53 protein-coding genes (2 of these 53 only partly in view) are annotated in these 57,671 nt (G+C 67.5%); 23 read left to right on the top strand and 30 right to left on the bottom strand.

Translation table 11 applies throughout. The features are described 5' to 3' along the window. The 7 genes from H1R19_RS22820 to H1R19_RS22790 all read right to left on the bottom strand — a co-directional run. Positions 1 to 358, bottom strand: the beginning of a protein-coding gene (locus H1R19_RS22820) for a ferritin-like domain-containing protein (RefSeq protein ID WP_219850244.1). Its footprint begins 563 nt before the window's first position; only the first 358 of its 921 coding nucleotides appear in the window; the start codon lies at positions 356 to 358; its stop codon lies beyond the left edge, outside the window. A 2-nt stretch (positions 359 to 360) separates the two neighbouring features. Further along, a complete protein-coding gene (locus H1R19_RS22815; protein WP_219850243.1) occupies positions 361 to 1,230 on the bottom strand; it encodes an SDR family NAD(P)-dependent oxidoreductase in 870 nt (289 codons plus the stop codon). Between the two features lie 21 nt (positions 1,231 to 1,251). Further along, positions 1,252 to 2,196: an alpha/beta hydrolase gene (locus tag H1R19_RS22810; RefSeq protein WP_219850242.1), complete on the bottom strand. Its 945-nt coding sequence runs from the start codon at positions 2,194 to 2,196 to the stop codon at positions 1,252 to 1,254. Between the two features lie 103 nt (positions 2,197 to 2,299). Continuing rightward, the gene (locus H1R19_RS22805; protein ID WP_188330561.1) at positions 2,300 to 3,592 is read right to left on the bottom strand and encodes a DUF58 domain-containing protein; all 1,293 of its coding nucleotides are present in this window, start codon (positions 3,590 to 3,592) and stop codon (positions 2,300 to 2,302) included. Further along, positions 3,592 to 4,650: an AAA family ATPase gene (locus H1R19_RS22800; RefSeq protein WP_188330560.1), complete on the bottom strand. Its 1,059-nt coding sequence runs from the start codon at positions 4,648 to 4,650 to the stop codon at positions 3,592 to 3,594. The genes H1R19_RS22805 and H1R19_RS22800 overlap by 1 nt, the downstream gene beginning before the upstream one ends. Further along, on the bottom strand, positions 4,647 to 5,954 hold the full coding sequence (locus H1R19_RS22795) for a DUF4350 domain-containing protein (protein WP_219850241.1): 1,308 nt from the start codon (positions 5,952 to 5,954) through the stop codon (positions 4,647 to 4,649). Before H1R19_RS22795 ends, H1R19_RS22800 begins: the two co-directional genes overlap by 4 nt. Next, positions 5,951 to 6,655, bottom strand: coding sequence for a DUF4129 domain-containing protein (locus tag H1R19_RS22790; protein ID WP_244970807.1), 705 nt, complete (start codon positions 6,653 to 6,655; stop codon positions 5,951 to 5,953). Before H1R19_RS22790 ends, H1R19_RS22795 begins: the two co-directional genes overlap by 4 nt. A 145-nt stretch (positions 6,656 to 6,800) precedes the next feature. On the opposite strand from H1R19_RS22790, the gene H1R19_RS22785 reads away from it, so the two are divergent. Then, positions 6,801 to 7,190: a nuclear transport factor 2 family protein gene (locus H1R19_RS22785; RefSeq protein ID WP_219850240.1), complete on the top strand. Its 390-nt coding sequence runs from the start codon at positions 6,801 to 6,803 to the stop codon at positions 7,188 to 7,190. Here the strand turns inward: H1R19_RS22785 and H1R19_RS22780 are convergent. Next, positions 7,187 to 7,582, bottom strand: a complete 396-nt coding sequence (locus tag H1R19_RS22780; protein ID WP_219850239.1) for a hypothetical protein — start codon at positions 7,580 to 7,582, stop codon at positions 7,187 to 7,189. The two genes, H1R19_RS22785 and H1R19_RS22780, sit on opposite strands and share 4 nt — an antisense overlap. Before the next feature lie 143 nt (positions 7,583 to 7,725). Then, complete coding sequence (locus H1R19_RS22775; protein WP_188330557.1) at positions 7,726 to 8,406, bottom strand: SDR family oxidoreductase; 681 nt, start codon at positions 8,404 to 8,406, stop codon at positions 7,726 to 7,728. Between the two features lie 86 nt (positions 8,407 to 8,492). Between H1R19_RS22775 and ggh the strand changes: the two genes are divergently transcribed. Further along, complete coding sequence (gene ggh, locus H1R19_RS22770) at positions 8,493 to 9,833, top strand: glucosylglycerate hydrolase (RefSeq protein WP_188330556.1); 1,341 nt, start codon at positions 8,493 to 8,495, stop codon at positions 9,831 to 9,833. Positions 9,834 to 9,891: 58 nt separating this feature from the next. Here the strand turns inward: ggh and H1R19_RS22765 are convergent, their stop codons facing one another. Beyond that, the gene (locus H1R19_RS22765; RefSeq protein WP_219850238.1) at positions 9,892 to 10,515 is read right to left on the bottom strand and encodes a TetR family transcriptional regulator; all 624 of its coding nucleotides are present in this window, start codon (positions 10,513 to 10,515) and stop codon (positions 9,892 to 9,894) included. Between the two features lie 125 nt (positions 10,516 to 10,640). Here H1R19_RS22765 and H1R19_RS22760 point away from each other — a divergent pair, with 125 nt between their 5' ends. Next, positions 10,641 to 12,116, top strand: coding sequence for an MDR family MFS transporter (locus tag H1R19_RS22760; RefSeq protein WP_188330554.1), 1,476 nt, complete (start codon positions 10,641 to 10,643; stop codon positions 12,114 to 12,116). Positions 12,117 to 12,145: 29 nt separating this feature from the next. Here the strand turns inward: H1R19_RS22760 and H1R19_RS22755 are convergent, their stop codons facing one another. After that, entirely contained in the window at positions 12,146 to 12,484 is a 339-nt protein-coding gene (locus H1R19_RS22755) for a hypothetical protein (RefSeq protein ID WP_219850237.1), read from the bottom strand. A gap of 261 nt (positions 12,485 to 12,745) precedes the next feature. On the opposite strand from H1R19_RS22755, the gene H1R19_RS22750 reads away from it, so the two are divergent. From H1R19_RS22750 to H1R19_RS22690, 13 genes are all read left to right on the top strand, one after another. Beyond that, a complete protein-coding gene (locus H1R19_RS22750; protein WP_188330552.1) occupies positions 12,746 to 13,129 on the top strand; it encodes a cupin domain-containing protein in 384 nt (127 codons plus the stop codon). 5 nt (positions 13,130 to 13,134) lie between these two features. Then, the gene (locus H1R19_RS22745; protein ID WP_219850236.1) at positions 13,135 to 13,701 is read left to right on the top strand and encodes a dimethylamine monooxygenase subunit DmmA family protein; all 567 of its coding nucleotides are present in this window, start codon (positions 13,135 to 13,137) and stop codon (positions 13,699 to 13,701) included. Next, positions 13,698 to 14,702: a PDR/VanB family oxidoreductase gene (locus tag H1R19_RS22740; RefSeq protein WP_219850235.1), complete on the top strand. Its 1,005-nt coding sequence runs from the start codon at positions 13,698 to 13,700 to the stop codon at positions 14,700 to 14,702. Before H1R19_RS22745 ends, H1R19_RS22740 begins: the two co-directional genes overlap by 4 nt. Next, entirely contained in the window at positions 14,699 to 16,231 is a 1,533-nt protein-coding gene (locus tag H1R19_RS22735) for a heme-dependent oxidative N-demethylase family protein (protein ID WP_219850234.1), read from the top strand. Before H1R19_RS22740 ends, H1R19_RS22735 begins: the two co-directional genes overlap by 4 nt. Then, positions 16,228 to 17,229, top strand: coding sequence for a PDR/VanB family oxidoreductase (locus tag H1R19_RS22730; protein ID WP_188330548.1), 1,002 nt, complete (start codon positions 16,228 to 16,230; stop codon positions 17,227 to 17,229). Before H1R19_RS22735 ends, H1R19_RS22730 begins: the two co-directional genes overlap by 4 nt. Further along, the gene (locus tag H1R19_RS22725; RefSeq protein ID WP_188330547.1) at positions 17,226 to 18,227 is read left to right on the top strand and encodes a heme-dependent oxidative N-demethylase family protein; all 1,002 of its coding nucleotides are present in this window, start codon (positions 17,226 to 17,228) and stop codon (positions 18,225 to 18,227) included. Before H1R19_RS22730 ends, H1R19_RS22725 begins: the two co-directional genes overlap by 4 nt. A gap of 61 nt (positions 18,228 to 18,288) precedes the next feature. Then, positions 18,289 to 19,656 (top strand): ammonium transporter, encoded by a 1,368-nt coding sequence (locus H1R19_RS22720; RefSeq protein ID WP_188330546.1) that lies wholly within the window; start codon positions 18,289 to 18,291, stop codon positions 19,654 to 19,656. A gap of 243 nt (positions 19,657 to 19,899) precedes the next feature. Further along, on the top strand, positions 19,900 to 21,261 hold the full coding sequence (glnT, locus tag H1R19_RS22715) for a type III glutamate--ammonia ligase (protein WP_188330545.1): 1,362 nt from the start codon (positions 19,900 to 19,902) through the stop codon (positions 21,259 to 21,261). A 57-nt stretch (positions 21,262 to 21,318) separates the two neighbouring features. After that, positions 21,319 to 22,215, top strand: a complete 897-nt coding sequence (locus H1R19_RS22710; protein ID WP_188330544.1) for a class II glutamine amidotransferase domain-containing protein — start codon at positions 21,319 to 21,321, stop codon at positions 22,213 to 22,215. Continuing rightward, the gene (locus tag H1R19_RS22705; RefSeq protein WP_188330543.1) at positions 22,203 to 22,958 is read left to right on the top strand and encodes a GltB/FmdC/FwdC-like GXGXG domain-containing protein; all 756 of its coding nucleotides are present in this window, start codon (positions 22,203 to 22,205) and stop codon (positions 22,956 to 22,958) included. The genes H1R19_RS22710 and H1R19_RS22705 overlap by 13 nt, the downstream gene beginning before the upstream one ends. A gap of 105 nt (positions 22,959 to 23,063) precedes the next feature. After that, positions 23,064 to 24,395 (top strand): FMN-binding glutamate synthase family protein, encoded by a 1,332-nt coding sequence (locus H1R19_RS22700; RefSeq protein ID WP_188330542.1) that lies wholly within the window; start codon positions 23,064 to 23,066, stop codon positions 24,393 to 24,395. Further along, positions 24,392 to 25,582: an NAD(P)/FAD-dependent oxidoreductase gene (locus H1R19_RS22695; protein WP_219850233.1), complete on the top strand. Its 1,191-nt coding sequence runs from the start codon at positions 24,392 to 24,394 to the stop codon at positions 25,580 to 25,582. Before H1R19_RS22700 ends, H1R19_RS22695 begins: the two co-directional genes overlap by 4 nt. A gap of 57 nt (positions 25,583 to 25,639) precedes the next feature. Further along, complete coding sequence (locus H1R19_RS22690) at positions 25,640 to 26,332, top strand: helix-turn-helix domain-containing protein (protein ID WP_188330540.1); 693 nt, start codon at positions 25,640 to 25,642, stop codon at positions 26,330 to 26,332. A gap of 111 nt (positions 26,333 to 26,443) precedes the next feature. Here the strand turns inward: H1R19_RS22690 and H1R19_RS22685 are convergent, their stop codons facing one another. The 7 genes from H1R19_RS22685 to H1R19_RS22655 form a co-directional block, all read right to left on the bottom strand. Beyond that, positions 26,444 to 27,103, bottom strand: a complete 660-nt coding sequence (locus H1R19_RS22685; protein WP_244971022.1) for an EthD domain-containing protein — start codon at positions 27,101 to 27,103, stop codon at positions 26,444 to 26,446. Positions 27,104 to 27,210: 107 nt separating this feature from the next. Beyond that, positions 27,211 to 27,732, bottom strand: coding sequence for a hypothetical protein (locus H1R19_RS22680; protein WP_219850232.1), 522 nt, complete (start codon positions 27,730 to 27,732; stop codon positions 27,211 to 27,213). A gap of 341 nt (positions 27,733 to 28,073) precedes the next feature. Beyond that, on the bottom strand, positions 28,074 to 29,342 hold the full coding sequence (locus H1R19_RS22675; protein ID WP_188330538.1) for an MFS transporter: 1,269 nt from the start codon (positions 29,340 to 29,342) through the stop codon (positions 28,074 to 28,076). Positions 29,343 to 29,388: 46 nt separating this feature from the next. Continuing rightward, entirely contained in the window at positions 29,389 to 29,853 is a 465-nt protein-coding gene (locus H1R19_RS22670) for a MarR family winged helix-turn-helix transcriptional regulator (protein ID WP_188330537.1), read from the bottom strand. Between the two features lie 142 nt (positions 29,854 to 29,995). Further along, positions 29,996 to 32,125: a PhoX family protein gene (locus H1R19_RS22665; protein ID WP_219850231.1), complete on the bottom strand. Its 2,130-nt coding sequence runs from the start codon at positions 32,123 to 32,125 to the stop codon at positions 29,996 to 29,998. A 167-nt stretch (positions 32,126 to 32,292) separates the two neighbouring features. Then, on the bottom strand, positions 32,293 to 34,383 hold the full coding sequence (locus H1R19_RS22660; RefSeq protein ID WP_219850230.1) for a TPM domain-containing protein: 2,091 nt from the start codon (positions 34,381 to 34,383) through the stop codon (positions 32,293 to 32,295). Positions 34,384 to 34,453: 70 nt separating this feature from the next. After that, positions 34,454 to 35,245: an LLM class F420-dependent oxidoreductase gene (locus H1R19_RS22655; RefSeq protein WP_188330534.1), complete on the bottom strand. Its 792-nt coding sequence runs from the start codon at positions 35,243 to 35,245 to the stop codon at positions 34,454 to 34,456. A gap of 111 nt (positions 35,246 to 35,356) precedes the next feature. On the opposite strand from H1R19_RS22655, the gene H1R19_RS22650 reads away from it, so the two are divergent. Both H1R19_RS22650 and H1R19_RS22645 read left to right on the top strand, forming a co-directional pair. Beyond that, positions 35,357 to 36,520, top strand: a complete 1,164-nt coding sequence (locus H1R19_RS22650) for a MalY/PatB family protein (RefSeq protein WP_188330533.1) — start codon at positions 35,357 to 35,359, stop codon at positions 36,518 to 36,520. Positions 36,521 to 36,620: 100 nt separating this feature from the next. Continuing rightward, positions 36,621 to 37,265: a class I SAM-dependent methyltransferase gene (locus H1R19_RS22645; protein WP_219850229.1), complete on the top strand. Its 645-nt coding sequence runs from the start codon at positions 36,621 to 36,623 to the stop codon at positions 37,263 to 37,265. A 66-nt stretch (positions 37,266 to 37,331) separates the two neighbouring features. Here H1R19_RS22645 and H1R19_RS22640 read toward each other — a convergent pair whose 3' ends face one another. The 6 genes from H1R19_RS22640 to H1R19_RS22615 all read right to left on the bottom strand — a co-directional run bounded on the left by H1R19_RS22640 (position 37,332) and on the right by H1R19_RS22615 (position 45,934). After that, positions 37,332 to 38,681, bottom strand: coding sequence for a hypothetical protein (locus H1R19_RS22640; RefSeq protein WP_219850228.1), 1,350 nt, complete (start codon positions 38,679 to 38,681; stop codon positions 37,332 to 37,334). Then, positions 38,656 to 38,964, bottom strand: coding sequence for a hypothetical protein (locus H1R19_RS22635; protein WP_219850227.1), 309 nt, complete (start codon positions 38,962 to 38,964; stop codon positions 38,656 to 38,658). The genes H1R19_RS22640 and H1R19_RS22635 overlap by 26 nt, the downstream gene beginning before the upstream one ends. Continuing rightward, on the bottom strand, positions 38,961 to 40,796 hold the full coding sequence (locus H1R19_RS22630) for a hypothetical protein (protein WP_219850226.1): 1,836 nt from the start codon (positions 40,794 to 40,796) through the stop codon (positions 38,961 to 38,963). Before H1R19_RS22630 ends, H1R19_RS22635 begins: the two co-directional genes overlap by 4 nt. 190 nt (positions 40,797 to 40,986) lie before the next feature. Continuing rightward, positions 40,987 to 42,702: a dihydroxy-acid dehydratase gene (ilvD, locus tag H1R19_RS22625; RefSeq protein ID WP_219850225.1), complete on the bottom strand. Its 1,716-nt coding sequence runs from the start codon at positions 42,700 to 42,702 to the stop codon at positions 40,987 to 40,989. Positions 42,703 to 42,809: 107 nt separating this feature from the next. After that, complete coding sequence (locus tag H1R19_RS22620; RefSeq protein ID WP_219850224.1) at positions 42,810 to 44,333, bottom strand: acyl-CoA synthetase; 1,524 nt, start codon at positions 44,331 to 44,333, stop codon at positions 42,810 to 42,812. 104 nt (positions 44,334 to 44,437) lie between these two features. Then, complete coding sequence (locus H1R19_RS22615) at positions 44,438 to 45,934, bottom strand: DHA2 family efflux MFS transporter permease subunit (protein WP_219850223.1); 1,497 nt, start codon at positions 45,932 to 45,934, stop codon at positions 44,438 to 44,440. A 109-nt stretch (positions 45,935 to 46,043) separates the two neighbouring features. Here H1R19_RS22615 and dinB point away from each other — a divergent pair, with 109 nt between their 5' ends. Continuing rightward, on the top strand, positions 46,044 to 47,252 hold the full coding sequence (gene dinB, locus H1R19_RS22610) for a DNA polymerase IV (protein WP_219850222.1): 1,209 nt from the start codon (positions 46,044 to 46,046) through the stop codon (positions 47,250 to 47,252). A gap of 85 nt (positions 47,253 to 47,337) precedes the next feature. Here the strand turns inward: dinB and H1R19_RS22605 are convergent, their stop codons facing one another. Then, the gene (locus tag H1R19_RS22605) at positions 47,338 to 48,513 is read right to left on the bottom strand and encodes an IS481 family transposase (protein WP_308258843.1); all 1,176 of its coding nucleotides are present in this window, start codon (positions 48,511 to 48,513) and stop codon (positions 47,338 to 47,340) included. A gap of 207 nt (positions 48,514 to 48,720) precedes the next feature. Here H1R19_RS22605 and H1R19_RS22600 point away from each other — a divergent pair, with 207 nt between their 5' ends. Beyond that, complete coding sequence (locus H1R19_RS22600; protein WP_188328505.1) at positions 48,721 to 50,022, top strand: TrpB-like pyridoxal phosphate-dependent enzyme; 1,302 nt, start codon at positions 48,721 to 48,723, stop codon at positions 50,020 to 50,022. 16 nt (positions 50,023 to 50,038) lie between these two features. Continuing rightward, positions 50,039 to 50,779, top strand: a complete 741-nt coding sequence (locus H1R19_RS22595) for a DUF429 domain-containing protein (RefSeq protein WP_219850221.1) — start codon at positions 50,039 to 50,041, stop codon at positions 50,777 to 50,779. Between the two features lie 137 nt (positions 50,780 to 50,916). Here the strand turns inward: H1R19_RS22595 and H1R19_RS22590 are convergent, their stop codons facing one another. The 3 genes from H1R19_RS22590 to H1R19_RS22580 all read right to left on the bottom strand — a co-directional run bounded on the left by H1R19_RS22590 (position 50,917) and on the right by H1R19_RS22580 (position 53,312). Further along, positions 50,917 to 51,861, bottom strand: a complete 945-nt coding sequence (locus H1R19_RS22590; protein WP_219850220.1) for a manganese catalase family protein — start codon at positions 51,859 to 51,861, stop codon at positions 50,917 to 50,919. Positions 51,862 to 52,067: 206 nt separating this feature from the next. Continuing rightward, on the bottom strand, positions 52,068 to 52,640 hold the full coding sequence (locus H1R19_RS22585) for a GNAT family N-acetyltransferase (protein WP_188328502.1): 573 nt from the start codon (positions 52,638 to 52,640) through the stop codon (positions 52,068 to 52,070). Positions 52,641 to 52,697: 57 nt separating this feature from the next. Then, positions 52,698 to 53,312, bottom strand: coding sequence for a TetR/AcrR family transcriptional regulator (locus H1R19_RS22580; RefSeq protein ID WP_188328501.1), 615 nt, complete (start codon positions 53,310 to 53,312; stop codon positions 52,698 to 52,700). 346 nt (positions 53,313 to 53,658) lie between these two features. Between H1R19_RS22580 and H1R19_RS22575 the strand changes: the two genes are divergently transcribed. Beyond that, positions 53,659 to 54,768, top strand: a complete 1,110-nt coding sequence (locus tag H1R19_RS22575) for a homogentisate 1,2-dioxygenase (RefSeq protein WP_188328500.1) — start codon at positions 53,659 to 53,661, stop codon at positions 54,766 to 54,768. Then, a complete protein-coding gene (locus H1R19_RS22570; protein ID WP_219850219.1) occupies positions 54,765 to 55,952 on the top strand; it encodes an alpha/beta fold hydrolase in 1,188 nt (395 codons plus the stop codon). Before H1R19_RS22575 ends, H1R19_RS22570 begins: the two co-directional genes overlap by 4 nt. Positions 55,953 to 55,992: 40 nt before the next feature. Here H1R19_RS22570 and H1R19_RS22565 read toward each other — a convergent pair whose 3' ends face one another. Continuing rightward, positions 55,993 to 56,874, bottom strand: coding sequence for a type IV toxin-antitoxin system AbiEi family antitoxin domain-containing protein (locus H1R19_RS22565; protein WP_219850218.1), 882 nt, complete (start codon positions 56,872 to 56,874; stop codon positions 55,993 to 55,995). Positions 56,875 to 57,069: 195 nt separating this feature from the next. After that, positions 57,070 to 57,671: the 3' portion of an acyl-CoA synthetase gene (locus H1R19_RS22560; protein ID WP_219850217.1), read on the bottom strand. Its footprint extends 790 nt past the window's final position; 602 of the gene's 1,392 nt are visible here — the last part of the coding sequence; its start codon lies beyond the right edge, outside the window; its stop codon occupies positions 57,070 to 57,072.

Here is a 57,671-nt window from a genome sequence, read left to right as displayed (position 1 = left end):
ACTTGTCCAGCCAATCGATGACGAGTTTGACGTTGACGTTCGGTTGCGGGATCTCATCGTTCTCGAGCATGCCCCACCGGCGCATCAGTGCCAGCTCGGCGTTGGCGTGCTTCTGCTCTTCGGCGTGGAAGTGCCGATAGATGTCTCGCAGTGTCTCCGTGGGTGCTTTGCGTGCCATGGCGGCGAACCCGCGCGCGCCGACGTTCTCGATCCACATGAGGTCGGCCATGAAGGGCTTCAGTTTCGCGTGGAGTTCAGGACTGAGCGTTTCTGCACCTGGCGCATCCCAGTCGATGTCGGCCAGGGACCATTGGCGGTCCTTGATCTTGGTCAGCATGGCATCGAAGTCGAAGGCCATAGTCATGCTCCTGTCGTGGTGGATAAATCGGAAATCGCCTGAGGCGCAGGCGCATTGGGCAGGATCCTGTCCAGCAGGCCCGCGCCGCGGGTGTAGAGGGTCGGGGTCAGGCGTTTGAGCAACCAGATCGCTTTGGCGTCGGGCTGCGGTACGACGTAGAGGCGTCCCTTGTCGTGCGCGTCGAGCGTGGTGATCGCCACCCGCTCGGCAGACAGTCCCGTCCACCGCATGAGGGTCTGGGCCAGGTGCATCGAGCCGTCGGTGATCCGGCCGTCGACAGCCACGTTGGTCTTGACGAATGTCGGGCAGAGCACGCTCACCTTCACGCCCGACCCGGACAGCTCGGCGGCGAGCGTCTCCGACAGCGACATCACTGCTGCTTTGCCCACGTTGTAGGCCCCCATGGTGGGGGCGGCGGCGAAGCCGGCTGCGGAGGCGACGTTGATGATGCCGCCACGGCGGGCCGCCCGCATCTGTGGGACGAAGATCTCGCACCCGTGGATCGCGCCCCAGAGGTTGATGCCCAGCGCCCAGTTCCAGTCGTCGAAACCGATGCGACCGATGGGTTGTCCGCCGATCCCCACACCGGCGTTGTTGATCACCAGCGTGGGGGCATGCCCGAACTCGAGCTCGGCGAACAGGGCGAGATCCTCTACCTGGGACCGCACCGCGACGTCGCATGTGACGGCGAAGCCGGGACCTTCCAAGAGTGCAACCGTCTCCTCGGCACGCTCACCGGAGATGTCGGCGCACACGACGCGACCGCCCCGTCGAGAGAGTTCGATGGCGAATGCGCGCCCGATTCCGCTGCCGGCACCGGTGACCACGGCGTCCGCGCCGCGAGAGGGAAGTGACCTGTGGTGAGTTAACATGGTTCTCTTTTCGGTTCGTGGTCAGCGCGTGGGAACGCGATCGAGCAGTTCGGCTGCGCGGCGCAGCGCGCGATCCGCCTCGGGCGCGATCCGAGGAAGAGCCTGGAAGACGTGCATCTGGTCGGGCCAGACCTCCAGGGTGCAGTCCCCACCCGCGTCGACGACGAGGTCGCGGAGATGCTCGGCGTCGGCAACCAGCATCTCTGCGCCACCCGCCTGGATGATGAAGCGAGGCAACACTGTTCCCGCCTCGACTGCCAGTCGCAGCCGGGGGATGTCTGGTGACTGGGCGCGGGTGTACAACCGGGTCAATGCTCGCGCCGCGGTGGCGGAGATCATCGGGTCGGGCCGAAGCTGTTCCCGCGTGCTCGCGAGGGTGTATGTCAGATCGATCAGCGGCGAGAAGAGCACCACGGCACCGGGCTGAGGTATTGCTCGACGTGCGTTGTCGAGCACCAGATCCAGTGCCAGGTGACCGCCGGCGGAGTCACCCGCGACAGTGATGTCGTCGGGGCGGAAACCCTGCGACAGCAACCACCGGTAGGCGCGTTCGACGTCGTCGGCGGCGGTCGGGAACGGGAACTCCGGCGCCAGGCTGTAGTCGACGACGAACGCCGGTAGGCCGGTCTCACGCGACAACCGGGAGGCGAGTCCGCGGTGGCTCCGCGCCGAGCAGATCGCATAGGCGCTGCCATGCAGGTACAGCACCACGCGGTTCGACGCCGTCACACCGGCGCTGACCCATTCGCCGACCACGCCGTCCTCGTCGACAGCACACACCCGGGTCCCGCGAGCCACGGGCCCGCAGGCGCGCATCGCGACCCCGACGAGTACGCGCGCGATTGCCTCGCCCCCGCTGCCATAAGGCAACCGTGAGGCGACCGGTTTCAGCGTGAGCGCGGTCGCCGTGGCGGCAAGTCGCGATCTCACCGAACCTCGAGTCGGCAACGGCAACGTGGACGTCATGGTGACGATAGTCACCGCATACTGTGCCAGTTGTCAATGGCAAGGAGCTCGATGGCGCAATGTTCATTGTCAGATCGCGACGGCGGCGAACGTGGCGACCTAGCTACAGCAACCCCCGCGACTTCAACTGCAGGTAGTGATCGGCGAGCTTGGCGGGCAGTTTGTCAGGTGGCGCGTCCACCACGTCGACACCGAGGCGGCTCACCGCGGTTGCCGTCCGGTTGCGCAGCGTGATGGTGCGTGCCGCCGCGGCGGCGTCGTAGACCTGCCCGGCGTTCCCGCGTTCGGTGAGCATGGTCTCCAGGGAGGGGTCGGCGACGGAACCGATGACCACCTTGTAGCGCTGTGCCAGCACCGACAGGGGCGGCAGCAGCGATTCCTCGACGGCGGCGGGTTCGAGCGGGGTGAGCAGCACCAGCAGCGCGCGCTGACGGCTGATCTTGGCGACCTCGGCTCCGAGCATCGGCCAATCTGCTTCCAGCAGCGCGGGTTCCAGGTCGGCCATCGCCGTGACCAGGTTGTTCAGCAACATGGTTCGGCCCACTCCGGCGACCCGCCGGTGGACGCGTCGGTCCCCGGCGATGAGGTCGACACGGTCGCCGGCGTGCGAGGCGAGGGCGGCGAGCAACAGTGCGGCGTCCATCGCGGCGTCGAGGCGCGGGATGTCGCCGACACGACCCGCAGAGGTGCGCGAGGTGTCCAGCACGATGACGATGTGCCGGTCCTTCTCCGGTTGCCACGTGCGGACGACGGTGGAACGTCGACGTGCGGTGGCCCGCCAGTCGATGCTGCGGACGTCGTCGCCCTCCACATAGTCGCGGAGAGAATCGAATTCGGTGCCCTGCCCTCGGACCCGAACGGCCGACCGGCCATCGAGCTGGCGCAGATGTGCCAGGCGTGAGGGCAACAGTCGCCGCGAACCGAACGGGGGGAGTGCTCGCACCCGTCCCGGCAGCGGGACACCGCGTTGCCGCCCGGCGAGCCCGAGTGGGCCGAGGCGTCGGACCGTCACCCGCACGGCGAGCCGGTCACCGCGTCGTTCAGGGGTGAGTGTGGTTGTGACCGTGCGGGTCTCGCTCGCCGGCACCGAAACGCGGTGGATGGTGCCGACGGCGCCGGCCGACGGTTGCCAGCTGTCGCGCAGGACACCCCGGAAGGTGCCCGTCCCGTGGTTGGTGATCGCGATCGGACATGTGGTGCTCTCACCGAGGCGTACGGGTCCTGGCACCGAACGGGCCAGGCCGATGGTCTTGGTCGATCCCGCGAGCGCCAGATCCAGACACATGAGCAGTACGCAGAACAGCACCCAGAGCAGCGGGACCGCGTAGTTCGGCCACACCAGGATCGGTATCGCGCCGAACAGCACCAGGAGCAGGAACCGGCCGGTGAGGAACATCAGCGGGGGACGGGCACCGAGTTGATGGCGGCGTCGAGGACCGAGCCGACCGAGACGCCTTCGAGTTCGGCCTCCGGACGCAGCGACAACCGGTGGGCCAGAGTCGATTGTGCGAGCGCCTGCACATCGTCGGGGGTCACGAAGTCGCGTCCGTTGAGCCACGCCCACGCCCGGCTGGTGGCCAGCAGTGCGGTGGCGCCGCGCGGGCTCACCCCGAGTGCGAGCGAGGGGGAGAACCGGGTGGCGCGCGCGATGTCGACGATGTATGCGGTGACCTGCGGGGCCACACCGACGCGGCGTACCTGTTCGGCACCCGCCTCGATGTCGGCGGCCGAGGCGACCGGGCGTAGTCCGGCGGCGGCCAGGTCGCGGGGGTCGAAACCGGTTGCGTGCCTGGTGAGTACGGTGATCTCGTCATCGCGTGGAGGAAGCGGCAGCGTGACTTTCAACAAGAAGCGGTCGAGTTGGGCCTCGGGCAGCGGGTAGGTGCCCTCGTACTCGACGGGGTTCTGCGTCGCGGCAACCAGGAACGGCCGCGGCAACTGACGGGGCTCCCCGTCGACGGTGACCTGGCGTTCCTCCATCGCCTCGAGCAGCGAGGCCTGCGTCTTGGGCGGGGTGCGGTTGATCTCGTCGGCCAGCAGCAGGTTGGTGAAGACCGGGCCCTCCCGGAACGTGAACTCCGAACTGGCGGCGTCGAAGACGAGCGATCCGGTCACGTCGCCGGGCATGAGGTCCGGGGTGAACTGCACCCGTTTGGTCTCCACGGCGAGTGCGGCCGCCACCGACCGGACCAGCAGGGTCTTGGCGACGCCGGGAACACCTTCGAGCAGGATGTGGCCGCGGCACAGCAGGGCGATGAGAATGCCGGCGACCGCCGGTTCCTGTCCGACCACGGCTTTCGCGACTTCGGCGCGGACGGCGCCGAGCGCGTCACGGGACCGGTCCGACGACGCGCCGGGCCTGCGATACGGATCGTCAGGAGGCGGTCCGGCCTGACCGCCGGGGGATTTGTCGAACGGACCGGAGGCAGAGATGCGGGACGGGTCGACGGTCATGGTGTGTGTCGGACTTCCTTCTCGAGGGCGGTCAACTCGGTGGTGAAGTGCACCAGTTGTTCATCGGTCGTGGGCAACGGCCCGGCGAGGAGCGCCCGCACGACGTCGGGGTCACGACCGGTCACGCTGACCACGGTCGTGATGATGGCGGCGACCGACGGATCGGCCTGGTCGGGTGCGAGTGTCGATTCCCGATCCGGGCGGGACAGGGCATCGGTCGCGCGTGCGGCGTCGTAGGGCAGCCCGAGGACCGAGGCCAACGACGACAGCGTGTGGATGCGCAGCGCCGCGGCGGCACGCGCGGCGGCCCCCGCCTTGTGGTACATCCGGCCACGTGCCCGCGTGGTCTCGATCGCTCTGACGACCGCGGGTAGTGGCTCGGTGACCAGCGCCCCGAATCGCCTGCCACGCCACAACATCAGCGCCAGCACCGCGAACACCGTCAACACGATCAGCGGCCCGAGAGCCTCGGGGACCTCGGATGGTTCCTTCTCGGCGGTCACCTGATCGGTGAACAACGGGATGTACCAGAGGATCTCGTCGGAGTCGGCGAAGATCCGGACCGCGGCGCCGGCGTTGTCCTCGGCGGCGAGTGCGGCGTTGGTCAGCATGTCACCGGTCACGATCACGTACTCGGACCGGTCGGCGGTCTCCGGCACGACCACCACATTCGACGACCCGTCCGAGGTGAAACAGGGCACGGCGTCGGGCGAGGTCGGGGTGTAACCGAGCGGGCCGGGAGTGACGACGTCGTCCGCGGAGATGTCAGGGGCCCGGCAGCCGGCAGGCACTCCGGAGACACCCGCCGCACCGCCGAAACTCGTGGTGACGGGTAGGCCGAGCGCGGTCAGCACGCCGTCCTCCGGGGCGATCAGGATCACTCGGTGGGCCCGCCCCACTCGCTCCCGGAACTGGTCGGTGGTACCGGGATTCAACGACGACGTCGATGACACGACCACGGTGGTGTCGCGATCCGGGCGCGGCGCATCGGTGAACTCGTCCAAGCCCCGCGTCTGACGGACGTCGACGCCGTGGTCGGCGATGATCTGGGCCAGTGCCCGCGAGCCGTTGGGCTGCGCGTTGTCGGGATCGTTGTCGACGCCGGGACCACGCGGACCGCCGGCACCGGACAGTGCCGTGAGGCCGAGAAGGCCGACGAGCACTACCACCACCACGACGATCACCCCGATGAGCCACCACACCCACCGCGGTGTCCTGGCCTTCGCGGTCGGCCTGCCCGTCGTGGCTGGCCTCCCCGTTGTGGTCGGCCCTGAGGGTGCAGGAGCCTGCGCACGGGTGGTCATCTCGGAACCGCCAGGCGACGATGCGAGGAACCGACCTCGGCCGGACGCGCGGAGGCCACCGCTCGTTCGAGGTCGAGGACTGCGCGCGCCGACCCGGCCGAGGCGTACCGGTCGCCGTAGGCGATCGCGTCGAACAGGTCGGTGGCTTCGCGTAAGGCGGTGCTGGAACTGGGAAAGCGTGGACTCAGGTTGACGGCGACCTCATGCGCGGTGAGTGACGGTACGTCGGCGAGGAGCTCGCGTTCGATCGAGCGGCGTGCCAGGGCGCGGACGGCGGCGATGACGCTTGCGTTGTAATCACCGGCGGCATAGTCGTTCTCGGCCTCGGAACGCAGTTCGTCGGCAGTCCTGGGTGTCCCTTGCAGTACCTTCTCGGATCGCGTGCCGCCGGGAGTCCCGGGCGCACGCGGGTTGCGGCGAACATGCCGGACCACCACCACGATCAGCGACAGCACGAGTGCGATCGCGAGCACGAGGACGATCGCCCGGACGGTGTCGGACCCACCGAACCAGTCGAAGATGTTCTCACCGACCCAATTCCAGAACCGTTCGACGAGACGGTCCAGCCACGACGGTTCCGGCGGCTGATACTCGGGCTCCGACAATTCGCGTTCGGCCCACTGCCGTGCCTCGTCGTTGCCGGGGTCCAGCGGTGCGGCGAGAACCGGGGTCACTGCGCGGTCGTGCGGGGACTCGGACATCAACAGGACACCGGCCTTTCCCCGCGGAAGATCTGTGCGGCGAACGTATCAAAGAACCAGCCCCGGGAACCCAAACCATCCACCGGTCGGCGGACAGCGTGCTAGCGTGCCGAACTAGAACACGTTCTAATTCTGGAGGACATTCATGACCGTGGAACAAGCCGGACTTGCCGACAAGATCGACGCAGCGGTGACCGCCTACATCGACCTGCTCAACTCGGGTACTGCCGAACAGATCGCCGACCTGTATGCCGCCGACGCGACGGTCGAGGACCCGATCGGCGCCGACATCCGCAACACCCGCGAACAGCTCGTCGAGTTCTACTCGGTCATCACCGGCATGGACGAGCGCACCGCGACCCTGAAGTGGAAGAAAATCGCGGGCGACACCGCCGTCTTCGAGTTCACCCTGGTGACCAAGACCTCGGGACTCGCCTTCGAGATCACCCCCGTCGACATCATGGTCTTCGACGACGAGGGCAAGGTCTCCTCGATGCGCGCGGTGTGGAAGCCGGAAGACCTCACGCAGCTCTAGCCCGCGGTCCTGGGGCGGTCCGACGGTTGGGCAACCGCGTTGCAGTGCTTCACGCGGAGATGAAACGCCGAGATCCCGATCGCCGCGGCGGTCATCGGAACACCACCGAACATCAGCAGGCCCCAGAAGCCGGTCCAGTTACTCAACCCGAGCACAGTCAGACCGGCAAGCACTGCGGTCGCCAGACAGGACGCCCACCAGCGCATGATGAGTGCGGCCAGAGCGGGTGCGGCGCACAACAGCGTGCCGAGCATGACCAGCGGCCAGATCCCGACGGCAGACCACATCGGGTCGTCGCAGGTCGTCCCCGCGCGCATGCCGGGGTCGTCGAGCTCGCCCGTCTTGGAGCACGACAACGAAACCGTGCCCGCGGGTCCGAACGCCTGCCACACAGCGAACGATACGGCGAGTGCTGCTAGGACCAACCAACCCGCACGTACCCAGGTGATGCCTCGGCGAGTTGCAGGCGCGGGAGTTCCGCCAGACCCGAGATCGGGACGAAAGGTGTTCGACGACGGGTGGTTCGCTGGAGTTCTCATCCCCGCCCCGTCGGCCGCAACACGATGTCCTGGGGGTGGGCGTCGCCCGGCGTCTGGATGGCGTGGACGACCGCGGCCGCCACCGACTCCGGCCGCAGGAACTGTGAGGCGTCGTAGTCGCGTCCCTCGATCGCGACGAGTTCGCGTTGCATGTCGGTGTCGATCCGTCCCGGGTAGACCGAGGTGACCCGCAGCGTCGGCTCCTCGCCGCGCAGCGAGTCGGCGAGCGCCCTCAACCCGAACTTGCTGGCCGCGTAGGGCGCCCACCGCGGTTTGGCGTTGCGGCCGGCGCCGGAGTTGACGAACACGACGTGCCCCTGCGCCGAACGCAATGCGGGCAGCAGCAGCCGGGTCAGCTCGGCGGCGGCCACCAGGTTCACCTCGAGCACGTGCCGCCATTCCTCGACGGGGGTCTCGGCGACCATCTCCAGACTGCTCCCGACCCCGGCGTTGTGGACGAGCACGTCGAGTTCATTGACGGCCTCCACGGCCGCCTCGACCTCGTCGTAATCGGTCAACTCGACGGCGAAAGTGCTGGCGCCGTCGAGCTCGACGGCGAGCTGATCGAGTTCGGGGGAGGGGCGTCCGCCCAGCAGCAGGTCATGTGTCGGTGCGAGTTGTCGGGCGATGTGGGCGCCGAGACCTCGACTCGCGCCGGTGATCAATGCGGTGGGCACTCCTCGACCCTACTGGCTGATCGTCGTCGGGTGACCTCGACGACCTCGGTGAGCAGAGCCGGGCGTCGCGGGGCACAATCGTCGGGGTGGCCAGGTATGGATTCACCCCAACGCAGCTGTCGGCACGCGCCGCTTACCTGTTGCGAGGCAACGACCTGGGCACGATGACAAGCGCTGCGCCCAAGTTGTATCCGCACATGTGGAGCTGGGATGCGGCGTTCGTGACCGTCGGCCTCGCGCCGTTGTCGGTGGAGCGCGCGGTGATCGAGATGGACACCCTGCTGTCGGCGCAGTGGCGCAACGGCATGATCCCCCACATCGTCTTCGCCAACGGTCGCGACGGTTACTTCCCCGGCCCGGCACGGTGGGAGTGCTCCCGGCTGGCAGACTGCGCTCCCGACTTCCCCGACACGTCGGGTATCACCCAGCCGCCGGTCCACGCGATCGCGGTGCAGCGCATCCTCGACCATTCCCGACGCCACGGCCGCACCACCCGGGCGGTGGCCAACGAGTTCATCGATCGCCGGTGGAGCTCGCTCGTGCGGTGGCATCGCTGGCTGGCCCACGCCCGGGATCCCAATGGCCGCGGCCGGATCACTCTCTTCCACGGCTGGGAATCCGGGATGGACAACTCGCCGAGGTGGGACTCCGCCTACGCGAATGTGGTTCCCGGAGAGGATCTTCCGCCGTATCAGCGAGCCGACCTCGACCATGTGTCCGATCTGTCGATGCGCCCCTCCGATCTCGAGTACGACCGCTACATCTGGCTGGTCGAGCAGATGAAGCGCGCCAACTACGACGACGAGATCCTCCCGAAGGTGATGAGCTTCGCCGTCGAGGACGTCTTCGTCAGCGCCATCTTCTCGGTCGCCTGCGACGTGCTCGCGACCATCGGTGAGGACTACTCCAAACCGCGCTCCGACGTCCGCGACCTTCGTGCGTGGGCGGATCGGTTCCGCGCCGGCGTGGTGTCGGCGGCCAATGATCGCAACGGTGCCGCAAGGGATTTCGACCTGCGTGCGAACTCGTGGATCAACACCGAGACGATCGCCGTGTTCGCCCCGCTGCTCTGCGGCGGACTGTCGCGGGATCGGGAACGCGCCCTGCTGCGGCTCTTCGAAGGCCCGCGGTACTGCGGCCACCCCGACCTGCGTTATGCGGTGCCGCCGTCGACGTCGCCGATCTCCGCGGACTTCCGGCCCCGCGAGTACTGGCGCGGTCCGGTGTGGCCGGTCATGACCTGGCTGTTCAGCTGGGCGTTCGGGCGACGCGGCTGGACCGAACGGTCCGCCCGTCTGCGCGACGAAGGTCTGCGCCAGGCCACCGACGGGACCTTCGCCGAGTACTACGAGCCCTTCACCGGCGAACCCCTCGGCAGCATGCAGCAGAGCTGGACCGCTGCGTCGGTGCTGGACTGGTTGGACTGAGGGTCGCCGGAGCCGGGCGTCCTGTGAGGAGGTCGGTCTCCGGTTCACCGGAAACCGGCTACAACTCCCGCATCCGGCGGCAGACGTCGTCGTAGACGGCCACCAACGACCGCGTCGACACCGAACCGCCGGTGGCGTCGTTCGTCTCGACCCACTCCTCGAAGGCGCACTGCACCTCGAGGTTGGCGATCTCGAGGATCATCCGGATCTGGCTGCGGGTACGCGCCGAACTGCGGTCGCCGAGCGCCTCGGGTCGACGCCGTGACCTCTCGGCGTAGCGTCCGAGTGCTGCTCGGCTCAGGGTCGGTGTCGCGAGCACCAGTTTCTGCACGCGCAGGAAGTGTGCCGACACGTCGTCGCCGCGGTCACCGAACCCTTCCAGCAGTGCGCGATAGGCGCTTTCGATGTCGGCGAGGCTGAAGGCGTCGGGATCGATCGCAGCGAGATGGTCGTCGAGCGCGCGGTCGAAGCCGAAGCGGTCGAAGAGCACGCATTCCTCTTTGGTGGGGAAGTAGCGAAAGAAGGTCCGCGGCGACACCCCTGCGGCGGCGGCGATCTCGTCGACCGTCGTCTCGTCGAAACCGTTGCGCTCGAACAGATCCACCGCGGCCTCGTGGATCTCCAAGCGCGTCGCATCGCGTCGGCGGGCTCTCAGGTCGCCACTCTCGAAGGAATCTGACATGAGCCGAGACTAGCGCCCGCACCCCTTGATCGATGGCATCTGATGCCAAGGTGGCAGTCACTGCCACAGTGCGGTAGCGTCGCCATCTGATCGACCCGGGGAGAACACGAGATGGAAGAGCGACAGTGACCGAGAATGCAGCCCTCACGGGCACGGACCAGCGCCCGCGCACCGGCCATGATCGCAGTGCCGTACTGCTCATCGGCATCTTGCTGGCGGCCGCCTTCGTCATGATCCTGAACGAGACGATCCTCAGCGTGGCCCTGCCCACCCTGATGACCGACCTCGACATCACCGCGGCCACGGCCCAGTGGCTGACCAGTGGCTTCCTGCTCACCATGGCGATCGTCATCCCGACCACCGGCTTCCTGATGCAGCGATTCACCGTTCGCTCCATCTACCTCGCGGCGATGATCCTCTTCACGGCCGGCACGCTCGTGGCCGCACTGGCACCGGGCTTCGAGCTCCTGATCGTGGCGCGCGTGGTGCAGGCGTCGGGTACCGCGCTCATGGTGCCGTTGCTGATGACGACCATCCTCAACGTGGTCCCGGAGCAGAACCGCGGACGCACGATGGGCCTCGTCTCCATCGTCATCGCCGTCGCGCCTGCCGTCGGTCCGACGGTGTCCGGGCTGATCCTGCAGTCCTTGAGCTGGCGTGCGATGTTCTGGATCGTGCTGCCGATCGCGGTCGCCGTACTGGTCCTCGGCGGGGTGTTCGTCCGCAACGTCACCGAGCAGCGTCCGTCCCACCTCGACCTCATCTCCGTACCGCTCTCGGCGCTCGGATTCGGCGGGATCGTCTACGGCCTCAGCAGTATCGGCGAGTCCGCGAGCGGACATGCCCCGGTCCCGCCGTGGGTGCCGCTGGTCATCGGTGTCGTGGCGCTGGGGCTGTTCGTCCTGCGTCAGCTCAAGCTGGCCGACGGTGGACGCGCTCTGCTCGACCTGCGGACCTTCGCGGCCGCGCCGTTCCGCCTCGCCGTCGTGCTGATGGCCGGATTCATGCTGACACTGTTCGGTGCCCTGATCCTGCTGCCGCTGTACCTGCAGAACGTGATGGGCAAGGATGTCCTGACGACCGGCCTGGTGCTCTTGCCCGGCGGTCTGGTGATGGGTCTGATGGCCCCCTTCGTCGGTGCACTGTTCGACAAGGTCGGTGCCCGACCGCTGGTTCTGCCCGGCACGGTGGCGGTGAGTGCGGGCACCTGGCTGCTCACCACCCTCGACGCCGGTTCGTCACTCGGCATGGTGATCGCCGCACACGTGATCCTCAGCGCGGGAATCGCTTTCGGGCTCACTCCGCTGATGACCTCGGCGCTGGGATCGCTGGGTCCCGAACTGTACTCGCACGGCAGCGCAACGGTCAGCACGATCCAGCAGGTCGCCGGCGCGGCGGGCACGGCACTGTTCATCACTCTGATGACCCGTGGCACCCAGTCGGCCATCGACGACGGGGTGAACCCGCTCCAGGCGGGCGCCGATGGCATCCACACCGCCTTTGTCGTCGCGGCCTGCCTGTCCCTGGTACTCATCGCGGCGGCCGCGCTGGTGCGCGGACGGACCGGTGCCCCGAAGGCCGGCACGGTCGGCACCGCCTGACGTCGGAGGTTGCGACGCACCCGGTGGCGTCATCGGGCCCGGTACTCGAGCAGCCCGAACCAGAACTCCTCGGGGATCTCCTCGCCGGCGCGCAGCACGCGCGCGAGTCCGGCGGCCATGAGGATCCCGAGTAGGCCGAGCCACAGTCCGGAGATCGAGATCGCCGCCCAGGCGATGACGACGGCGAACGGCCACGGGTCGAGGATCAGCAGGACCGGTGCGAAGAAGAAGCCGGCTCCGATGAACCACGACGACAGCGCCCGGTCGCACCGCATCACCGCGGTCAACCACTTCGGGCTCGACGCGGTCGGACCCGAGAACGCCGCGGGTCTCGTCACCGCTGTCGTGGGTTTCGGGTGTCTGATCATCGGACGCCTCCTCCGGGATCGGCCGTGATTCCAGAGTCGGCTTCGCACGTCGCGAAAGCCACTACCTCGCAGGTAGTCCGGAGCATCTCACCCGCGTAGCACTCCATTACAAAGCCGTCACACTGCGGAAACATATCGCTTGTTTCATAACAGAGGACAACGTCCACTCACATGATTCACCGTCACTGGTGGTCTGGAGCAGGACGTGGTCGCGTACCGCTTTCGCGCGTACGTCCCGCAGAACCTTTGTGAAGGAGCATTGTGACCATCGAGAGTGCCAAGGCGTTGGAATTCCGGGTGACCGGCGACGGATACGAGAACCTGCCGAAGATGCCCGAAGCCGAGTATCCGGGTACCGAGGGTTTCATCGGCGATGTCTACGAGAACCCCGACGGAAGTCCCATGTGCAGCGGGTACTTCGAGCTGCGCCACACCGATGAGCCGCTGTACTACGAGTACGAATACGACGAGATGAAGGTCGTTCTCGAGGGCGAGTTCCTCTTGGAGAACAAGGAGACCGGTCAGAAGACGGTCGCGAAGGCCAAGGATGCGATCTTCTTCCCCAAGGGATCCAAGATCTACTTCAGCACCCCCGACTACGCGCTCGCCTTCTACACGGGGCTGCGCGACGCGACTCTCCTCTGAGCCGCATGTCCCAGATCGCGTACTCCAGCGTGGCGTCGTGGGTACGACCTGGTGACCCGGTCGAACCGGCGTCCCCCGCGCCGACGGGCAGCACCTATCTGCTGGTCGGTGTCGGGGATGTCGCGGACGAACTGAGTCGCTGGGAGTCCGACCTACCCCCGCGGGCGTCCACCCGGATCCACGGGGACCGTGGCACCGTCGCCGGCCTGCTGGCCAGCGCGTTGGCCGATTCCGTTGTCGGCATACGTGTCTGGATCATCGCCGACATCGGGGCCGCCCTGGCCCTGCGCGCGGTGGCCTTGAGCGCAGGGCTCGAGGACGACGAGATCGAGGTCGTGACCACCGCGACGCTCGGTACGGGCACCGTCGAGGTGTTCTGTGCGCACTGCCGGACGGTCACCAGCGCCGAGGTCGTCGTCGACGACGTGGTCGCCTGTGTCGGCTGCCGGCGCGATCTACTCGTCTATCACCACGTCTCGCGTCGATCGGGTCGTTTCCTGGGGTTCATGGTCGACGCCGAGAACCCCGTCCCATCCGTCGACATCCAACCCGTTGCGGAGGCCTCCCGATGAACACCGCAGTGGCACAGCCCGATACGCGCACCGCGCCGGCTCCCCGCGGCGCAGGCACCGCGACGACGATGGAGCTGGTGGTGACCGCGATCGACGTCGTCGCACGCGACATCCGATCCATCACCCTCGCCGATCCCGCGGGCCGGGCGCTCCCCGGGTTCGTCCCGGGAAGCCACCTGGTGGTGCACGCCGGGACACGCACCAACGCATACAGCCTCACCGGCGACGGCGCACACCCGTCGCAGTACTCCATCTCGGTTCTCGGTCTCGACAACGGCAACGGCGGATCGCGATGGCTGCACGAGCACCTGATGGTCGGTGACACACTGACCGTCGGTATGCCGCGAAACGCCTTCGCGCCCATCGCGCGGGCACGGAAGCACCTGCTGGTCGCCGGCGGCATCGGGATCACACCGATGGTGTCGCACCTGCGCGCCGCCGTGCGCTGGCGCCGAGACGTCCAGCTGCTCTACGTGTTCCGTCAGGCATCGGCGGCCCATCTGGCCGATGTCACCGGCCTGGCCGGTACGCGCGCGGAACTGTTCACCGATCGGGTGTCCTTTGCCGAACGGCTCGACCAGGTACTGCGCTCCCAACCGATCGGCACCCACCTGTATGTCTGCGGGCCGTCGTCGATGATCGACGCGGTGGTCGACGCCGCAACCGATGCGGGGTGGCCGAACTCGCGAATCCATCACGAACGCTTCGGGATCGACGCACTCGATGGCGGTGAACCGTTCCGCGTCGACCTGACCGACTCGGGCCGCACGATAGTGGTCCCCGCGGGGACCAGCATGCTCGAGGCGCTGGAGCACGAGGGGGTCCCGATCCCCAATCTCTGCCGTCAGGGCGTGTGCGGTGAATGCCGCCTCCCGCTCGCCGCCGGAACACCCGTCCACCGCGACCTCTTTCTCAGTGCCGAGGAGAAGGACGCCGCCGATGCCATCATGCCGTGCGTCTCGCGCGCCCCGGCAGGCTGCACCCTGGAGGTTCCCCTGTGACCACCGCAATCGAGACGGGGAGTGCGGATCTCATCGCCGGATTCCCGTTTCCCTTCCCCGAGGATCGATACCGATACAGCACCAACGTCGAGCCCGCTTCGACGCCGGTGATCACTCCGGTCGGTCAGTGGGGCGCCGCAGTCGTCGACGTCGATTCGGAGTACTGCGCCGAACTCGACCGGCGTGCGATGATTCTCGCCGCCGACCCGACACGTCATGCCGTCCTCCCGCACATGGCACCCGCGGCCTGGGACGCGATGCTGACCCTGATGCGCGAACTCGGTGCCGCCTATCCGGAGCAGATGCAGCTTCGGGCGACCGGTCCCGACGAGTGGTCGTGGCGCAACACGATCCTCGGGATCGAGCAGCGGTTCCGCTACGGTGACGACTCGACCCTCCCGGAAGAGCCGCTGCGCTACATCACCTCTCAGGTCCAGGAGGATGTCGCCCTCCTCGATCAGCGCAACGACCAGCTCTTCGTCGACGCCGGCGTCGTCACCTTCGCCGCCGATTGGAGCTTCGGCTTCGACGTCGGGATGAGCTTCCTCGAGATCCACGGTCCGGTGCCGCGTGTGCGCGAGGAGGGAGTGATCACCCGGGCGCATGAGTTCCTCAAACGTCTGCAACCCCATCAGCCATACCGCCGCACCAACTGGACCCTGACCATCGACCGCCGCCTCGACGTGTCGACCGAGCTCTACCCCGACTGGGGTCCGGACCGGGAGCTGATCCAACAGGTCGACGACGCCGAATTCGGACGCCGAGTACATCTGCGTGTCGAAGTCCAACATCTCATCCGTCTACCGGATTCGGGTGCGGTGATGTTCCTGATCCGGACGTATCTGCTCCCGCTCGAGCAACTGGCCACCGTCGAACCGTGGCGTCGTCGTGCAGCCGAGGTCTTCGCCGAGTTGCCTGCCGACATGGCCGACTACAAGGGCATCATCAAGTTCCGGGATCGGGCGGCGCAGTGGCTGCGGGCCGCCGCGCCCGCCGTGTCGGTCCCGGAGGACACCGCACCCATCGGGCCGGGCATGCCCGTATGGCCGAGCACACCCCCCGCCGTCGACGCCTGTGGGGCCGCGTTCCTCGTGATCGCGGTCGGCGACGGCGCCGAGACCGCGCACGTCTCCCGTGCCTGGGTTTCCGCCGCGGAGATGATCGGCCCCACCAGGACGGTGGTCCTCGACTCGCTGACCGAGGACGCTGATCGCGCGACGCTGCGCAGTGCCCTCGACGAGGCCGTGACAGGTACCAGAATTCTGATCACCGGTGGACAGTACGACGTGATGACGGGCCTGGCGCTCGCCCGCGCGGGTGGGGCGGCGCCGGCGGAACTGTCGGCCTACGTCACCGACCTCGGCGACCTGCCGCTGTACTGCGCGCACTGCCGCGACGTCTTCCGCGTCGAGGGCGTCGCAGGCGGAACGGTCGCGTGCCCGGGATGCGCACGCGATCTCGAGATCCACCAGCACCATTCGGCCACCCTGGGCGGCTTCCTCGGTTCGGCAGCGGGAGGTGACACATGACGGCTGTCATGACACCGGAGCAGCCCCCGGCGCACCTGCATCCGGCCTACGCCACCGCACCCCGACCGATGCGGGTCGTCGCGGTGCGTGCACTGACCGCCGACATCACCCACTTCAGGTTCGGCCCCGTCGAGGGCCCACCCGCCGCGCTGACCGCGTATCAACCGGGCAGTCACCTGATTCTCACCGCAGGTGAGCATCGCAATGCCTACTCGCTGACCGACGATGGGATGTTCCCTCTCACGTACGGCATCTCGGTACTGCGACGAGGGGCCGGCGGCGGGTCGGACTGGTTGCACGACAACCTGTCCGAGGGTTCCGTCGTCGAGGTGGAGGGGCCGCGATCGATGTTCGCGCCGGTGCTCGAGCAGCGTGGCGCGTTGCTCGTGGCCGGGGGGATCGGTGTGACGCCGGTGCTGTCGCACGCACGGGCGCTCGCCCGCACCGGGCGTCGTGCCGACATCGTCTACTCGTACCGCCCCGGACAGGGCGCGCACGCCGACGATCTCCGCGCGCTGGCCGAGCAGCCGCAGATCACCCTGTACGAGGTGTCCGGTACGGAGGCCACCGCGCAGCTGCTGGCCGAACGCCTTCGGGTGCAGCCGCTCGGAACCCACGCCTACGCCTGTGGCCCCGGGTCGTTGCTGGAGGCCTACACCGAGCTGGCCGCCGATGCCGGGTGGCCCGCCGCACGAGTGCATCTCGAGCGGTTCACCGCACCCGATCAGGCGCCCGGCGACCCGTTCACGGCGACCCTGACCTCCACCGGGGCAACCATCGACGTCCCCGCCGGCGTGTCACTGCTCCAACGCCTGCTCGACAACGGTGTCGCCGTACCCAACCTGTGCCGGCAGGGTGTGTGCGGCGAATGCCGAATACCGGTGCGTCGCGGGAGCATCGAGCACCGTGACTTCGTACTGACCGACGACGAGAAGGCCGCGGGGGAGGCGATGCTGTGCTGCGTATCCCGGGGTCAGGACATCGAGGTGGACCTGTGAGCATCGATTCGTTCCCGGCGCGCGACGTCGACCACCTCGCGAACCTGCCGTGGCCGTTCCCCGACGACCTCGAGGAGTTCGCCTACAGCGTCAACGTCGAACCCGCACGAATCCCGCGCGCGACCCGCGGCGGCGAATGGGGCAGGCATCTGGTCGATCTCGGCGGAGCCGAGTATCCCGAGATCATGGCCGAACGTCGACGCATCCTCGACGACGACCCGTCGCGCGTCCGGGTCCGCCCCGGGATGGAACTCGCCTGCTGGGACCTGCTGCTGTACTACCTCCGTGATCTCGACCTCGCCTATCCCGACCAGATGCATCTGGTCGAGTACGGCGACGGCCGGTTCCATTGGCGCAACGATGTTCTCGGCACCGACCAACAGTTCGTGCTGGGCGATCCCGACACGCTGGGATGCGGTCCGATGGAGTTCCTCGCGCGCGAGGTTCCCGACGATCTCCTCCTCGTCGTCGAGCGGGACGGGCACCTGTACTTCGACGCCGGCGTGGTCACCTTCGCCGCGGCCTGGTCGGTGTCCTTCGACGTCGGCATGGACATGTACGAGATCCACGCACCGGTTCCGCGCATGCTCCGCGAGGGCATCGTCGCCCGCGCCGAACAGTTCCTGCGCAGGCTACCGGCGGATCAGGTCTACCGCAGGGTGAACTGGACGTTGTCGGCGTCGGACTCCCACAAACTCGATGTCAGTCTCGAAGAGCTTCCCACCTGGGCGGCCGACGTCCCCGCCATGATCGCCGACGGCGATTTCGGCAGGGCGCGCCTGCGAATCGAGCTCGAACACTTCGTCCGGTTGCCGATGTCGGGTGCGGTGACGTTCAATATCCGGACATTCATGGCCTCGCTCGAGGACGTGAAGCGCATACCCGAGTGGGCGGCTCAGTTGGCGACCGTCATCGAGACACTCGGCGAGGACATCGCCGCCTACAAGGGATTTCTCGACTACCGCGACAGCGTCGTCGCATATCTACGCGGTCAATGATGCCCGTGAGCTGCTGGTACCAGTAACCCGACTCCTCAGTCCCGGAACCGAAAGATCGCTCATGGAACCGATACTCGCGGCAAACGCCGACCTGGCATGGATGCTGGCCGCCTTTGTCTTCGTCCTGCTGATGTTCCCCGGCCTCGCCTTCTTCTACGGCGGCATGGTCGGGGCGAAGAACGTCCTCAACATCATGACGATGGTCATGTCCACCCTCGCCATCACGGCGGTGCTCTACGTCGTCGTCGGCCACGGGCTGGTGTCGGGTCCGTCGGTGGGCGGGTGGGGCCTCATCGGCAACCCGACCGACTACATCGGACTCACCAACTGGCTGACCGACGACGCGACCGGATCCACCCAAACCCTCTACTACGCCGCGTGGTTCATCCTGTTCGCAGCCATCACCATCGCGATCGTGGCCAGCGGCGCCGCCGGCCGCATGAAGTTCTCGTCGTGGCTCGTCTTCGCGCCGATCTGGCTGCTCGTGGTGTATTTCCCGGTCGCGCACTGGGTGTTCGCCGCCGACGTCGACGACAACTACAGCGGCGGGTTCCTGCTCAACGACATCGAGATCGTCGACTATGCCGGCGGAACCGCGGTCCACATGAACGCCGGTGTCGCGGCACTGGCTCTCGCGGTGGTCCTCGGTGCGCGCAAGCGCCGGATGGAACGACCCCACAACGTGCCGATGACCATCATGGGCGGCGGCATCCTGTTCTTCGGCTGGTTCGGGTTCAACGGCAGCTGTGCACTGGGCGCGAACTTCCTGGCGCAGGCGGTCATTCTCAACACGCTGCTCGCGGGTTCGGCGGGCATGATCGGATTCGCCGCCATCGAGAGGTGGCGTGAGGGCCACGTGACCTCGCTGGGCATGATCACCGGCACGGTCGCCGGACTCGTCGGGATCACCCCCGCGGCCAGCAGCATGGCGCCGCTCGGCGCGCTGCTCGTCGGTATCTTCGCCGCCGCGGTGGTCGCGTTCCTGCTGAGCTTCAAGAGCAGGCTCAAGATCGACGAAACCCTCGACGCCTTCGCCGTGCACGGCATCGGCGGCATCGTCGGCACCATCTGCATCGTCCTGTTCGCCGCCGAGGCCGCCCCGGCCGGTGTCCAGGGCGTCCTGTTCGGCGGCCCGGTCGACATCGTCTGGCGTGAGCTCACCGGCATCGTCATCACCTGCACCTACTCGTTCGTCATGACCTGGCTCATCGCGAAGGGACTCGACAAGCTCATCGGCCTGCGCGTCGACGAGGAGACGGAGATGACCGGCCTCGACGCCGGCCTGCACGCCGAGACCGCCTACGAGATCCCCAGTGCGGGCGTCGGACACGCCGGCGGTCTCGCGACGATGGCCCCGGCACGAGCGGCGGACAAGGTGGAGGAGGCCATGCCCGCGTCGACGCCGCCGGCGGCGTCTGCGCAGGTCTGATCGCTCAGCCGTGACTGCTCAGGCCTGACCTCAGTGCACGATCCTTCGGGGGCCCACCGTTTCGGCGGCGGGCCCCCGAACCATGTGTTTCTCGGCCGAAATCCTCTCGGCTGAAACGACACTCATCGCTCACGAAGACGAAACAGACCCGCAACATCCACCCGGTCTACTAATAGTAGACAACGATTCACCCGAGTGGACATATCGATCGCGAACACCTAAAGTCGACCCCCGGAGCACACCATGACCACCACCACAGCGCCCGCCGACCCCAGCGCCCTCGCCGAACTGTGTGCCGAGCACGGCACCAGGTTCATCCTCGCGATGTTCGTCGACCTTCGTGGCAAACCTTGCGCGAAGCTGGTGCCGGTCGAGGCAGTCGACGAACTCGCCACCGACGGAGTGGGTTTCGCCGGGTACGCGGTCGGAGCGATCGGGCAGGAGCCCAAGGACCCGGACCTCATCGCGATCCCTGACGTCAGCTCTTTCCTGCCCATCCCGTTCATCAAGGAGGGTCTCGCGGTCGTCCAGTGTGATCCACATGTGGAGGGCAAGCCGTGGCCGTTCGCCCCGCGCAACATCCTCAAGGCGCTGATCGCGCAGACCGCCGACGCCGGCTTCGAGCCGTGGGTGGGTGCCGAAGTCGAGTACTTCCTGCTCAAGCGCGCGCCGGACGGGTCCCTCGTCACCGCCGACGCGGCCGACGACTCCGATCAGCCCTGCTACGACGTCCGCGGTCTCACCCGCATGTACGAGCACCTCACCACGGTGTCGACCGCCATGAACCAGCTGGGGTGGAGCAACTACGCCAACGATCACGAGGACGGCAACGGACAGTTCGAGCAGAACTTCGCCTACTCCGATGCCCTGACCACCGCCGACCGCGTCGTCACACTGCGCTACCTGCTCTCGGCGCTGGCTGCCGAGAAGGGCATGATCGCGACCTTCATGCCCAAGCCGTTCGCCGATCGCACCGGGTCGGGACTGCACTTCCACCTGTCGCTCACCTCGGCCGGGGAGCCGGTGTTCCCGCAGGTCGCCGACGACGAGCGTGGGCTCGGACTGTCGCAGACCGCGTACGGATTCATCGGCGGCATCCTGGAGCACGCACCCGCGCTCCAGGCCGTCATCGCCCCGACGGTCAACTCCTACAAGCGAACCGGCGCCACCGCCACCAGGTCGGGAGCGTCGTGGGCGCCGCGGCGGGCCACCTACGGCGGCAACGACCGAACCCATTACATCCGGGTGCCGGACGAGCAGCGCGTCGAGCTCCGCGGCGGCGACGGCTCGGCCAACCCCTACCTCGCGGCCGCGGCGCTCCTCGCTGCCGGACTCGACGGCATCAAGCGCAGCCTCGACCCCGGTGAGGTCGGCAAGTGCCCGGGACACATCGCCGAGATCCCGCTGACCCTGCTGCACGCCGTCGAGGCGCTCGAGGGTGACGCAGTGGTCTCCGGATCGCTCGACGCCGCCATACCCGAGGACTGGCCGGCCGATCAGCAGAAGGTGTCCACCTACTTCGCCGGTCTCAAACGCGAGGAATTCTTCGACTGGCACGCGGCGGTCTCGCCGTGGGAGGTCGACAAGTACCTCACCGCCTTCTGACGCCACGACTCCCCGACTTCGCAACGACCCTACCCACCTCGACGTAAAGGACTGATCATGTGCGGAATCGTCGGGTTGCACCTGCGCAATCCGGATCTCCATCCCCGTCTCGGGCAGATGCTCGCGGAAATGCTCGGCGAGATGCAGGACCGCGGTGCCGATTCGGCCGGCATCGCCGTCTACGGAAACGCTGCCTGGGCCCCACCCGGCCACGGCTGCATCTCACTGCTGGAACTCGACGTGCTCCCCGAGGAGGTCTCGACCACGCTCAGTGCGGCGCTCGGGGTTCCCGTTGCCGCGCAATCGATCGACGTCACGCTGGTGGCGTCGGCGCCGGTGGGCGCCGAGGAGCTGCTCGCCGCCGCACGTGCCGCCTATCCCGACGCGCTGGTCGCCGGGTTCGGCTCCGACCTCACCGTCTTGAAGGGTGTCGGCGCGCCCCGTGAACTCACCGAATCCTGGGGCCTGGCGTCCGCTTCGGGCTGGCAGGGTGTCGGCCACACCCGCATGGCCACCGAGTCTGCGGTCACCTCCTCCGGTGCCCACCCGTTCGCCGTCGGCCCCGAGCAGTGCCTCGTGCACAACGGGTCGTTCGCCAACCATGCGACCATTCGACGCCAATTGCGCGCCGAGGGAATCGAATTCGACAGCGAGAACGACACCGAGGTCGGGGCGCGTTTCGTCGCCCACCAGCTCGCCGCGGGCAAGGACGTGGAGACCGCGCTCAAGGAGGTGTGCGCCAACTTCGACGGTTTCTACACGCTGCTGGTGTCCAACCGCGACTCCTTCGCCGTCGTCCGCGACGCCATCGCCTGCAAGCCCGCAGTCATCGCCGAGACCGACGACTGGGTCGCGATGGCCAGCGAGTACCGCGCCCTCGTCAAGCTGCCGGGCGTGGAGAACGCCCGCATCTGGGAGCCCGAGCCGGAGGTGGTCTACGCATGGACACGCTGAGCGTCGACCCCGTCACCACGACCATCCCCATCCCGACAGACAGTGCGAGAGCTGAGACGATGAGCCCCAATCACCACTTCGATCTGGCGACCACATCATTGCGCGAGATCAATTCGGCGCTGCACGGTGACATCTCGGGTGAGATCATCATCGACAATCCGGCAGGCGCCCACAGCATCGCCGCCGGTGTGAATGTTCCGGTGAAGATCACGATCAACGGTCACGTCGGCTACTACGCGGCCGGGATGAACCAGCAGGCCGAGGTGACGATCGACGGCAACGCCGGCACCGGGGTCGCCGAGAACATGATGAGCGGCAGCGTCATCGTGCGGGGCAACGCCTCCCAGTCTGCAGGCGCCACCGCGCACGGGGGCCTCCTGGTGGTCGAGGGCGACGCGGCAGCGCGGTGCGGCATCTCGATGAAGGGTGTCGACATCGTCGTCGGCGGAAACGTCGGCCACAACAGCGCTTTCATGGCGCAGGCCGGACGCCTGGTGGTCCGCGGCAACGCCGGCGACGGCCTCGGTGACTCCATCTACGAGACCCGCATCTACGTCCGCGGCGAGGTCGCGTCACTCGGCGCCGACTGCATCGCCAAGCCGATGCGAGAGGAACACATCGAGGAACTCACCGGGCTGCTGAAGGCTGCCGGCTTCGGTGACGACGACCCGCGCACCTACACCCGTTACGGATCGGCCCGCGAGCTGTACCACTTCAAGGTCGACAACACTGCCGCCTATTGATCTGGCGCCTATTGATCTGGCGCCTATTGACCTGGGCGCAACAACTCTCGCGAATTCACCGCCCGAGGAACCCGTTCCTCGGCCACGCACCCCGGAGACATCACCATGACCGAGAACCTCAGCGTCGAGCAGCGCGGACTCCGTGAATCCGCCACCTTCGACCGCACCACCATCGCCGCCATCCAGCGCGCGGCCGAGACCGGGATCTACGACATCCGCGGGTGGGGCGCCAAACGCAAGCTCCCGCACTTCGACGATCTGCTCTTCCTCGGTGCGTCGATGTCGCGCTACCCCCTCGAGGGATATCGCGAACGCTGCGACACCGACGTCGTGCTGGGTAGCCGCAATGCGAAGTTCCCGCTGCATCTGTCGACTCCGGTCACGATCGCCGGGATGAGCTTCGGTGCGTTGTCGGCCGCGGCCAAGGAGGCGCTGGGACGCGGCGCATCGGAGGTCGGCACGTCGACCACCACCGGTGACGGCGGCATGACCCCCGAGGAGCGCGGTCAGTCCAAACACCTCGTCTACCAGTACCTGCCGTCGCGGTACGGGATGAACCCCGACGATCTGCGCAAGGCCGACGCGATCGAGATCGTCCTGGGGCAGGGCGCCAAGCCCGGCGGCGGCGGGATGTTGCTGGGACAGAAGATCTCCGAACGGGTCGCCGGGATGCGCACCCTGCCCCAGGGCATCGACCAGCGAAGCGCGTGCCGTCACCCCGACTGGACCGGTCCCGATGACCTCGCCATCAAGATCAACGAGCTGCGCGAGATCACCGACTGGGAGAAGCCGATCTACGTCAAGGTCGGAGCCACCCGGACCTACTACGACGTGAAGCTCGCGGTGCACTCCGGTGCCGACGTCGTGGTGGTCGACGGGATGCAGGGCGGCACCGCCGCCACCCAGGACGTGTTCATCGAGCACGTGGGAATCCCGACCCTCGCCGCGATACCGCAGGCGGTGCAGGCACTGCAGGAACTCGGCGTTCATCGAGAAGTACAGCTGATCGTCTCGGGCGGCATCCGTAACGGTGCCGACGTCGCGAAGGCGATGGCACTCGGCGCCGACGCGGTCGCGATCGGTACCGCCGCGCTGATCGCGCTGGGCGACAACGATCCCCGTTACGCCGAGGAGTACGAGGCGCTCGGCTCGGCCGCCGGGTACTACGACGACTTCCAGGACGGACGCGACCCCGCGGGCATCAGTACGCAGGACCCTGAGCTGTCGGCGCGATTCGACCCGGTCCTCGGGGGCAAGCGTCTCGCGAACTTCCTGCGGGTGATGACCATGGAGGCACAGACCATCGCCCGTGCCTGCGGCAAGGCGCATCTGCAACATCTGGAACCCGAAGACCTGGTGGCCATCTCGATCGAGGCGTCGGCCATGGCCCGCGTCCCGCTCGCCGGCACCAGCTGGATTCCGGGGACGGGGCTGTGAGCGACACCACAGCGTCGGTCGTCATCGTCGGCGGCGGCCTCGAAGGTGCGGCCGCGGCGTGGGCGCTCGGGCAGCGCGGCGTCACCGATGTGGTCGTCTGCGAACGGGACACCGTCGGCGGCGGTATGACCGGCAAGTCCTCAGGCATCGTCCGTTGCCATTACGGGGTCAGTTCTCTGGCCGCGATGGCCGCAGTCGGACTCGAGGTGTTCGAGAAGGCCGCGGAGATCTTCGGCACCGACATCGGTTTCCGGCAGACGGGATACGTCGTCGGGGTGGGGGAGGCGAATGTCGAGAACATGCGCAAGAGCCTCGCCGCCCAGCGTGAGGTCGGGGTGCAGAACGAGGAGATCGACGCCGCCGAGGTGGCCAAGATGTGGCCGACCGCCGACCTCGAGCCCTTCGCCGCCTTCGGCTGGGAAGAGCGCGGCGGGTACGGCGACGCCTACCAGACCGCACAGGCCTTCGCGGCATCGGCACGGGCAACCGGCATCCGAATCCGACAGGGTACCAACGTCATCGGACTCATCGTCGACGCCGACCGCGTCACCGGTGTCCACCTCGCCGACGGATCGACGATCTCCGCGGACACCGTCGTCGTCGCGACCGGTGTGTGGTCCAAGCCGTTCCTCGCGCCCTACGGCATCGACGTCCCGATCGAGGTGCATCGCGAACAGATCGTGATGATCAACCCCGGTGACGATCTCGGTGAGGTGCCGGTCTTCTCCGACCTGGTGTCGCTGCAGTATGTCCGCCCAGATGTCCGTGGCGAAATCCTGTTCGGCAACAGCGACCTCGCGGCCCTCGACATCGCCGACCCCGACGACTACAGCAACCGCGCCGATTCCGCCTTCATCGATCTCACCGTCGACAAGGTCGGTACCCGATTCCCCGGGTTCACCGCTCCGGCGATCACCACCAGCTACGCCGGCTGCTACGACGTGACCCCGGACTGGAATCCCATCATCTCGCGCGGGCCGTTGGACGGTCTCGTCCTGGCAGCCGGGTTCAGCGGCCACGGGTTCAAGATCTCACCGGCCGTCGGCCGGTTGATCGCCGACCTGGTCGTCGACGGCCGCAGTGCCGATCCGCGCATCCCCGAGTCGGACTTTCGCTTCGCACGGTTCGCCGACGGTGACCTGCTGAAGACCCGGTTCCCGTACGTGGGCGCGGGCGAGATGCGCTGATCCCCCGAGGTCCCAGGGCGGCCTGGCCCCGGCCGGCAGACGAGAGGGCGCCAGAACGTGTGTCAACTGTCAGGAAACGGCCTGGCTCACTATGCTGGCAGCGTGGCCGACGACCCTTTGATCCGCAACCAGTCCGGTATCGCGCGGGAACGCCCCGTCGACCAGTCGGTCGAGGAGCTCGAACTCGAGACGGCGATCGCGCACAACGTTCGCCGGTTGCGGAGGCAAGAGGGATTGTCGGTGGGCGACATGGCCTCTCGCGTCGGTATCTCGAAGGCGATGCTGTCCAAGATCGAGAACGCCCAGACCTCGTGCAGCCTGTCCACCATCGCGCGACTCGCCAACGGTTTCAACGTGTCGGTCACCTCGCTGTTCCGGGGCGCCGAGACGGAGCGGTCGGCGGTGTTCGTGAAGGCGGGCGAGGGGTCGGAGATCATTCGCGAGGGTTCCCGCGAAGGACACGAGTACGAGCTGCTCGGATCGCTGCGTGGCGAGCACAAACGGCTCGAGTGCCTGCTCGTGACGCTGACCGAGAAGTCGGTGACGCAGCCGCTGTTCCAGCACGCGGGTACGGAGTTCCTCCACGTCCTCGAGGGCGTGATGGATTACGCGCACAGCCGGTCGGTGTACCGGATGCATCCGGGCGACTCGCTGCAGCTCGACGGCGAAGGTGCACACGGACCCGTCGAGCTCGTCGAACTGCCGGTGCGTTTCCTCTCGGTGATCGCCTTCCCCGACTCGGCCATCTGACTGCCGGTCGAGTGGTTCGGAGGGTGGCCTCCCTGTTGTCCGAGCGGCTCGAAGAGTGGCCCCCTGTTGGCCGAGTAGCTCCGAGGGGCTACCCGAGGAGCGCGATCGAGGTCACTCCCCCTCACCACGAAGATCGAAGTCGTACCGCGACGTCGGCACCACGTCGAGATTCCGGTCTGCTCCGAAGCGCGCAACGCTGTTGAGCATCAGTGTCATTCGACGTTCGAGTTCGGCCTGGTCACCGCCGCTGCCGTAGAAGGCGTGGATGTCGGTGACGGCCGCGGACGGAAACAGTTCCTCGACGATGGCGTCGATCTGAGGGGTGTCCTCGGTGAGTGCGCGCTCGACGATGTTCTGCACGTACCCGAAGGTCGCCTGTGTGTCGATGGCGACCTGTGTGTGATGCCCGAGCCAACGATCGAGCCATTCGTCGCGGTCTAGGTCTGCCGGTCGGCGGAGGAAGGCGACGTTGGCCAATGCGTCGATGCGGGATCCGTCGGCCGGTAGCGGCGGGTCGAGGGGAGTGCGGTCGGTGACCTCCCACGCGGCGACGGTCCCGCGGATGCAGTCGCCGACCGCATCGAGCACCGGCTCGATGTGCTCGGCCCAGAACGTCACCACCGCCGCGATCGGCGGGGCGAGTTCGTCGATGCGCATCGCCCCCGACACCGCGTCGTCGCCGATGTTGATCTGCAGGCGTGCGGCGCCGGCCGCCGCGCACCGCTCGACGAGGACTTCGGCTGTCGCGCGCGTGAGTTCGTCGCTCCTGATGGCGACGACGACCTTCGAGAGAGTCACGTCGCGAACGGTACCCGTCGCCTCATCCGCCGGCGTGGGGTCCGACGAAATCGCACCCGCGATCGCAGCCCGCCGATGGCCTACTGCTCCGAGAAGGGTGGGTACCGCCCGTCGACGTCTTTCACGAGTTGCATGTCGTCGCAATGCTCGATCACCAGCTCTGCGGACATGCAGTTGCTACTGGTCAATGTCCATCCCTCGAGGTCGGCGTACGGGATTGCAGACCAGCTGGTCGCCAATTCGTTCTGCGAGGGCAAACCGATGATCGTCTTGGTATCGACACCAGCCGATGAGGTGGAATGCAGAAAGAGCCTGTCGTCGAAGAGTTTCACGCCCCGCAGATCGAGGCTCTCCACATCCTCACCGCGCCGGTCGATCACAGGTTTCCCGGTGTTCATGTCGAAAACCTGGAGCAGGTTCGAACTTCTGACCAGGAAATAGTCCCGCGAGAGCTGGTAGAAGGGTCCGGTGAATGAGGTGTCCGCATCCTCGGGAAGGGCCTTGCCATCAGGGGTGCGCACGACGCGCTCCCCGACCCGGAAACCATCGGTGAAAGCGAGGAGCTTCCGCGAATCCAGCTGCTGGACAATGGGTGCGGTCATGATTGTGGTGCCAGACCGCGCATCGACGACGTCGACGAGACTGGCGTCTTTCGGGTGGAATATCGCCAACGCATCGGGTGCCGACGCATAGCTCGGCTCGCCAGGATGAGTCCAGCTGGTCGAGAGATCGGTGGAGCGCAGAACTCTGGTGGTCGGTGCTCCGGTGGCGCCGCGGACCAGCAGCGGAACCCCGAAGGAGCTGCTGCCCCGAATCTCGGCATCGAGTGGCAGATCTACCGTTGCAGCAGGATTCGGACCCTCGAGCGTGAAGACGTGTGCCCGCTTGTGGTCCTTCAGCGGCTCGAGCCCCGACGCAGGGGTGCCGCGTCAGATCGAGAAGCTCAGAACTCCTCCGCACCGATGAGTGCGGCGTCGTCGTCGACTTCGTGGTTGCTCCTGACCTGGATGAGCGCGACGGCTCCGAGTGCGACGACGCAGTAGCCGGCGGCGAACCACCACGGCGCGGCCTCGGAGCCGAACCACTTGGCCAGGTAGGCGACGAGCACCGCGGCGATGGCCGCACCCATCCAGCGGAGGAAGCTGAAGCCGGCGCTGGACACCGAACGCGGGGTGTCGGCGCCGCCCGAGGACATGGCCAGATCGGTGAAGAGGGTGTTCAACGTTCCCGAGGGCAGGCCGGAGAGGATGACGGCCAGACCGATGAGCCAGATCTGATCGGTGAGGGTACCGACGCCGGCGAGCACCATCACGAGCCCGTAGGCCGTGATCGCCATCAGTACACCGGCTTTCGAGCCGACGGTCCTGGCGAGCGCCGGCGCGACGAACACTCCGGCGATCGCGGTGAGCAGACCCCAGCCGAAGAAGATCAGTCCGGCGTGAATCGGGCGGAGTCCCATGGCGATCGGGGCCCACGCGATGACGGTGAACAGTGCGCCGGTGTAGAAGGCCGAACCGATACCGGAGATCGCGAGCGTGCGGTTGCGTAGTGCCTTGAGGGGGTCGACGATCCGGACACGCTGGCGGGTGGCCCGGCCGGCGTCGGCGGGCAGCATCACCGCGCACAACACGGCACCGAAGAGCATGAGCAGTGCGGTACCGGCAAACGGTGCGCGCCAGGTCCATTCACCGAGGGTGGCACCCAGCAACGGGCCGACGGCCAGGCCGATGCCGAGTGCGGCCTCGTACATCATGATCGCGCCCTGTCGGCTGCCCGTGGCGGCCGAGACGATGAATGCCAGTGCCGTCGCGAGGAACAGGGCGTTGCCGAGGCCCCAGATCACGCGGAAGGCGATGAGCTGGTCGATGTTGTCGGCGAAGGCGGAGATCCCGGCCGCGACGACGATGAGGACCAGACCGACGGTGAGGGTCCGCTTGGCGCCGAAACGGTACGCGGCCCAACCGGTCAGCAGCATCGCGACGCACTGCACGCCCACGTAGACGCCAAAGAGCAGCGTGACCTTCTCGGGTGGGGCGTCGAGCGCTTCGGCGATGCTGTGCAGGATCGGGTCGACGAGGCCGATGCCCATGAAGGCGATCGTGGCCGCGAACGCGGTGATCCACACGGTCCGGGGTTGCTCGCGGAACGTGGCGAGCATCGACTTCTCCGAGGTGGCTCCGCCGGCTGTCGGCTTGTCTTCGGTGACGGTCATGAAGTCCTTCGAGTCGGCGAGATGATGAGGGACGTGTCCGCGCGGATCACACTGCGGAACCCGGCCGCGTCGGTTGGTTGTCGAGTTGGTCGCGCAGGGCTTGCAGAACCGGTCCGGCCGCCGCGATGGCCGCGCGGTCCTCGTCGCTCAGGGCGGCGAGCGCGCCGGTGAGGACGACGTCGCGTTCTTCGCGGATCTGTGCCACCAGCGCACGCCCGTGGTCGGTGAGCCCGACCAGGACTGCGCGGCGGTCGTTCGGGTCGGGTCTGCGTTCGACGAGTTCGTGTTTGGTGAGTCCGTCGATCACCGAGGTCGCGGTCGGCATCCGAATGGACTCGCGATCGGCGAGTTCACCCATGCGCATCCGACCGTGATCGGCGAGGACGTTGAGGGCCGACGTCTGCGCCGCGGTGAGCTCGACCGACGGCGCTCGCCGACGAAGCGCCAGGTAGAGCCTGGTGAGTGTCGGCCGCAGAGTGGCGGCGAGCTGCGCGGGATCGGTGGCGGACACATTTAGATACTCTAATACTTAGAATCCCGAATTAATACCTCGAGTCGCTGTGACGATGCAGACAGCGCGGAGCATCACCGCACCCTCGCCGCCGCGTGCGATGAAGAGTTGTCGGGGGTGTCGGGGTGTCGGGGGTGTCGGGTCAGACGCCGATCGGTTCGCCGCCGTTGCGCCACACCGCCACGACGGAGGGCCGGGGCTGGGAGTTGCCGCCGTCGGGCCAGTGCGATGCCGGGTTGTCGGCCGAGTGATCGTCGAGCTCGCCCGGGTGCTGAACCGCGATCAGGATGCGGTCGCTGTCGATGACCGGACCACAGGTCTCGCCGCCCCTGGGGACGGTCAGGAACTGCTTGGTCTCGCCGCGGCGCTCGCCGTCGAGCGCGACGGCGAACAGGCCGTCGTTGGTGCCGAGGGCGTTGCCGTCGGTGGAGATCCACAGGTTGCCGTGTGGGTCGAAGGCCACGTTGTCCGGGCAGGAGATGGGGCTGACCGCGGTCTTGTCGAAACCGCCGTAGTAGGTGTCGGCGGCGGCCGGATCCCCGCACACCAGCAACAGTTCCCAGGTGAACTCGGTGCCGGCGTGGTTGTCGGTAATCTCCAGGATCTGACCGTTCTTGTTCTCGTTGCGCGGGTTCGCCGCGTCGGCGACCGCCTCACCACCGGTCCCGCGATCGCTGTTGTTGGTGAGCGCGCAGTACACCTTGCCCGTCTTCGGGTTCGGCTCGATGTCCTCGGGACGGTCCATCTTGGTGGCACCGACGGCGTCGGCGGCCTGGCGGGTGAACACCGCCACCTCGGCCGCCGACATACCCGGGATGTACGAGCGCGCCGAACCGTCGGCGTCGACGGTGAGCAGCGGCTTCCATGAACCCCTACCCGCGAACTTCCCCGCCGAGGGGAGGTCGCCGGCGCCGTCGACGGGTTCGGCCGAGTCGCCGGTGAAGGTGGCGACGTAGAGCGTGCCCTCGTCGAGGATGCCCATGTTGTGTTCGCGCGCGGTCTTCGACAATCCGCTCTTGATCTTTCGGCTCGACACGAACTTGTAGATGTACTCGAACTTCTCGTCGTCACCGCTGTAGGCGACGACGGTGCCCTTGTCGGGATCCCTGTCTGTGCCTGGACCCCTGTCTGTGCCTGGAGCACCGCCGACGACGTAGATGTTGGCCGACTCGTGTTTGAATCGGCCCAGCGAACTGTGTTTGACCGCAACGGCTTCTGGGTCGTGCGGATCGACCTCGACGATGTAGCCGAAGCGGTTGGCCTCGTTGGGTTCTTTCGCGAGGTCGAAACGGTCCTCGAATCGGCCCCAGTGGTGCTCGTCGCCGTCGTCGTCGAAGGAGTAGCGGTCGAGGCGCTCGACCGTCTCGGGGTCGGTGACCGTGCTGGCGTTGCCGAAGTAGGTGTTGAAGTTCTCCTCGCCGGAGAGCATCGTGCCCCAGGGCGTGAGGCCGCCCGAACAGTTCGCGAACGTCCCCAGGACGGTGGTGCCTGCCGGGTCGGCGGTCGTCGTGACGAACTCGCTGCCTGCGGCCGGGCCGGTGAGCCGGAACGGACTCGACGCCGTCAGCCGCTGATTGCGCGGGCCGACAACGGGTGTGAGGGCCCCGGAACCGGACTGCGCGACCACCTCGACCACCGCGATGCCGACCGAGGCCATCGCGATCCGGGCCTGCTGCTCGGTGGGCTCGCCGTCTTGATAGCCGGCGAACATGAACGGTTCGGTGGGGTACTCGAGGTTGGCGACGAGGTAGAAGTGGTTGGGCACACCGTCGACCGGGATGAGCCCGGCGAAGTCGTTGTTGAAGCCGAACTGTCCCGCCTGGGCCTCGGGGGTCTGCTTGGCGAAGTCGAATTCGGGTGCGCCGGGCAGGACCGGATCACCCCACCGGATCACGACCTCCTGCGCATACCCCTCGGGGATCACCACGGCGTCTTCGGTGTTCGGCGCGACCGCGGTGAACTTCATGCCCGGCAGCGCATCGCCGGGTGAGGCTGCGCCGTTCGACGACCCAGAGCCCGACGACCCGGCGTCACCGCAGGCGGCCAGCAGCGAGGTCGCACCGACGGCAACCGCGGCACCGGCCGAGGTCTTCAGGACGCTTCGACGCGACACCGCGGTGCGCACCACATCGCGAAAGTACGTGTTGTCGCTGGTGTTCCCCGGATCCTGGCGGCACGCGTCGCCGCACTTGTAGCGGCAGGTCACGTGGGCGCGTCGGGAACGCCCGGCATCCTCACCGGTGGACATGAACAGCTGCAACGGAATACGCACACGTGCTCCTCTTCGGCGACGTCGCGCTCAGGGGCTGATCGCACGACGAGAAGTACGTTAAGAGGGTGAAGCGAACCGATGGATACCCGCGCGTGAACGGGAACCCAACACCGCAGATCGTTCCACCCACGCAGATTGTTCCACGTGGAACATTTCCGGCTCTCCGGTCAGAACCGTCCGCCGGTGCCGATCCGGCCCGAGGTGCCCGAGCCGCCGAACGAGCCCGGGCTGCGTCCGCCGCTGCTGAAGCCGCCCCCGCCGAAGCCCCCGCCGAAGCCACCCCCGCCGTATCCGCCCCGCCCGCCGATCGTGCCGCGGAGGAAACTGTCGACGAGGATGCCGCCGAGGACCGCGCCGGTGGTCGACGCGCCGCCGGGCCGCGGCCGCTGTGTCTGTTGCCAGGTCACCACGTCGCCCTGGGCCGCCATCAGGGCTTGGTCGGCCAGCGACCCGGCCCGACGCGCCGCGTCCGTCGCAGCCGGCGGATCGGTCGCCGCGGCGGCGGTGGCCGTCTGCAGTAGGCGCTGCGCCTCCGACAGCCGCGTCCGAGCGATGGACTGGACCGCGCCGCGGCGCGTGCCGATGAAATCGGCAGCGGTGGTCACCTTCGCGCCCGCCGACTCGAGTGCGGCGGTCAGCACCTGAGCGCGCCGCGTACGTTCGGCGGCGGCGTCGCGTGCCGCTGCGAGGGCGTCGTCGAGGTCGGCATCGGCATCGACCAGCGCGGTGAACGTGCCCAGCGGGTCGGCGTCGAAGTTGTCGCGCGCGGCGGCCACGGCGGCCGTGGCGACCTCTACGGCGGTGGCGAGGCCGGCGCCTCCGTCGGTGCTGAGCGCGGCGGCTTCGGCGAGTTCGCCTTCGACTTCCTCGATGAGTGCGGGCATCCGGGTCCGCGCGGCGGCGATGTTCGCGTCGGCGTGGTCGATGGCGTCGAGCAGGGTGGTGGCCTGTTCGATGGAGCCCTCGGCGGAGCGGATCGCGGCCACCGCCGGACCTTGCTGGCCGACCGGCGCGGCGATCGCCGCCCGGCCCTGATCGGCCGTCGCCTCGGCGAAGTCGACCTGCTGACGGGCGAGGTCGACGTTGTCGAGGATCGAGGCCAGCGTGTCCTCGCCGTGCTCGGCGACGAGGTCGGTGAGCTGCTGCGACGCGGACTCCAGACGTGCGCGCAACCCGACGAGCTGTTGGGTGATCGCGTCGAAACGGGCGTCGGCGTTGATGAGGAGATTGCGCATGCCGTCGAATGTCTCGACCTGGTCGTCGAGTGCGCTGTCGATGTCGGTGCACGTCGTGATGATCTGCACGAGCATCGATCGGCGCTCGTCGTCGGTTTCCGGGATGTTGTCATCGAGGCGTTGCCGTATGGAAAACGAGTTCGAGAGCGCCTGTTTCGCCCGGTCGAGGGCCTTGGTGAACGGTGCGGTCTCGACGGCCCCGAACTCGCCGACGGCCAGCTGCAGTTCCTCTTCACTGGTGCGGATGGCGTTGTCGAGGTCGGTCAGGACCTCCCGCGACCACGGGTCGAGCACGTCGAGAGGTTGTGTCGCGAGCTGGTCGACGGTCAACTCCTGCTCCCGCAGGGTCTCGAGGGTGCCGTCGATGCGCCGCTGCTTGCGACGCCGCGAGTACAGCACTGCGCCCCCGCCACCGAGGACGAGTGCCCCGCCCACGACGCCAGCCGCGATGACCCCGGTGTAACCGGGTTCCAGAGCTGCGGACAGCCCGTTGACGGCGGCGAGTCCGGCGTCGGCCCAGTTGCCCTCGCGCAACTGCGGGACCACGTCGTCGGTGGCGACCTCGTCGAGGGTCGACTGATCCAGGCCACCCACACTGTCCGGCGCGAACAGGCGGTATGCGCGATCGTCGGTGGCGACGGCGAGTAGCGCGTCGTGATCGCCGAGTTCGCTGGCCACGGCCGTCTGGTCGGCCCACTGCTCACTGCTGAGACCGTCGAAGTCGCGTACGTACACGATCCACATCTGGACGTTGTGCGCGTTGTAGAGCGAATCGACGGCGTTCTCGAGTTCGGTCCGTTGGGCCGGGGTGATCGCGTTCGCGGAGTCGACGACATACGTCGGCAGGCGCGTGGGCGGCTCGGCCGATGCGGTTCCGGCGCCCACGCCGGATGGTCCGGCGACGAGCGACCCGGACAGCAGCGTCACGGCCAGGCCGAAGAGTCCGACCAGCCCGACGACAGCCGCGAAGCGACGAATCGCGGCACGTCCGAACCCGCTTCTGGAGGTCGGCAACCGATGCATGATCACAAATCTAACCAGCCGTCGCATTCGGGTGAGTGTATGGCCGCCGGACCGGAGATCGGCCGTGCGTTCAGTTGCGCGCGTCGCGCCACCTGCACAGGGCCTCGAGAGCCGTGAGGTCGTAATCGGGCCCGGTCACCCCGACCGTCAGCAGCGTGACGCCCTCGTCGGCGAGCGCGTCGGCATCACGCAGCAGTGCGTCGGTGTTCCCGTCGAAGTTCAGCCCCGACGACCGTTCGATGGTCTCGGGATCGCGTCCGACCGCCGCGCAGTGCTCGGCCAGCACCTTCGACTTGTGCCGGTACTGCTCGACGTCGTTGAAGCCGTGCCACACGTCGCCGTGTTCGGCGATGTAGCGCAGCGTCTTCTTCTCGCCGCTGCCGCCGATGAGGATGGGGATGTCGCGTGTCGGCGCCGGGTTGAGTTTCGCCAGGCGGGACTTGATGCGCGGAAGTGCGGCTCCGAAGTCGTTGAGACGCGATCCGACGGTCCCGAATTCGTAGCCGTACTCGTCGTAGTCTTTCTCGAACCAGCCTGCGCCGACACCGAGGATCAGACGCCCGCCGCTGATGTGGTCGACGGTGCGGGCCATGTCGGCGAGCAGCTCGGGATTGCGGTAGGAGTTGCAGGTCACCAGGGCGCCGATCTCCACCCGTGAGGTCTGTTCGGCCCACGCGCCGAGCATCGTCCAGCATTCGAAGTGCTCGCCTTCGGGCGCGCCGTAGAGCGGATAGAAGTGGTCCCAGTTGAAAGCGATGTCGACGCCGGTGTCTTCGGCGCGACGGACCGCGTCACGGATCAGTGCGTATTCGGGAGCGTGCTGGGGCTGGATCTGGACACCGATGCGAATGGGGAATGCCATGACGACCAGTCTGCCTGCATTCACCGTCGGGTGTCACCCGCTGATTCCTGAGGTGCGCCCCGAACCTGCGGAGGGCGCGTCCCCGAAGGTCCATGAGGTACGAAGTATCCCGTGAGCACCCGACCCAGCGCCCCGCCTCTCGATGAACTGCGACGCCGCACCAGCTCCAAGTGGAGCACTCACCCCGACGACGTGTTGCCGCTGTTCATCGCGGAGATGGACTATCAGCTCGCGCCGGTGGTCGCCGACGCCATCATCGCCCGCGTGCGCGCCTCCGACGTCGGGTATGCCGGGGACTCGGGCACGGTCGGGCCTGCCTTCGCCGGTTTCGCCGATCGCCGGTGGGGTTGGCGGGTCAGTCCCGACGACGTCACCCTCACCACCGACGTGAGTGTCGTGATCGTGGAGACGCTGCGCACCGCGATCGCCCCCGGCGACGGCGTCGTCCTGATGCCGCCGGTCTATCCGCCGTTCTTCGAACTCATCCCCGAAGCCGGCGGCCGGGTCGTCGAGGTGCCGTTGCTCGAGACGCCCGCGCACGGGTCGTCGGCCTGGCGGATGGACCTCGACGGTGTCGAGGGCGCATTGGCCGAGGGCGCCCGCGCGATCCTGCTGTGTCATCCGCACAATCCGCTGGGGCTGGTCCATCCTGCCGCCGACCTGGCCCGGCTGGCCGAGCTCGCCGCCGCGTACGACGCGACCGTTGTCAGCGACGAGATCCACGCTCCACTGGTCCATCCGGGAGCCGGGTTCACCCCGTTCCTGGCGGTGTCCGACGCCGCGCGCGAGATCGGGATCGCGGCGCATTCGGCGAGCAAGGCGTTCAATCTCGCGGGGGCCAAGTGCGCGTTCATGGTTGCCGCCTCGGACCGCACCCGGGCGATCATCGCGCGCCAACCCGACGAGGTCCGTTACCGCGCAAGCCTGTTGGGTCGTGCGGCAACCGAAGCGGCCTTCGGTCACGGCGACGAGTGGCTCGACGCCACGATCGAGGTCATCGGCGAGAGCCTCGACCTCCTGGAGAAGCTGCTCGCACAGCATCTTCCGGGTGTCGGCTACACCAGGCCGCAGGCGTCGTACCTGGCCTGGCTCGATTTCCGTGAGGCGGGACTGGGCGACAACCCCGGTATCCCGATCCTCGAGCGCGCACGGGTGGCGCTGCACTACGGGCCGGCGTTCGGGAAGCCGGGCGCGGGCTTCGCGCGGCTGAACGTCGCGTGTTCGCCGGAGGTGCTGACCGAGGCGATCGAACGGATCGCGACCGTGGTGCCGTGATCCGGGTGGTCGTCGAGAAGGCTGCGCGTCGTCGACGCGATTCTTGCGGAGTCGGCAAGTGCCCTGGATACCTTCGGGCTCTCGTGCCACAGTCGAGGACATGAGTTCCGACGACGTACGTCCCGACACCGCAGCCGATTCCGACCGTCCCGACGATTCCGGGAGCGCGCAGGAGTGGGACGAGCGCTACCGCAGCTCCGAGCGGTTGTGGACCTCCGAGGTCAACCCCGCGCTCGTCGCCGAGGTGTCCGACCTCGACCCCGGGGTCGCGCTCGACGTCGGTTCCGGGGAGGGTGCCGACGCGCGCTGGCTCGCCGACCGCGGATGGCAGGTCACCGCCCTCGACATCTCGCAGGTCGCGATCGACCGGGCCCGGGAGATCGATCCGCGGCCGACGATCACCTGGCTGCGGGCCGACGTTCTCGCCGATGACGTGCCCGCCACCGACGTCGATCTCGTTACGCTGCACTACTTCCCGATCCCCAAGCGGAGCGTCGACGCCGCGCGCCGTCTGGTGGACGCGGTCGGTCCGGGCGGCTCGATACTCGTTGTCGCGCATGCGCCGGAGGGCGTGCGGGCCCACGGTTTCGACCCGGACGACTACCTCCAGCCCGCAGACTTCGCCGGCCTGCTCGGCGACGAGTGGCAGATCGTCACCGACGAGACACGCGAGCGGGGCAGGGCGGCAGGGGGAGGGCACCACACCCACGACGTCGTGTTCCGGGCGCGACGCGGACCCGAGTGAGATCGCGTTGCGTTTGTCCCCGGAAGGCGGGCACGAACGCAACCTGATCTCGAGATCGGCGATGCCCTAGCCGCCGAACAGCAGGTACAGCCCGAGGAACGTGTAGAAGACCATCGTCACCATCATGGTGAGCTGCCCGGTCAGCTGGTGCCGACGGGGGAGGAGCCGCAACGACGCGTCGTGGGCGGCGGCCACCCCCAGCATGTGCCCGCCCAGCACGAACACCACCTTGAGTGTCACCGTGAGCGTCGGGTGCGCCGACATCACATACACGGGGTGGGCATCGCTGAGCCACAAGATGTTCCAGCCGCGACCCAGCGGATCGCCGAGGGCGAGGATGGCCTCCTGGCCCTGCTCCACGAGTGACTGCAGGTAGTGGGCGAGGATGTAGCCGATGACGATCGGGATGAGCGAGTGCGCCATCAGACCAGGCAGGCGACGCCGGAGATCGGGCTGCACACCGCCCACGGCGCGGGCCGCCGACCAGAACGTGAGCGCGACGACACCGACGAACACCAGCAGTCCGGCGGTGGAGATCAGGGTGGCGATCACCTCGCTGCCATGGGAGACGTCGGCGACGAGATCCTGCCACTGCGGGAACGCCGAGAAACTGTCGAAGGCGGTGGACCCGAGCAGGATTGCGAGAACGGCGACGGTACCGGGCAGGACCGGCAGGGTGGTCAGTGAGTTCATCGGACTGCGCAGGATGACCCGGCCGTCGGCGTTCTTCGCGAACGGGGCGAGCCGGGAGGCGACCGTGCTGTACACCGCGAACGGGTCGGCGTCCTCGGTCCATCGCAGCCCGTAGACCACGCCGCCGACGAGGGTGATCACGAGGTAGCAGATCAGCCAGATCCGCACCGAAGAAACCGAATCCGGTTCCGGTGACGCCAGTTCCAACCAGACGAAGGCGAACAGGCCGAACGCCGCGGGCCACCAGCCCAGGCGGCGCGGATAGTCCGTCAGGCCGACGACCCGTGGGCCGAAGAGCCCGCGGGCAGCCCGCAACACGGTGCGGACCGGCGACAACACCCGCCACACCGGGCCGATGAGCGCCGACAATACGATCATGCCGACCCACAGCAGCACGTAGAACGCGCCCGGCAGGGGGTTCTCGTCGGTGGCCGGGCCCAACGCGGCCACCACCAGCCACACGGTCAGAACCAGTGCGGCACCGGCGATCACGCCGCGAACCCACCGGTTGTCGACGACCGTCGTGACCCATACCGGCAGGTCCCGCCCGGCGTCGGGCCGCCCGTATCGTGGTGTGCGCCAAGCAAATGCGATGACGGCGAAGGAGATGGTCAACGCCCATGCGCTGCCGATCAGCACCGCGGTCAGCGGAATGGGCAGGAACTCCGAACCGCCGAGTCCGTGGGCGAGCAGGGTGTCAGTCGGCCTCGCGGGCGGGGTCATCGGCCTCGTTCCGGTTCGCTGGATCGGTGGGATCGGGGTGGGTGGTGCGCGCCGAGTCGCCGGGGGTGTCCTCCCCGGCGCCCCCGGCATCTTCGGCGTTCTTGTCCTCGGCATCCGCGTCGTCACCGGCATCCTCGTCGTCATCCCCCCGACGACGATCGGCGATCGCGATGGCGATGACGACGCCCACCACCAGGAACGCGGGGATCACCGCAGGCAGGGCCAGCACGAGCGGGTGCGTTGCCAGGTGAAGGACGACCGGGTCCGCTGCGGCGGCGATCATGGTTGTGGCTGCAACTCGGGCTCACGTGCACCCGAGGTCTGCTCGTGGGCGTTGATCCGCCCGGCCCCCCACGACAGCGCCGCGATGAGCAGCAGCGAACACACCAGCACCACCAGGGAGGCGGCGCCGAAGAGCCACGACGGATAGTCGAAGGTGCGCTCACGCTGCAGGATCGAGATCTCGGCGACGAACGGTTTCGTCGACGTCTGTTGCGCAGGCTCCCCCTGTGCGCCGATCGCGGGGTCCGCGGGCAGGTACACCGGGACACCGGCCATGGTGGTCCCGTCCTGCACGCGCAGGATGGTCTTCCACGAGCCCGACACCGGCATCGGTTCGGTGGAACGGAAGTGGTTCGGGCCCACGCGATCGAGTCGGTCGATGACGATGCCGCGATCGTTCTCGATCCCGCCCTGCCAGGACATCAGCGTGACCCACTCGGGGTCGTCGCTGACCGCGTCGGCCGGGTCGAGGAAAACCTCGGCCGTGACGTTCTGTTCGGCAGCCTCGTTGGGTCCGGCGGGGGTCAGGACGATCCGGGCGGAGGACTCCGCGGGCACGGAGACCCGCAGGCCGTTCGCGACGGCACCGCCGATCACGACGACAGAAAGCACCACGGCGGTGACACTGATCCAGCGCCGGGGGAGTCGCTCACCGACGGAGACGATGCCGAGCAGCCCACCGCACAGACCCGCGACGACGCCCACCGGGACGGCCATCGCCAGGGCTTCGCCCCACATGCCGGTGACCCACGGGAAGGGGTACGCCGCGGCGATCCACCAGGACTCGATCCAGAGTCCGAGCGTCGCGACGCCGAGGCCTGCGACCGCGCCGAACAGCGCGCGCCGCTTGATGAGCGGGGTCAGGGCGAGCAGTTCGATGACGACGGCTGCGCCCAGGTAGAGGGGGAACACATTGATCGGTGCGCCGAGCGCGGGGCCGACGACGACCGCGACCACGCCGCGCAGCAGGATCGCGAGCACGGCCGCGACGAGGGCGGCGCCCGGTCCGAGGCTGATCCGGGCGGCGACGAGGGCGAACGCCCCGGCACCGGCGATCATCATCGGCTGCAGCACGAGCCGGAACTGCTCGACACCGAAGTCGTACTCGATCTGGAAGACCGACATGCCGATCACCAGGCCGCCGAAGGCGAGGCAACGGACCAGCCACTGTCCGCGTCCGTCCGCCGGGGCGTCGGGGCCCATCGCGGCCCTGCCCTCACGGTCGAGGATGACCACCGCGATGAGCGACAGACCCGCGCCACCGATCAGCATCAGATGCGTCGGACCCCAGAGTGTGACGTCCTGGCCGAAGATGCGGTGCCAGACATCGTCGAGCGGAAAGCCCAGCAAGGCGTAGAAACCGCAGCCTGCCAACAGGAGTCCGCCGACCGGTGCGTACCAGTGCCGGGTGATCCGGACCGCCGACCGCCCGGGCTTGTCGAAGGGCAGGAACACCGACAGCATTCCGGAGATGAACAACAGGAACAGGCCCACCAGGATGAAGTAGTGCGCCGGGTTGGCCAGTGGCCCCTCGTCGCGGCCGTCGCCGATGTGCAGGCTGACGTCCCAGAGGAAACCGAACAGGGCGCAGATGATCGTGCTGGTGAACAGGAAGATCGGCAGGGCCGCCCACGGCGGTCGGTTGACGCGTCGCGCGGCCCATTCGGACAGGGTGACCAGCCAGGTGATCTTGCGCGTGCGGTGCAGGTAGCCGATCCAGAGCAGACCGACCGATACGACGGCGGCCGCCCCGGACATCAGGAAGACCTGGTCCAGCGCCGCTCCGCCGCCCTCCGCCGCGAGATGAAGGTCCGTGACATCGCGTGTTGTCATGGACGAAGTATGCACAACTCAACCCGTGTCGCGGAAGGCACTCCACCAAATCCGACATCGGCGAGCTGCGCGCCGGCGGTGGTCGTCGTTCCCGGAGCCCGGCGCGGGGCCTTTTGGCAGGGGAGACGGTCGACGACCACCGCCGACGGGGTCGGCTGTTACCGGAACTTCGCCGACAGCGTGCGCACTCTCAGCGGCAGACGGCGCCCTGCGACGCGGACGTGACCAGCTTGGAGTACTTCGCCAGCACGCCGCGGGTGTACCGCGGCGGCAGGGGAGTGAAATCCTTTGCACGCGAGGCGAGTTCGTCGGCGTCGACCAGCAGGTCGAGGAGGCCGCGGCCGACGTCGAGCCGGATGCGGTCGCCATCGCGGACCAGCGCGATCGGGCCGCCGTCGACGGCTTCCGGCGCGACGTGACCCACGCACAGCCCGGTGGTGCCTCCGGAGAACCGGCCGTCGGTCATCAGGAGCACGTCCTTGCCGAGGCCCGCGCCCTTGATGGCGCCGGTGATGGCCAGCATCTCGCGCATCCCCGGTCCGCCCTTGGGCCCTTCGTACCGGATGACGACGACGTCCCCGGCGGTGATCGTGCCGTCCTCGAGTGCGTCCATCGCGGCCCGTTCCCGGTCGAATACCCGTGCGGTTCCCTCGAACACGTCGGAGTCGAAGCCCGCCGACTTCACCACCGCCCCCTCCGGGGCCAACGATCCCTTCAGGATGGTGATGCCGCCGGTCGGATGGATGGGCGACTTCGTGGCCCGCAACACCTGCCCGTCCGGATCCGGCGGCGCGATGTGCGCCAGGTTCTCCGCCACCGTCGAGCCGGTCACCGTCAGGCAGTCCCCGTGCAGGAGCCCGGCGTCGAGGAGTGCCTTCATCACCACCGGCACACCGCCGATGCGGTCGACGTCGGTCATCACATGCCTGCCGAACGGTTTGACGTCGGCGAGGTGCGGGACGCGACTGCCGACGCGGATGAAATCGTCGAGCGACAACTCGACCTCGGCCTCATTGGCGATGGCGAGCAGATGGAGTACCGCGTTGGTGGACCCGCCGAATGCCATCACCACCGCGATCGCGTTCTCGAACGCCTCGCGGGTCATGATGTCGCGCGCGGTGATCCCGCGGCGCAGCATCTCCACGACGGCGATTCCGCTCTGCCGGGCGAACTGGTCCCGGCGCTTGTCCGGGGCGGGCGGCGCCGCGCTGCCGGGGAGGGACATCCCCAATGCCTCGGCGGCGCTGGCCATCGTGTTGGCCGTGTACATCCCGCCGCACGCGCCCTCACCCGGACAGATCGCGCGTTCGATGGTGTCGACGTCCTCGCGGCTCATCAGTCCACGCGCGCATGCGCCCACCGCCTCGAAGGCGTCGATGATGGTCACCTGGCGCTCTTCGCCGTCCGACAGGGTCGCATACCCGGGCAGCGTCGAACCGGCGTAGAGGAACACCGACGCGAGATCGAGCCGCGCTGCCGCCATGAGCATGCCGGGCAGGGACTTGTCGCATCCGGCCAGCAGGACCGAGCCGTCGAGACGCTCCGCGCTCATCACGGTTTCCACACTGTCGGCGATCACCTCGCGGGACACCAGGGAGAAGTGCATGCCCTCGTGTCCCATCGAGATCCCGTCGGAGACCGAGATGGTGCCGAACTCGAGCGGGTATCCGCCGCCTTCGTGTACGCCGTCTTTGACGGCCTTGGCCAGGCGGTCGAGCGACAGGTTGCACGGTGTGATCTCGTTCCACGACGACCCCACCCCGATCTGGGGTTTCACCCAGTCGTCGTCACCCATGCCCACCGCGCGGAGCATGCCGCGGGCGGCCGTCTTCTCCAGGCCGTCGGTGACGTCGCGACTCCGTGGCTTGATGTCGATCTCGGCGCCCGATTCTGTTCGCTTGGTCATGAGGCCACAGTAGTGCGCCACCGAGCACGAGTCGCGAGATCAGGTTGCGGTTGGCCCCGGGAGGCGGGCACATCCGCAACCTGATCTCCTCAGCGGGAGTCTGTTTCCTACGCGCGCAGTTCGCGTTTGAGCAGCTTGCCGCTCTGATTGCGCGGCAGTTCCTCGACGAACCGCACCGACTTGGGGACCTTGAACGGGGCGAGCCGCTGCTTGACGTGGTCGATCAGTTCGGCCTCGGTGACCGCGGACTCGGCGCGTAGGACGACGATGGCCGTGATCGCCTCGATCCACTTCTCGTCCGGCGTGCCGATCACCGCGACCTCGGCCACGCCCTCGTGGGTGTAGATCGCGTCCTCGACCTCGCGGGAGGCCACGAGGATGCCGCCGGTGTTGATGACGTCCTTGATGCGGTCGACGACCGTGACGTACCCCTCCTCGTCGCGCGTCACCAGGTCACCCGAGTGGAACCAGCCGTCGCGGAAGGCCTCCTCGGTGGCCGCCGGGTTGTCCCAGTAGCCCTGGCACAGCTGCGGTGAGCGGTACAGGATCTCGCCGGCCTCACCGACCGGCACGTCGTTGCCGTCCGCGTCGACGACCCGGGTCTCGACGAAGAACACCGGGCGTCCGCACGATGCCGGCCGGGCGTCGTGCTCCTCCGGGCGGAGAACCGTTGCCAGCGGACCGATCTCGGACTGTCCGAAGCAGTTGTAGAAGCCGAGGTCGGGGTAACGCTGCCGGAGTCGCGCCAGGACGGTCACCGGCATGATCGACGCCCCGTACTGCGCCTTCCGCAGCGAGGAGAGGTCGCGGGTCTCGAGGTCGGGGTGTGCGGCGAGCGGCACCCACACCGTCGGCGCCAGGAACAGCGATCCGATCCGGTGCGCTTCGACGAGCCGGAGGATCTCGGGGATGTCGGGTGCCGACATGAGATGGACGGTGGCACCGACCGCGAGGTAGGGAAGCATGAACACGTGCATGCCCGCCGAGTGGTACAGCGGCATGCAGATCAGCGGGGTGTCGTCGGCATCGAGATCGAGCGCGATGATCGACGAGGTGTACTCGTGGATCAGTGCGCGGTGGGACATCATGGCGCCCTTGGGTTTCGACGTCGTCCCCGAGGTGTACAGCAATTGCACCAGGTCGGAGTCGTCGACGGTGACATCAAGCGTGGGGACATCAAGCGCGTGTACGTCTCCGGCGGTGGCGACGCCGATCAGCGAACCGTCGGCGTCACGCAGCGGGATCACGAACTCGGCCGGCACCACGTCGATGACCGCGTCGAGGTTGTCGCGCAGTGCCGGGTCGACGAGCACCGCCCGCGCACCGGACTGCTCGAGCAGGTAGCTCAGCTCCCCGCCGCGCAGTGCGTAGTTGATGGGGACGTGGACGAGTCCGGCGCGCGCGGCGGCGAGGTAGCCGACGACGTAGGCGTGCGAGTTGGTGCCGTAGCCGGCCACCCGATCACCCTTGGCCAGGCCGAGGGAGAGGAGATGCGCGGCCGCGCGGGTCACGGCGTCGTCGAGCTCTCGGTAGGTGAGGGCGGCGTCGCCGAAACGCAGGGCGGTGCGGTCGGGGAACCGGGCGGCGGTGCGGCGCAGCACTCCGTCGACGGTGTTCGAAGTGGGGGTCATCACATCTTCAGGATGACCCTTGCGTGGGTGGAAGCGGCAGGCACCCCGCTCCTCGTCGTCGGTGGTTGATGTGGGCAACGTGGGTCTCGGCGGAACCTGGTGAATTATTTGGACGTGTCGAGGGGGCGTCCTGGTTCGTCGTGGAGGGCGGGCTGCGACGCTGCGATCGGCCCGGCCGCCCGCGGCAGCCACAGCGCCACGACCATCGCCGCCACGAGTAGACCGAGCGTCAGCAGGTACGTGTCGGCGACGGCGCTCGCGAGATCCGGAGCGGCGTCGGCCCGCTGGTCCGGCGTGAGGCGTTGGGCGGCGGTCATCCCGTCGCCGTCGAGCACCGCCGTCCTCGAGTTGAACAGCGAGGTGAGGATCGTGGCGGCCAGCGCGGCGCCGATCGCACTCGCGAACTGGTTGCCGGTGGTGAGGATCGTGGTCGCGGACCCGGTGTCCGGACCCTCGACGCCGCGCAGCGCCGCGTTCATCAGGGGCATGAAGGTCGAACCGATCCCCAGGCCCATCACGACGCCGATGCCCATGAGAACGGGGTAAGGGGTGTCGTGGTCGAGGACGGTGGTCATGAGCGTCATCGCGACGATCGTGGCGATGATCCCGAACCAGACCACGCGGCGTGGATCGGTGCGGTCGACGGTTCGGCTCGCGACCTGCGCGACCACACCGGTGGTGAGGGCCTGGGCGATCATGATCATCCCGGCCGTGGTGGCGGTGTCGCCGCGCACGGCCTGAATGTAGATGGGCCCCACCATCATCGACCCGAAGTATGCGCCTGCGACCAGCAGCATCGCACCCGAGCCGGTGGCCAGCGAGCGCTTGCGCAACAGTTTCAGATCGAGCAGTGGTCCGGGCGAACGGAGGGTGCGGAGAACGAACAGCATCAGCAGGGCGAGACCGATCCCCGCCGGGACCACGACGTTCGCGTCGAACGGTTCACCGGCCTCGCCGGCCTGGGCAAGACCGTAGACCAGTAGAGCGCCACCCGGCGCCAGGCAGAGCAGGGCCGCCCAGTCCAGGGTTTCCGTCGCGGCGCCGATAAAGCGCGGAAATAGCCTGAGTGCCAGCGTGATCGCGAGCGCACCGACCGGGACGTTGATCAGGAACAGCGAGCGCCAGCCCACGTGGTCGACGAGGAGTCCACCCGCGGTCGGTCCCAACACCGGGCCGACGAGCAGGGGAATGCCGAGCCAGCCCATGAGCTGGCCGCGGTGCCGTTCGTCGACGAGACTCAACGCGATCGTCATGCCGACCGGCTGGAGGAAACCGCCCCCGAATCCCTGTACCGCACGGAACACGATGAGGCTGTGGATGTTCCAGGCCAGCCCGGCGAGTGCCGAGCCCACGACGAAGAGGGTGAGCGCCGAGATGTAGACGCGCTTCGCGCCGAACCGCCGGATCGTCCAGGCGGAGGTCGGCATCACCGCGACGAGCGCGAGCGTGTACGCCGTGGTCACCCACTGGACGGTCGAGAGCGGGGTGTCGAAGGATTCGGCCAGACCAGGGATGGCCACGACGGTGACGGTGACGTCGAGCATCACCATGAGGGTTCCGAGTGCGAGGACCGATGCAACCTTCTTCGCGAGTGCATCCATGGGTCAGCCCGCCTCCTGTGTGGGAGTCATGCGGCTCAGCTTTCAAGTTCAAGTCCGCTTGAAGTCAAGCGTCTACCGGCTGGCGTGCCGGTATGCGAACATGTGTTCTATGCGAATCGAGCGGCGGGAGCGTCCGGAGGCGACGATCCTGCATGCCGACCTCGACTCGTTCTACGCCTCGGTGGAGCAGCGGGACGACCCATCACTGCGCGGACGCCCGGTCCTGGTCGGGGGCGGCGTGGTGCTCGCCGCGAGCTACGAGGCCAAGGCCAGGGGGGTCCGGTCGCCGATGCCCGGCCATGAGGCCCGCGCGCTGTGCCCCGACGCGGTGGTGGTCCGCCCTCGGTTCGACGCCTACATGGAGGCCAGTCGCGAGGTCTTCGACATCTTCCACGACACCACCCCGGTGGTCGAGGGGATCTCGGTCGACGAGGCGTTCCTCGACGTCGGGGGCCTGGGCCGGATCAGCGGCACCCCGCACGACGTGGCGTCGACCATCCGGAATCGCGTCCGCGACGAGGTCGGTCTGCCGATCACCGTGGGCGGTGCGCGCAGCAAGTTCCTCGCCAAGGTCGCCAGCGCCGTCGGTAAGCCCGATGGACTGCTGATCGTCGCTCCCGGCACCGAACTGGCCTTCCTCCATCCCCTGCCGGTGCGTCGGCTGTGGGGTGTCGGGCCGGTCACCGAGGCCAAGCTGGCCGACGCGGGGGTGGAGACCGTGGGTCAGCTCGCCGAGCTCGGCGAACGCTCTCTGCGCGCCGTCGTCGGATCCGGTGCGGGCCGGCACCTGTTCGCACTGTCGATGGCGCAGGACCCGCGTCGGGTCGAGACGGGCAAACGCCGGAGCTCGATCGGGTCGCAACGTGCCCTGGGGCGCCGGCCGAAGTCGGAGGCCGATCTCGAGGCGACGATCGTGGCCATCGTCGAACGCCTCGGCAAGCGGTTGCGCGCTGCCGAACGTGTCTGTCGCACAGTCGTTCTCCGCCTGCGATTCGACGACTTCAACCGTGCGACCCGATCCCGCACACTCCTCGAGTCCACCGACCGAACCGACATCATCATGGCGTCGGCGCGCGGCCTGCTCGCCGACGCGATGCCGCTGATCCGGGACCGCGGCTGCACCCTGGTCGGGTTGTCGCTGACCAACCTCGACGACCACGACAACATCCAGCTCACACTGCCGTTCGACACCGACCACGCAGAAGAACTCGACGCGACGATGGATCTGTTGCGCGACCGGTTCGGACGGGACTCGGTGACCCGCGCCGTGCTGATCGGCCGGAACCACGGCGACGACGCCCCGATGCTCCCCGACTAGGGATTTCGTAGCGACAATGCGCGCTATGTCCACTGTGGTGTCTCGGGTCATCGCTGACACTTTTGTCTCGGGACATCGCTGACAGTCATGCTGCCGGAAGTGGTTGTCGTTTGCCATGGGTGCCGGGGGTTCGACGCTGGCCTTGGTAGCGGCGAGTGGGGTCGGCGTCGAACTCACGCACAATGGTGGTGCCGCTGAAGATGACGATGTGGTTGTCGTCGCAGATGGCGTCGAGGGTGTGTCCACCCCACCGGTTGCCGACCTGGACGAAGTAGGGGCCCACAGTGATTTTGCCTTGCTTGGGGTTGACCTGTTGGCGGGTGGTGAACACTGGTGCTGGTAACGGCCGGTCGACCGGCCGGGCGTGTTCGGTGGCATGGAACGCCTCGGCCGGAGTCGCACCACGTAGCGCACGATGGGGTCGACTGTGGTTGTAATAGCCGCGGAATCGGTCGAGCATCTCGTTGAGGTCGCCGACGGTCGCCGGTGCCGGTTGGGTGTTCAGCCAGCGTTTGAGTGTCTGCCAGAACCGCTCGATCTTGCCGCAGGTCTGTGGGTGATACGGGCGGGAGTTGATGGTCCGGGTACCCAGCGCACGCAGATTCTTCTCCAGCGGTGTTTCGAATCCACGATGCTTACCGGTGTACACAAATCCGTTGTCAGTCAACGACATCGACGGAACACCACATTCGGTGATGCCGGCGAGCATCACCTGCCACACCAGTGTGGTGGTGGCGTCACCGGTGTCGGGGGCCAGCGCGCACAGATACCGGGAGTGGTCATCGATTGTGCCCGCGATCGCTACCGAGGTGCCGTCGCTGAGGTGCCACTCGGTCCAGTCCGACTGCCACAACTCGTTGGGGCGCTCGTAGCAGAACCGCCGCATCGACGACTTCGGCCGTTTGGCCGGCTCGGCAACAATTAGCCCGTGCCGGTGCAGAATTCGCCATACGGTTGAGCGTGAGGGCACCGAATCGGCACCCTCACGCTGCAACGTCCACACAATCGACTGCGGCCCGTGATCCAGGCCCGCGGACTGCAAACGCGTCCGCGTGGCGATCACCAGCGCCTCGACGTCGCCACCCACACGCCCCGGCTCTGTGTGCGGTCGGCGCGACCGTGGTTCGAGCCCGGCCAGCCCATCAGCGACGAAGCGGCGCCGCCACTTGTAGAACGTCTGCCGGCTGATGTTCTGCTCCCGACAGAACTCGGCCACGTTCTCGATTCCACCCGCCAACGCCGTAGCTGCACGAACGTCCATCGCCGTCACCTTCTGGGCCATGAACCATGCTGGCCACGCCCTGCTCAGGTGTCAGCGATGTCCCGAGACATCACCTGTCAGCGATGTCCCGGATCAGAACAGCGCGCTATGACCACATGATTGCTACGGATCGCGGCGCCGCAAAACGTGAGCGGGATCGTCGAGGTGGGAGTTCCGGACGAGGGTCGAGCATTAGAGTGTTGAGCCATGACGATGCACGTGGACGCCGGCAATCCCGATCTGGTGACTGTCGGAGTTCCGACACACTGGTACAACCTGGCCGCTGAGCTGGACACTCCGATCCCGCCCCATCTCCATCCCGGGACCAAGGAGCCGGTGGGTCCGGAGGACCTGGCCGCACTGTTCCCCAGCGGTCTCATCGCGCAGGAGGTCTCCACCGAGCCCTACATCGAGATCCCGGAACCGGTCCGCGAGATCTACCGCATGTGGCGCCCGTCACCGCTCTTCCGTGCCCGACGCTTCGAAGAGGCGCTCAACACCAAGGCGCGCATCTACGTCAAGTACGAGGGCGTCAGTCCGGTCGGCAGTCACAAGACCAATTCTGCTGTCGCACAGGCGTACTACAACAGCCTCGACGGTGTCACCAAGCTGACCACGGAGACCGGTGCGGGGCAGTGGGGCAGCGCGCTCGCATTCGCCGGTGCGCAGTTCGGCATCGACGTCGAGGTGTGGCAGGTTCGCGCGTCGTACAGTTCCAAGCCCTACCGCGGCTTCCTCATCCGCACCTACGGCGGCACCATCCACCCGAGCCCGTCGGACCTCACCGAGTCGGGGCGTGCGATGCTCGCCAAGGATCCGCACACCACCGGCAGTCTGGGCATGGCGGTCAGCGAGGCGGTCGAGGTCGCCGCTGCGAACGCCGACACCCGGTACGCGCTCGGCAGCGTGCTCAATCACGTGGTGCTGCACCAGAGCGTCATCGGTGTGGAGGCCGTCGATCAGCTCAACGCCGTCGAGCCGGGAGGCGCCGACATCGTGTTCGGTTGTGCCGGTGGCGGTTCCAACCTGGCCGGCCTGTCCTTCCCGTTCCTGCGTGAAAAGTTGCACGGACGCTCCGATCCGCGGGTGATCGCCGCCGAACCCTCCGCGTGCCCGTCCATCACCCAGGGCGAGTACCGCTACGACCACGGTGACGTCGCCGGACTGACACCGCTACTGAAGATGCACACTCTCGGAATGGATTTCGTTCCCGATCCGATTCACGCGGGTGGCCTGCGCTACCACGGCATGGCCCCGGCGTTGAGCCACACCGTCGAGCTCGGTCTGGTGCAGGGTGTGGCCATCAGCCAGCACGACGCGTTCAGCGCCGGCGTGCAGTTCGCCAGGACCCAGGGCATCGTCCCGGCCCCGGAATCGACGCATGCGATCGCGGCGTGTGCCGCCCACGTCGCCGACAGCGACAAAGAAGAGGTCGTCGTGATCGGTCTCTCGGGTCACGGGCAGCTCGACCTGCCCGCCTACGCCGAGTTCCTCGACGGCAACTTCTGAGATCCCCCCTGCCAGGATGACTCCGGTGATGCGGACGGTCGGCGTCGACCTGTCCGCGTCACCGGACAAGACCGCGGTGGCGGTGGTCGACTGGCATCACGAACGCGCCGCGCTGGTCGACCTGGTCGTCGGCGCGGACGACTCGACGATCCGCCGACTGGTCGACGGCGCGACGCGAATCGGAATCGACTCACCGTTCGGCTGGCCCGACGAGTTCGTGGAGTTCGTTGTCGCACACCATCGCAACGAGTTGCCACCCGGTCGTCGGCTCGACGACATCGGGAATCGCCGGCCGCTGGCGCTGCGTCGCACCGATCTGCGGGTCGCCGAGGCCGGCCTGGGACGACCACTCAGCGTCTCGGCCGACCAGATCGCGCATGTCGCGTTCCGGTGCGCCGGTCTGCTCGCCGACCTCGGCGTCGATGACAGGGTCGGCGGCTGGGCGGTCGAAGCATATCCGGCCGGCGCGCTCAAGCGGTGGGGTCTGGTCTCGCGCGGGTACAAACGTGCCGCCAATCGGGCGGTACTGGCGGCGCTCGGTGAGTCGCTGCAGGCCGCGGCCCCCTGGCTGTCGCTGGGTGGGCACGCCGCGACGACGGCGCGCGACGACGACGCCTTCGACGCAGTGATCACCGCACTCATCGCCCGCGCGGCGTCGTTGGGCCGCACGACGCTCCCCGCCCGAGCCGACCGCGCGGTCGCCGAGGCCGAAGGCTGGATTCACGTGCCGGATTGTGACCTCGGAGACCTTCCCTGACACCTGGACGTTCGGGTCGCCGGCACCGCGGGGAGCTGATGTCGATGGTGTCTGACGAGTCGGCGGACGGCACCGGGTGTGGTGCCGTCCGCCGGGTGCCGTCCGGCACCGGGTGTGGTGCCGTCCTCCGGGTGCGACTACTTTGTGCCGGGGTCGTCGGCTGCGGCGATCTCGACTTCGGCGGTCGCCTGGATCAGCGCCAGGAGGTCCTTGTCCAGTCCGGGCGCAAACTCTTCCCGACGTTCAGGCGCGATGGTCATGGGAAATCCTTCGGGCATGACGGCGGTGCTCAGCTCGGTCCCGTCGCCGCTGGGAGATGCACCGCGGTACAGCTTGGCGGCGTCGCTCTTGTTGTCGGCGCTGAAGGTGTACTGGACGCTCTGTAGCCCCTGGTCGACAAGCTTCTTGACCTCGGGGAACCGTTCGGCGTTGGTCTTCGGGATGGGGAGGATCGATCCCCAGTTGACCCCGAGACTTTCCAGCGCCTTGGCGAAGGCGTTCTCGTGCGCCTGATCACGGACGATCAGGTAGGCAATCGTGGAGCGGGCGGTCTTGTTGTCGGTCATCTCGTAGATCCGGCACTTCTGCAGGCGTCCGGTGGACTCGAGCATCAGGTTGTAGAGCAGGTCCAAGACGAGATTCCCGCTGTTGTACACATAGGACCCCGACCACGGATTGCCGGCGGCGTCGACCGGCAGTGCGCCCTGTGCGCCGACGAGATAGTGGTGGATGTTGCTGGTGTCCAGGGCGATCTTGAGGGGAGTAGCCCCCTTCTCGCCGGGCTTGTCGACCGGATCGGTCTTCTTGCCGTTGTACTCCGGTGAGCCGTCGAGCAGCCGGGAGATGGTGGTGCCGATGAGTTCGACGTGACTGATCTCTTCGGTCCCCACGCCCTGCAGCAGATCCCGATAGGGCTTCGATGCGGGGTCTCCGCGAAAGTTCATGGACTGGAACAAGTACTGCATCATCGTGCGCATCTCGCCGAACTGTCCGCCCAAGCCCTCCTGCAGGGCGTTCGCGGCGGCAGGATCGGGCTCGTCGACGGCAATTTCGTTGATCAACTGTTGGGTGTGTAGGTACACAGGCTCTCCTCGTTCGCAGGTGAAGTTGTCGAGTGGCCTCGCGATCGGCGAAGGCGGACGAGGCCTGTCGGCGTGCAGACACTCATATTTCGCCGCCGCCCCGGGGAAGGGGCCACATCATTGACAGAGGCCGCATTCTTGACCAACTGGTAGCGGTAGCAGTACCCGATCTTCGCCACGCAAAACATTCCGTCACCTCGGGACTGTCAGTTGAGCCGCTTACGCATCAGCACGCGCGGGAATCCGTCGAGTACCGACGTGGTGTCGGCCGCTTTCGAGAAGCCCGCGGACTCGAACAGGCCGCGGGTGCCGACGTAGGCCATGGTCAGGTCGACCTTTTCGCCGCGATTGTCGACCGGGTACCCCTCGACGGCCGGCGCCCCGTTGGACCGTGCGTAATCGACTGCACCCTCGAGCAATGCGTGGGAGATGCCCTTCTTGCGATGCCCGGGACGGACACGGATGCACCAGGCCGACCACACGGGCAGGTCGTCGACGTGGGGGATCCTGCGATTGCGCGCGAAGGTGGTGTCGGCGCGCGGTGACACCGCGGCCCAGCCGACCACCTCATCGTCGTCGTAGGCGAGAATGCCCAGTGGAATACCGCTGTCGCACAACTCTTTCACGAACTCGCCGCGCTGCTCCCGCACCAGGGTCTGGTTCTGCTTGCTCGGGATGCGGTAGCTCAGGCACCAGCAGACGTTGGAGGTCGGCTTCTTCGGCCCGACCATCGTGGCGATGTCGGCGAAGATCGTTGCGGGCCGGACGTCGATCGTCATGCGTCCCAGCATCACAATTGGCGACGACGCGGCGCAAGGGCCAGGTTCTTTCCGCGATCAGCGTTGAATGTGTGGACCTGACCGGTACACCGTGCGGTACCAAATGGTGGTAAGGATGTCGATCGCCGTGTCGTCGTCGGGGATGGAACCGACCACACCTCCGCGGACCGCGAGCCAGGACCAGCACGAGGATTCGAGCGTGTTCACCAGCGCCGACGCGAGCGGTTCGAGTGGGAGACCGACCTCGTATCCCGCCCGCTCCGCGCTGTGCAGTCCCGCGAGCACCTGCTTGATCCCCGACGTGCGGTTGGCGTGCCATCGCTCCCGGAACTCGTCGTCGAGCATCGACATCTGGAACAGTCCGATGATCTCCGGCAGGTACTTCTTGTACGTCGTCCAGTAGGCGGTCACCGCCGCGCGGACGCCCGCTTCCGGGTCGGTGTGCCGTGTCGCGAGTGAGCCCTCGACGACCTCGACGCTGAACTGGTCGAGAAGCGCCTCGAGAAGCTGGTCCTTGCTGTCGTAATAGTTGTAGAACGAACCCGTCGACCGTCCCGCTGCCGCCGCGATGTCGGAGATCTTGGTGTTCAGGTACCCCTTCTCGGCGAAGGTGCGGCGTGCCGCTTCGACAAACGCGGCCTCGGTCTGGCGTCCCTTGCTCGTCGGCGGCACCGTGACCTCCTTCCACAACACCGATGACACTTCACACCACGCGGCTGATCCAACCACGCCGACGCGAGCAATCTGTTTGCGAGCTCGCGGCGGCCGCGTCGACACGATGTGACCCTTGTCATCTTCTGAACCTGAATCTAGCATCAGAAAAACGCGGCGACAGCTCAAAGGGGATACCGATGGCGACGATGACCCGGGACGAGAACCTCCCCTCCTTCGACGACGGCCCACGACCCTTTGCGGAAAGCCAGGAGGTCGAAGCCCTGGCCGACCAGTCGCGGCCATGCGGGCGGCCACGAACCTGACACCCGACCCGCTCACGTACCCCACCACCACAGGAGCTCGCATGGAATCGTTCATCCAACACCGCAAGGGCCGCACCCCACGCCAGGTCCACCGAGATGTGGAGGACCTCAAGGACGATGAGCTCGGACGTTACGGATTCACCGGGCGCACAGCACATCTGTACCGTCGCAACGATCCGACCCAGTTCCGGGCGGTCGGCACGCACACCGGTGTCGACCGGATCGTCACCGATCTCACGCCGACCGATCAGATCGACCCCGCGGGTGAACCGCTGGTGATGTTCTACAACGACGACTGCCGGATCTCACTGAGCCGACGAGCCGAAGCCGCGCCGTTCTGGTTCCGCCCGGTCGACGGCGACGAGCTCATCTTCGTGCACGAGGGCACCGGCCACTTCGAAACCGAGTTCGGGCGATTGCCCTACCGGCCGGGCGATTACGTCTACATCCCGAAGGGCTGCACCTACCGCCAGGTGCCCGACGACGCCTCGCTGCTGTTGATCATCGAAGCGGTCGACGAGTACCGGGTCCCCGAGCCGGGAGTTCTCGGCCGCTTCTTCCCGTTCGACTCCTCGCTCGTCGTCGTGCCGGAGGCCGAGGCGTTCGACGGCGACGGCCGCGACGAGTACGAGGTGCGTTTCCGCCAGCGAGACGGCCAGACGTCGCTGTTCTACCCGTTCCATCCGCTCGACGTCGAGGGGTGGCGCGGAGACAATTTCGCGTTCACCTTCAACATCGAGGACTACGACGTCATCACCTCCGAGACCGTCCATCTGCCGCCGACCGTGCACCTGTTCATGCAGGCGACGGGGGTGTACGTGATGAACTTCCTGCCACGTCCCGCGGAGGCCCGCAAGGGCGCCGAACGGCTGCCGTGGTACCACCGCAACACCGACTTCGACGAGATCGCATTCTTCCACGGCGGCAGCATGTTCGGGATCGGGATGCCCCCGGGGCTCATCTCGCACGCACCGCAGGGGATGCACCACGGAATCCCGGAACGCGCCCGGGAACGGTCGCGCCGCAAGTTCGACGAGTTCGCCCGGGTGGAATGGAAGGTCATCTCGATCGACACGCGTCGACGGCTCATCCCCACACCCGCGATGATCGACTCGGCCACCGTCGAGGTCAAAGAAGAGGCCCAGGTATGAGCTCCGCGGACACCCTGCCCCGGCACGAGTACGAACGAATCCCGTATCTCGTTGTCTTCGACGACCTCTCGGCATACCAGGACACCTACGGCGGCGTCACCGAGAGCGTGGTGCTGGAGAGTTACCTCCTGCGTCCCAAGGGAGTGCCGTCGAAGAACGTGATCATCTTCATGCACCCCATCGGCGGTGGCGCCTACCTGCCGATGACCAATGCGCTGGCCCGGGCGGGCCACCACGTCATCTACTGCAACAGCCGGTACCGCGGCGTCGACAGCGCGCTGATCATGGAGAAGGTGGTCCAGGACCTCGGCGCCTGTGTGAAGGATGCACGTGAACGGCTCGGCTACGAGAAGGTGATCCTGGCCGGCTGGAGTGGTGGCGGTGCGCTGTCGCTGTACTACCAACAGCAGGCACAGCACGCGACGGTGACGCAGACCCCGGCCGGCGAGCCGCCCGACCTCACCGAACTCGATCTCCCGGCCGCCGACGGAATGATGTTGTTGGCCGCACACGTATCCCGGCACGGAACGCTCACCGAGTGGATGGACCCGTCGATCCTCGACGAGACCGATCCGGACAAGCGCGACCCGGAGTTGGACCTCTACAATCCGGCCAACCCCAACCAGCCGCCCTATACGGCCGAGTTCCTCGAGCGGTACCGTGCCGCGCAGATCGACCGCAACCGCCGGATCACGGCATGGGTCAAGGAACAACTCGCCGATCTGCGAGGGCGCGGCGAACCGTTGATGGAGCGCGGCTTCATCGTCCACGGCACGATGGCGGACCCGCGGTGGCTGGACCTCTCCGTCGACCCCAGCGACCGCGAACTCGGTTGTTACCTCGGCGATCCGCGCATCGTCAACATGGGTCCGGTGGGACTCGCACGCTTCACCACTCTGCGGAGTTGGTTGTCGCAGTGGAGCTACGACGACGCGCACGGCGACGGGCCGCGCTGCGCGGCGGATCTGGAAGTACCGACACTGGTCATCGGCAACTCCGCGGATAACGCGTGCACACCCAGCCACACCCACCGGTTGTTCGACGCGGTGGGCCATCCCGACAAGACACTTCACACCATCTCCGGTGCGACGCACTACTACTCGGGTCGCGAGCAGATCCCGCGTCTGAAGGAGGCGGTCGGCGTCATCACCGACTGGATGGGCGAACGGGCGTGGACCAACTGAGCGCAACCCCAAAAACCACCCTCAGCAGCCGCACCGAGGACTATGCGTCGTCGACGCCGCTGATGAGGGTTGTTTTTTGAGGCGCCCCGGCGCCTCGACTGCGGTGATAACCCTTGCGGACGGTGGCGGCGATATCTGCGTAGGTCCTCTCCCCGTCGTGGAAGACCTGCGCGTAGGTGAGGCGTATCGGCCGGTAGCCGAGCGAGATCAGCTTACGGCTCCGTACACGGTCGGTCTCGTAGTTGTCGACGCCGGTGTGGTGGGCCAGGCTGTCGAGCTCGATGGCGAGACGGTTGCCGACGAGCAGGTCGACCCAGCCCACCTCGGGCACATGATGCTGGACCTCCACCGAAAGCCCCGCACCGATCAGTCGTAATCGCGCCGCGGTCTCGGTTCCCGACGCCGCGAGCCGATTGCACTTCTCCAGGGCCGTCCGGATGGAGAGCGGGGCGAGGGCGAACTCCGCGCGCAGGTCGTCGACGGTCAGCCTGCCGTGGTGCAGTGCGGAGTCGCACAGGATGATGAACCCTTCCCTGTCGAAGCACCGCGCTGCGTACTGCAGGGCGGTTGCGACGTCGTCGACGGCGGCGGGGGCCGGCGTCGGACGGCCATGGCGTCGGCATCGGTCGGGGGAGCGGCGTCGTTCATGCCGTGTCACGCGTGCGTGGAACTCGGTGGGGTGCTCCGGAACCCACAGTCCATGGCGTCGAAGGGCGGACGCGCACGACACCACAGCATTGTCGGCGACCGCCGCCACGACCTCCGGATCGGCATCGGGCAGCTGGAACCAGCCGTGCCGAATCCGCCGGATCACCCCCGCTTCGACGGCGCGTCGGATGTCCGCGCGGGTTTCCCCGCAACTCACGAGCTGGTTCGCCGACGCGACGCCTCCGAAGCGGACGATGAGCTGGTCGTAGTCCATGCGCGCAAGTGTCGGGCGTTCGGGGACCCGGGGAGACGCGGTGTCGGGGGGTGTGGACGCGCGCCCGGGTTGTGGACAGGCCGGGAACGCAGAACCGCCCCACATTCCACCCACCACAGGGGCCCCGACGACCATATGTCGTCGATGCCCCTGTGCAGGGCGGTTATTGGGGGGCGGTTTCTGGGAGGGTAGGCGCTAGCCCAGGAGCTTTTTCTGGACCTTGCCCATGGCGTTGCGGGGAAGCGAGTCGACGAACCGGACTTCCCGGGGCCGCTTGTGGTTGGACAACTCGCCCGCGACGAACTCGATGAGTTCGGTGTCGGCGACTGGCTCGCCGACCACGTAGGCGATGATCCGTTGTCCGAGGTAGTCGTCGGGGACGCCGATCACCGCGACCTCGCGGACTGCCGGGTGCGCCAGCAGCACGGTCTCGATCTCACCCGCACCGATCCGGAAACCGCCGGATTTGATGAGGTCGGTGGCACGGCGCCCGACGATGCGGTGCATGCCGTCGGCATCGATGACAGCCACGTCGCCGGTCGCGAAGAAGCCGTCGTCGAGCCATGATTCGGCGGTGGCGTCGGGGCGATTGAGGTATCCCGACGCCATCATCGGGCCGCGTACGTGCAGATCGCCGACACTCTGGCCGTCGTGCGGTACCGGTTCGCCGGACTCCACCAGACGCGTCTCGACATAGGGCAGGGGAAGTCCCACCCAGCCCGGCCTGGTCTCGCCGTCGACGCGTGTGCTCACGGTGATCAGCGTCTCGGTCATCCCGTAGCGTTCGACGATCCGGT

The organism is Gordonia jinghuaiqii, assembly GCF_014041935.1.
Taxonomy (GTDB): domain Bacteria; phylum Actinomycetota; class Actinomycetes; order Mycobacteriales; family Mycobacteriaceae; genus Gordonia; species Gordonia jinghuaiqii.
This window is presented reverse-complemented; position numbering and strand designations above follow the sequence as displayed.

Bases quoted from the DNA above. Each gene is read 5' to 3' on its own strand.
- H1R19_RS22815 (WP_219850243.1), bottom strand. From the start codon at position 1,230: ATGTTAACTCACCACAGGTCACTTCCCTCTCGCGGCGCGGACGCCGTG.
- H1R19_RS22810 (WP_219850242.1), bottom strand. From the start codon at position 2,196: ATGACGTCCACGTTGCCGTTGCCGACTCGAGGTTCGGTGAGATCGCGA.
- H1R19_RS22805 (WP_188330561.1), bottom strand. From the start codon at position 3,592: ATGTTCCTCACCGGCCGGTTCCTGCTCCTGGTGCTGTTCGGCGCGATA.
- H1R19_RS22800 (WP_188330560.1), bottom strand. From the start codon at position 4,650: ATGACCGTCGACCCGTCCCGCATCTCTGCCTCCGGTCCGTTCGACAAA.
- H1R19_RS22795 (WP_219850241.1), bottom strand. From the start codon at position 5,954: ATGACCACCCGTGCGCAGGCTCCTGCACCCTCAGGGCCGACCACAACG.
- H1R19_RS22790 (WP_244970807.1), bottom strand. From the start codon at position 6,655: ATGTCCGAGTCCCCGCACGACCGCGCAGTGACCCCGGTTCTCGCCGCA.
- H1R19_RS22785 (WP_219850240.1), top strand. From the start codon at position 6,801: ATGACCGTGGAACAAGCCGGACTTGCCGACAAGATCGACGCAGCGGTG.
- H1R19_RS22765 (WP_219850238.1), bottom strand. From the start codon at position 10,515: ATGTCAGATTCCTTCGAGAGTGGCGACCTGAGAGCCCGCCGACGCGAT.
- H1R19_RS22755 (WP_219850237.1), bottom strand. From the start codon at position 12,484: ATGATCAGACACCCGAAACCCACGACAGCGGTGACGAGACCCGCGGCG.
- H1R19_RS22745 (WP_219850236.1), top strand. From the start codon at position 13,135: ATGTCCCAGATCGCGTACTCCAGCGTGGCGTCGTGGGTACGACCTGGT.
- H1R19_RS22740 (WP_219850235.1), top strand. From the start codon at position 13,698: ATGAACACCGCAGTGGCACAGCCCGATACGCGCACCGCGCCGGCTCCC.
- H1R19_RS22730 (WP_188330548.1), top strand. From the start codon at position 16,228: ATGACGGCTGTCATGACACCGGAGCAGCCCCCGGCGCACCTGCATCCG.
- H1R19_RS22720 (WP_188330546.1), top strand. From the start codon at position 18,289: ATGGAACCGATACTCGCGGCAAACGCCGACCTGGCATGGATGCTGGCC.
- glnT (WP_188330545.1), top strand. From the start codon at position 19,900: ATGACCACCACCACAGCGCCCGCCGACCCCAGCGCCCTCGCCGAACTG.
- H1R19_RS22710 (WP_188330544.1), top strand. From the start codon at position 21,319: ATGTGCGGAATCGTCGGGTTGCACCTGCGCAATCCGGATCTCCATCCC.
- H1R19_RS22705 (WP_188330543.1), top strand. From the start codon at position 22,203: ATGGACACGCTGAGCGTCGACCCCGTCACCACGACCATCCCCATCCCG.
- H1R19_RS22700 (WP_188330542.1), top strand. From the start codon at position 23,064: ATGACCGAGAACCTCAGCGTCGAGCAGCGCGGACTCCGTGAATCCGCC.
- H1R19_RS22680 (WP_219850232.1), bottom strand. From the start codon at position 27,732: ATGACCGCACCCATTGTCCAGCAGCTGGATTCGCGGAAGCTCCTCGCT.
- H1R19_RS22675 (WP_188330538.1), bottom strand. From the start codon at position 29,342: ATGACCGTCACCGAAGACAAGCCGACAGCCGGCGGAGCCACCTCGGAG.
- H1R19_RS22660 (WP_219850230.1), bottom strand. From the start codon at position 34,383: ATGCATCGGTTGCCGACCTCCAGAAGCGGGTTCGGACGTGCCGCGATT.
- H1R19_RS22655 (WP_188330534.1), bottom strand. From the start codon at position 35,245: ATGGCATTCCCCATTCGCATCGGTGTCCAGATCCAGCCCCAGCACGCT.
- H1R19_RS22645 (WP_219850229.1), top strand. From the start codon at position 36,621: ATGAGTTCCGACGACGTACGTCCCGACACCGCAGCCGATTCCGACCGT.
- H1R19_RS22640 (WP_219850228.1), bottom strand. From the start codon at position 38,681: ATGACCCCGCCCGCGAGGCCGACTGACACCCTGCTCGCCCACGGACTC.
- H1R19_RS22635 (WP_219850227.1), bottom strand. From the start codon at position 38,964: ATGATCGCCGCCGCAGCGGACCCGGTCGTCCTTCACCTGGCAACGCAC.
- H1R19_RS22630 (WP_219850226.1), bottom strand. From the start codon at position 40,796: ATGACAACACGCGATGTCACGGACCTTCATCTCGCGGCGGAGGGCGGC.
- ilvD (WP_219850225.1), bottom strand. From the start codon at position 42,702: ATGACCAAGCGAACAGAATCGGGCGCCGAGATCGACATCAAGCCACGG.
- H1R19_RS22620 (WP_219850224.1), bottom strand. From the start codon at position 44,333: ATGACCCCCACTTCGAACACCGTCGACGGAGTGCTGCGCCGCACCGCC.
- H1R19_RS22615 (WP_219850223.1), bottom strand. From the start codon at position 45,934: ATGGATGCACTCGCGAAGAAGGTTGCATCGGTCCTCGCACTCGGAACC.
- dinB (WP_219850222.1), top strand. From the start codon at position 46,044: ATGCGAATCGAGCGGCGGGAGCGTCCGGAGGCGACGATCCTGCATGCC.
- H1R19_RS22605 (WP_308258843.1), bottom strand. From the start codon at position 48,513: ATGGACGTTCGTGCAGCTACGGCGTTGGCGGGTGGAATCGAGAACGTG.
- H1R19_RS22600 (WP_188328505.1), top strand. From the start codon at position 48,721: ATGACGATGCACGTGGACGCCGGCAATCCCGATCTGGTGACTGTCGGA.
- H1R19_RS22595 (WP_219850221.1), top strand. From the start codon at position 50,039: ATGACTCCGGTGATGCGGACGGTCGGCGTCGACCTGTCCGCGTCACCG.
- H1R19_RS22585 (WP_188328502.1), bottom strand. From the start codon at position 52,640: ATGACGATCGACGTCCGGCCCGCAACGATCTTCGCCGACATCGCCACG.
- H1R19_RS22575 (WP_188328500.1), top strand. From the start codon at position 53,659: ATGGAATCGTTCATCCAACACCGCAAGGGCCGCACCCCACGCCAGGTC.
- H1R19_RS22570 (WP_219850219.1), top strand. From the start codon at position 54,765: ATGAGCTCCGCGGACACCCTGCCCCGGCACGAGTACGAACGAATCCCG.
- H1R19_RS22565 (WP_219850218.1), bottom strand. From the start codon at position 56,874: ATGGACTACGACCAGCTCATCGTCCGCTTCGGAGGCGTCGCGTCGGCG.